The following is a 57671-nucleotide window of genomic DNA, read 5'->3' as shown; positions in this document are numbered from 1 at the left end:
CGTCTTGCACCATTTTCAAACCGCCAAACGGCATGATAGAGCGTTTCAAAGGCTCGTCTGTTTGCAGGCCAACGATGGTTTCCAAATCTTTGTCGATATAGCCTGGAGCATGGCTGGTAATACCGGAGACGATTTGCGCGTCGATTTTATACGGCTCGTGCGTACGGTTTTCAACCTTGATGCCTTCCATCACTTCCGCCCACAGCTTGGTTGTGGCTTCAGTTGCTGGTGCCAAGAAAGAGGCATCGCCTTCATATGGCGTGTAGTTTTTTTGAATAAAATCGCGGACATCTACGTTGGTTTCCCAGTTGCCACCGACAAAACCTTCCCAAGCGGCAGGACGTTGCTGAACAGCATTTGACATATCAAGCTCCTAATTTTATTGAAAATATAGACTGTAAATTTTCTGAAAGGATAACATCAATACCCATTTATTTACAGGGGTTTTTATGAAATAAAATTACAGATTTGGTTTTTCTTGATTTACGTCAATGAGAATAATTGTTACTTGGCACTACATCTCACTTTCCAAACATTCGTACTTAAAAACAGCGTAAAATACAAAATTCAGCCCTGAAGACAGACATCCTTCAGGGCTGAATTTTTATTGCATTTCATATAAAAGGCCGTCTGAAAAATTCAGACGGCCTTTTATTCACTTAATCAATTAAGCAAACGGATGATGCAAAACAATGGTTTCTTCGCGCTCAGGACCGGTTGAAACAATGGCCACAGGCGCACCGCAAACTTCTTCAATCCGTTTCAGATAAGCTTTAGCGTTTTCAGGCAGTTTGTCGTACTCTTTCACACCAAAAGTGGACTCGCTCCAACCCGGCATGGTTTCATAAATCGGTTTGCAGGTTTCTACCGCATCGGAGCCGCAAGGCAGAATATCGGTTTTGCTGCCATCAGGCAATTCATAACCTACACAGATATTGATGTTTTCAATACCGTCCATCACATCCAGCTTGGTAATGCACATGCCGGAAATGCCGTTAACTTGAATAGAGCGTTTCAGAGCAGCCGCGTCAAACCAGCCACAACGACGCGCACGACCGGTTACGGAGCCGAATTCATGGCCGCGTTCAGCCAAGCCTGCGCCCACTTCGTCAAACAATTCAGTCGGGAATGGGCCGGAACCCACGCGGGTGGTATAGGCTTTAACGATACCCAAAACGTAATCCAGCATTTGCGGACCTACGCCTGCACCGGCAGAAGCGGCACCTGCCAAGCAGTTGGAGGAAGTTACAAACGGATAAGTACCGTAGTCGATGTCCAGCAACGTACCTTGTGCACCTTCAAACAACAGGCTTTCGCCTTTGCAGTTTTTCTCGTTCAAAACACGGGAAACATCGGTAATCATCGGCGTAATGCGCGGTGCAACTTTTTCAATGACCGCCATCACATCTTCAACTTTTACCGGCTCGGCATTGTGCAGGTGTTGCAACTGAACATTGTAATAAGCCAAAACAGCTTCCAGTTTTTCAACCAGTTTTTCAGGGTGCAACAAGTCCACCACGCGAATCGCGCGGCGGGCAACTTTATCTTCATAGGCTGGGCCGATGCCGCGACCGGTTGTACCAATTTTGCTTTTACCGCGGGAAGCTTCGCGTGCTTGGTCAAGCGCAATGTGGTAAGGCAGAATCAATGGGCAGGTTGGCGCAATTTTCAGACGGCCTTCGACGTTTTTCACACCGGCAGCGTTCAATTCATCGATTTCACCCAACAATGCTTCAGGAGAAACGACAACGCCTGAACCGATGAAGCATTCCAAAGTCTCATGCAAAATGCCGCTTGGAATCAGACGCAAAATGGTTTTTTTGCCACCGACTACCAAAGTATGGCCGGCATTGTGGCCGCCTTGGAAACGTACTACACCGCTGGTTTCTTCCGCCAGCCAGTCAACAATCTTACCTTTGCCTTCATCACCCCATTGGGCACCGATTACGACAACATTTTTAGCCATAGCCATCTAACCTTATTTCAGATACAAAATTTCAAAATAAAACTCAATCGTTCAAAGCGATTACTTTCCAAACGCCGTCTACCTGTTTCAGACGGCCTGTAACCTCTTCCGAACCGTTATAGCCGATACCGTAATCGATAACGACACATTGTCCTTGTTCGCGCAAAGCATCTACCGCTTCTTGAGCCACAGGCATGTCCTTTACATCGACAGCCACCACGGATTCCCGTCCGATAGCAGGAAGGCGGCCGATGAAGCTGCGCAAATCAAAACTGAATCCGGCCGCAGGACGCGCACGTCCGAAGTATCCGCCCAATCCGTCATAACGGCCGCCGCGTGCCACGGCATCATGAAGATTTGAACCATAAGCCGCGTAAAGCAAGCCGGTGTGGTAATTGTCAACGCGCAGTTCCGACAAATCGATATGCACTTTTTGATTTGGGAACGCATCGCATACTGCCTGCAATTCATCCAAAGCCGCACTGACTGCGGACAATTCCGGTAATTTCTCTCTAGCCACAGTCAGCACTTCACGACCGCCGTACAGTCGGGGCAACAGTGAAAACGCTTTTGCCCACATGCCATCAAGTTTCCACTCTTTGACCAACTGGCTGACAGCCTCAGCATCCTTGTCCTGCATCGATGACAGCAGGGTTGCCGATTGTTGCTCACCCAAATGCGCGGCATTTGCCAAAGCACGGAATACGCCGATATGGCCTAATGAAAGCAAAACTTCGCCCATGTCGGCAATCTTCATGCTTTTCAGCATCAAATCAATCAATTCGATATCCGCTTCAATGCCTTCCAAGCCGTACATTTCCGCACCCGCCTGCAAAGGTTCGCGCATATTGAGCAATCCGTCAGGCCGCGCATGAAGCACCGAACCAGCATAGCATAAACGGTTGATGCCTTGATTGGCAGAAAGCAAGTGGGCATCAATACGCGCCACCTGCGGCGTAATATCCGCACGGATACCGAGCTGACGGCCGCTGAGCTGATCAACGACCAAAATGGTTTTCAAAGACAAACCGGCATCGATATGCGTCAATAAGGAATGGCTGTATTCCATCAATGGCGGTTGCACCAATTCATAACCATGCACGCGAAACAAAGCCAACAGCCGCTCACGGGCGCTTTCCAGTTGTCGGGCATTGGTCGGTAACACGTCGGCAACGTGTTCAGGAAGCTGCCAAGACTTCATGAGAATCTACCTCTGTTTTTTTGTAAACATAAAGGGCTGATTAAATTTAAAACCAAATCAGCCTGACGACTGAAATTTTCCTGAATGCATCAACAGCAAATCCGATGCAGCTTCAACAAAACTGATTTTAAATTTAAACAGCCCCTGAGTAACGGCTTCAAACCGTCGAGTTATTAAAATCAGACTTTACCATATTAAAACGAATTTTGCACCCTGTTTACAGAGAACGTAAAAAAACATTAAAAACAAAGGCCGTCTGAAAACCAAATGCATAGCTGCATCATTTTCAGACGGCCTTATTCATGCCTGAACAACCCGACGCTTAGCGCCAGTAACGCCACCAAGGCATATCGTCAGATCGCCATTCGTGTTGCAAGAACGGGCTTTGCGGGAAGTTGGTTTCCAAAACACGGCGTGTATCAGCAGCCAGTTGCGGCTTGTCCAGTTTTTTGTACGCCAATTCCATCATCGCCAAAGCTTCTTCGACGTAACGGGTATTTTGGTAACGGCTGACGATTTTTTGCGCACGGTTGGCCGCTGCGACATAAGCACCGCGTTTCATGTAATAACGTGCCACAGATATCTCGTTACCACCCAAAGCGTCCACCAGCTTGGCCATACGCTCGGTTGCATCGGCAGCGTATTTGCTGTTTGGGTAACGTTGCACCAGCTCGGCAAATGCCTGATAAGCATCGCGGTTGGCTTTCGGGTCGCGGTCGGACCAGTCTTGAGAAGCCAGCTTGTTCAAGAAAGACTGGTCTTCGTTAAAAAGCACCAAACCTTTCAAGTACAGCGCGTAGTCCATATTCGGATGTTGCGGATGATGGCGTTGGAAGCGCGCAATGGCAGCCAAGGCTTTTTCTGGCTCATCGTCTTTATAATAGGCATACGCCGTATCCAACTGGGACTGCTGGGCATAGCGGCCGTTTGGAAAACGGGATTCTAAAATTTCGTATAACTTGACAGCTCGCGTATAATTGTTGCTGTTCAACTCGTCTTGCGCTTCGGCATAAAGCTTTTCCACACTCCAATCTTGAGTAATTTGGGCGTCTTTATCGATTGTGCCTTTATTTGCGCAGGCACTCAGTGCCAAACCTAAAGAAACTACTAAAAGAATTTTTTTCATGCAGAATACTTCCTTTGATAACGAAGCCGATTATAGCGATGATTTAGACTTTCCGTCATCCCCTGAAACAGAAAGTTGTGTTAATTTGACCGTTCCGCTCGAAATGGCGGGCGGAAGGCTGGATGCCGTATTGGCCAAACTCATGCCCGACTACTCGCGCAGCCGCCTGAGTTCGTGGATTAAAGAGGGTGCAGTCATTGTAAACGATAAGCCCGCGCAACCCAAAGATAAAATGATAGGCGGTGAATTGATTGCCGTTACGGTACGTCCGAGCGAAGAAAACCTCGCGTTCACGCCCGAGCCTATGGATTTGGACATTATTTATGAAGACGATACCGTTATCGTCATCAACAAACCGGCCGGATTGGTCGTTCATCCTGCCGCAGGCAACTGGAGCGGCACCCTGCTCAATGGCCTGTTGGCGCACTGTCCCGAATTAAGCCAAGTGCCGCGTGCGGGCATCGTACACCGTTTGGACAAAGAAACCAGCGGCCTGATGGTAATCGCCAAGACCCTGCCGGCGCAAAACTCACTGGTTCAACAGCTGCAAGAGCGCACAGTCAAACGCATTTACCGCGCAGTCGCCAACGGCATCGTTCCTTTTGACGGCAAAATCGAAACCCAAATCGGCCGCGATCCGCACAACCGCCTGAAAATGGCAGTCGTCAAATTCGGCGGCAAACCTGCCATTACCCACGTCAAAGTGTTGGAACGTTATCTGACGCACAGCTACATCGAATGCTCGCTCGAAACCGGCCGCACGCACCAAATCCGCGTTCATATGCGCGAAGCCAACCATCCGCTGGCCGCCGACCCTGTTTACGGCAACCTGCGCCATCCATGCAGCGACGCAGTTAAAGAAGCCATCAAAGCCCTCGGCGCACGCCAAGCCCTGCACGCCTACCGCTTGAGCTTTGTACACCCGAAAACCGGCGAAACCGTTTCCTTTGAAGCGCCTATGCCTGACGATATGTACCACCTGCTCTCCGTCCTGCGTCTGGAGGCCGGTTTGGATTCGTCCCTGAGCAACGAGGAAGAATGGCAAGAAAAATTCGGCATGGACGATGACGACGATTGGAATGAAGACGACTACGATGTTGAAGTCGTTTATGTAAGGGATTAAACCCATATTTTCAGACGGCCTTTTGTGTAAAGAGTAAATAAATTTTCAAACAAAATATTTTAAAAAATTCTAATAATTACATAGTCAAATAATATGAATATAGAAATGTTTAATTTGTTATTTTCCAAATTAATGATAGAAAATTTGGGAACAATAGAAGATGGGTTGAAAACAAATGATGAAATCGGTGCAGTTCTCAGAATCCATTTAATCTGCGAGCAGTTTTTGGAACTCTATATATGTAGCATTTGCAACCAAGAAAAAATGTTTTGGTTTCAAGAGAAAAAAGATAAGGAAGAACAGAAAATCACAATCAGTTTCGATCATAAACTAAAAATGGCTAAGTCTTTAGGGCTACCAGATTGGGGATATAAAATTTTTACAAATGTAAATACAATTAGAAACCGCCTCGCCCACCGAGTTGGACAACAAATAGACCAAGGAAAATTCGAAAGCATTCAGAATACCGTCAAATCAGATATTGAACCTCTTCAGATTTTCAATGTTCCATTAGAGCAAGTTGGCATTGCAACGTACTCTGAAACAGGGAAAATGTCATCTAAACTGAATTGGGATGAATGTTCCACACCCCATCAAAAATTACTTATGTATATTTATTACACTTTAATATCTCTAACAGGGTATTTAAATCTCCCTAAAAGCCCAACCACCCCATGAAAACCATCACAGAAACCCTAAACCTCGCCCCGCAAGGCAAGAATTTTTTGACTGCCGACTGGCCTGCCCCTGCCAATGTTAAAACGCTTATTACCACGCGCAACGGCGGTGTCAGCGAAGGCGTATATCGCAGCCTGAATGTCGGCTCACACGTCGGCGACAATCTGGAAGCCGTGCTCCGCAACCGAGAAATCGTACAGGAACAAGTCGGCCTGCCCATTGCCTACTTCAATCAAATCCACAGCACCATTGTTGTAAATGCCGCCGAAGCGTTAGGGAATACACCCGACGCCGATGCCTCGGTGGATACAACGGGAACAGTCGCTTGCGCTTCGATGACTGCCGATTGCCTGCCTGTCTTGTTTTGCGACAAAGCAGGGACAGTCGTTGCGGCGGCTCATGCAGGTTGGCGCGGTTTGGCCGGTGGCGTTTTGCAAAACACTATTGCGGCAATGAATGTCGAGCCGTTGGAAATCATGGCCTATCTCGCCCCTGCCATCGGCCCTGATGCGTTTGAGGTGGGGCAAGATGTATTTGATGCGTTTTGCACACCCATGCCGGAAGCTGCCGATGCGTTTAAAGACATCGGCGGCGGTAAATACCTTGCCGACATTTACGCTTTGGCGCGCATGGTTCTGCACCGCGAGGGCGTGAACATGATTTATGGCGGCACCCATTGCACTGTCTTGGAACGCGATACTTTCTTCTCCTACCGCCGCGACGGACAAACCGGCCGCATGGTCAGCCTGATTTGGTTGGAAAAATAAGATTTGCGCCATCAAAGACAAGGCCGTCTGAAAGACTTTCCGTTTACGGTTTCAGACGGCCTAAACATTATTCGTTATAATCCGACGATACCGTAACCGGTTTCAACGAAGGAATATCCAATGAAAAAAATCCTATTGCCTGCACTCGCCCTAGTGCTTGCCTCTTGCGGTTTCCACCTGAAAGGCACAGGCGTGACTTCGCAGCCGCTGCCTTATCAAAACTGGCATGTAGAAGGCGGAGCCGTCATGCAAAAAGCGCTGGAAAATGCCTTACGCCGTGCCGATGGGCATCTGGTTAGCGAAGCCGAATCACAAATCACCCTGCGCGTTATCGACTTTCAAAAACGCCGCGATATCTACACCATCACCCGCGCCGCCGCAATCAACGAATACCTGCTGGCCATGACCGTCAAAGCCCAAGCCTTCCGCAACGGCGAGCCGGTTGGCGAACCGCTGGAAATTAAGGTTCACCGCACCATGGACTACGCCGACAGCGAAGTTTTGGGTAAACAGGAAGAGGAAGAAACCATTTGGTCTGAAATGCGCATTGACGCCGCAGATCAAATCGTCCGCCGCCTGACTTTTCTGAAGGCGCAATAATGGCTGCCGCGCCCATTGAGAGCCTGCGCCCCGATACGCCGCTCAAACCGTTGTACATTATTCACGGCGAAGAGGATTTGTTGCGCATCGAGGCTTTGGATACGCTGCGCGCAGCCGCAAAAAAACAAGGTTATCTCAACCGCGAAGTCTATACCGCCGAAAACAATTTTGACTGGAACGAGCTGTTGCAAAGTGCCGGCAGCGCAGGTTTGTTTGCAGATTTGAAACTACTGGAAATCCACATTCCCAACGGCAAACCCGGCAAAAACGGAGGCGATGCCCTGCAAACCTTCGCCGAACGCCTGCCCGAAGATACGGTTACGCTTATCCTCCTGCCCAAGCTTGAAAAAGCGCAAATACAGTCCAAATGGTTTTCCGCATTGGCAGGCAAAGGCATCGTCTTAGAAGCCAAAGCCGTTGCGCCACATGCTTTGCCGCAATGGATACAGGGCCGTCTGAAACAGCAGGGTTTGGATATCGAACCTGAAGCACTCGCCCTTTTTGCCGAGCGCGTCGAAGGCAATCTTTTGGCCGCCCGTCAGGAAATCGAAAAACTCGCCCTGCTCCATCCTCAAGGCCATTTGATCAATATTGCCGACGCAGAGGCCGCGGTTGCCACCGTCGCCCGCTTCGACGTATTCCAACTGGCGGGCGCATGGATGAAAGGCGATGCCCTGCGCGTTTCCCGTTTGCTGGACGGTTTGGAAGAAGAAGGCGAAGAGCCGGTTTTGCTGTTGTGGGCGGTTTCCGAAGACATCCGCACCCTAATCCGCCTGACTGCCGCACTCAAGCAGGGACAAAACATCCAAAGCCTGCGCAACAGCCTGCGTTTATGGGGCGACAAGCAGACCCTTGCACCGATGGCGGCCAAACGCATTTCCATCAACCGCCTGCTCGACGCGCTCAAAACCTGCGCCAAAATCGACCGCATCATCAAAGGCGCGGAAGAAGGCGATGCATGGACCGAGTTCAAACAACTCGTTACTTCGCTGGCCGCCTAAAAACCGTTTCCACGCGTCAAGAAACTTGCACGCAATACGCCCCAAAAACAGAAAATACTGTAAAATAGCGTAAACTCAAATTCAGGCCGTCTGAACCTCGCATTTCAGACGGCCTCTTCCAGCAAAAAACAAGGAAACACCAACCATATGGATAATAAAACCAAACTTCGCATCGGCGGTCTGGCCCTGCTGACCACTGCCGTATTAAGCCTCATCATCGTTCTGATCGTCGACTCATGGCCGCTCGCCATCCTGTTGGCCGCCATCATCGTAGCCGCTGCCGCAGGCGGTTTCGTTTGGACTTCACGCCGTCAGCAACGCCAATTCCTCGAGCGCCTGAAAAAATTCGACATCGATCCGGAAAAAGGCCGTATCAACGAAGCCAACCTGCGCCGTATGTACCACAGCGGCGGCCAACATCAAAAAGACGCAATTACCTTGGTTTGCCTGTCACAAAAATGTTCCGTTGACGAAGCGCACGCCATCTTCAAAAAACGTCCGACCCGTCAGGAAATGAACCAAATGGCTGCCCAACAGGCACGCGGTCAAAAACGTCCACATCGTTAATCCTGACAGTAACAGGCCGTCTGAACATCCTATCCCGTTTCAGACGGCCTGTTTTTATTTCCATCAAACCCATTTCCGTTTCCATCGCATTATGACCCGTCTTCCTACCGCCCCACTCAAACGCCGCCTCGCCGCACTGGTTTACGAACTTCTACTGACCGGCGCCGTGACCAGCATTGCCGCCCTTGCAGCCGGTATTGTCGCCATCTTTCTCAATCCAATTTCCACGCGCCTGTCCATGCTGACAACCTGTCTGATTCTGTTCTACGCATGGTGGCTCTACTTCCGCGCCAACTGGGACAAAAAAGGCCAAACCCTCGCCATGCAGACATGGAAGATCGGTTTAGCCGATAAAAACGATACCCAACCGCCCCTACCACAACTGCGCCTGCGCTTTATTTGGGCTAGCATTTTTATTGTTTTCATTCCTCTATTTGCCTACGCCGGATTGCGCCATCTGCTCAATATCCCGCCTAAAGGCGCATTCGGTGCCGCGCTCATTTGGCTCATCCTGCCATGGGGCTTCGCCCTGTTCCATCCCGACCGCCAGTTCCTCTACGACTTCTTGGCCGGAACAAGGCTGGTGGATTTGAGTCAGAAGAAAACAAATGAATAAAATCCAAAAGCGGCTCAAGCTCTAAATGAAATAAAGGCCGTCTGAAACTCAAGATACGTTTCAGACGGCCTTTAATCATAACATCAAGCGATGATTATTCTTGCCAACGTTTGAACACCAGCGAAGTATTGACGCCGCCAAAAGCAAAGTTATTGCTGACCACATAATTGGTTTGAATCTCGCGTCCGCCAGTTTGGATGTAATCCACCTTGCCGCAACGCGGATCGATGTTTTCCAAATTAACAGTCGGCGCAAACCAGCCGCTGTTCATCATTTCGATGGTAAACCAGGCTTCCAACGCGCCGCACGCGCCGAGTGTATGGCCGAGATAGCTTTTTTGCGAACTCATAGGCACAAAACCAAACACCGCCTCAGTAGCCAATGTTTCGGCAATATCGCCTTTTTCGGTCGCCGTACCGTGGCCGCTGACATAGCCGACTATATCAGGCGTAATACCGGCGTCTTTCAGCGCAAGCTCCATACATTTTTGCATGGTTTCTTTTTGCGGCTGGGTAACGTGGCTGCCGTCGCTGTTGGCACCATAGCCGACAAGCTCGGCATAGATTTTTGCACCGCGCGCACGGGCGTGTTCCAATTCTTCCAATACGAAAATGCCTGCGCCTTCGCCGATGACCAAGCCGTCTCGAGCGTTGTCGTAAGGGCGCGGCGTCAGCTCAGGTTCGCCGTTGCGGCGGCTGGCGGCATAAAGTGAATCGAAAACATAAACTTCAGACGGACAAAATTCTTCGCCGCCGCCGGCCAGCATCATATCAATCAGGCCGTATTTAATCGCTTCGTAAGCATAACCAATGCCTTGGCTACCCGAAGAACACGCGCTCGAGGTCGGGATAATGCGGCCTTTCAAGCCGAAGAAAATACCGATATTGGCGGCAGTCGTATGCGGCATCATACGCACATAAGTATTGGCGTTGAAATTTCGCGATGTGCCTGTTATCAAAAGTTCGCCCATATCGCCGATGTCCTTGGTGCTGCCGACAGACGAACCGCACGCTACGCCCATACGGCCGTCTGTAATGCTTTCATCACCCAGCAAGCCTGCATCCGTCAAGGCTTGTTCCGCTGCATCAACACACAAATGCGATACGCGACCCATGCTTCTAAGCTGCTTGCGCGTCCAGTGTTCGGGAGGAGAATAGCCTTCAATCGGCGCACCCAGTTGCGCTTCCAATTCAGGAAAGCGTCCACTCCAGTCCATGTATTTGACCGCGTTTTTTTCGGCTTTAAAGGCCGTCTGAATACTTTGCCAATCACGGCCGAAGGCGGTAATACCGCCGATACCTGTTACTACGACTCTTCTGGTATTCAACACAAACCTCCGTTCACAGCAATCACTTGGCGCGTAATGTACGCCGCTTTTTCATCCATCAAAAAGCGCACCGCATGCGCCACTTCCTCGGGCAATCCCATACGCGCGGCAGGGATGGCCTTTAAGATTTCTTCGACAGGCACGTTCTCATCGATAATATCGGTATCGATAAGACCCGGCGCCACACAGTTGACGGTAATTTTGCGTTTTGCCAACTCAACTGCCAAGGCTTTTGCTGCGCCGATTAGGCCCGCTTTGGACGCGCTGTAATTGACCTGACCGCGGTTGCCCGTCAAACCGGACACCGATGCCATGCACACAATCCGTCCTGCTTTGCGGCGGCGGATCATCGGCATGGTCAAAGGGTGCAACACATTATAAAAACCGTCCAAATTGGTACGCAGCACCAAGTCCCAATCATCATCAGTAAACGCAGGAAACGCATTGTCGCGCGTCAGGCCGGCATTCAACACCACGCCGTAATATGTGCCGTTTACCTCAATGTCGGCAATCAAAATTTCACGGCAGGCTTCACGGTCAGATACGTCAAACTGCAACACGCGCGCATTTCTACCCAATGCACGGATTTCTTCCGCGACAGCTTCCGCTTCATCGCGGCGGCTGCGGCAGTGGACGACAATATCAAAGCCGTCCTGCGCCAAACCAAGTGCGACGGCTTTGCCGATACCGCGATTAGACCCTGTAATTAAAATAGTTTCACTCATACGTTTTCTCACTATATCGACAGGCCGTCTGAATCTTTGTCTTTTCAGACGGCCTTGTAAACGGTTTAAATGATTTGACCGTCTTTCGGACTGTACACATTTAAAGAGGCTTTTGCCAGCAAACCGTCCGGCGGCAACAGATGCTTCACATCTTCCGGCGCATCCGTCCAGCGCAACTCGCAATCAAATACGCCCATGCCGCCCAAATCCTGAATGGACACATGCGCCCTGACTTCCAACTCAATACCGACAGGCACTGAATCGGCAAACAAATCCAGCTTACGCGTTCCCAATAAAAAACCCAAACGGACAGGCTCTCCGGCCTTTAAAGCCTCAATGCCTGCAAACGCGCCTATGCCCTGCGCCATCAATTCCATATAAGCCATAGACGGCAACACGCCGTCCTGCAGCAAAATATGCTTATCGCCAACCGGCGCACGGCAAACCGTATAGTCATCGCCAAATTCTTTCACACAGTCGATAAGCACCATATGTCCGCTGTGCGGAAGCAGCGAAGCCACATCATAAATCGGGGCACTCGGTATTGAAGGCATAAAATGTCATCCGGGAATAAATTACGTTACAATATGCATTATAACAGAGCCTAGCTTTTACTAACTCATTTCATTACAATGTATGAAAATGTAAAACATTGAAAGACATCATGCCTCAAAACGTTTGCCGTTTCAGCTTCAATATCGCCGCATGGCAGGCCTCCTCCAGCAAAATCAGTACGCCGGAGCAATGGCAGGACTGGGCGCAGGGAAAACTCGATACCACCTCCCTGCCGGAGTGCAAACCCGCGCTCTCCTTTTTGCCGCCTATGCAACGCCGCCGCTTGGGTAAAGCGGCACGCTTGGTTTGTGATGCCGCATGGAATCTGGCTGACCAATATCCCGAAAGCGTACCGGTTTACGTTTCGCACGACGGCGAAAGCAACCGCAGCTTTGAATTATGGCAAGAGCTTTTGAACACGCATACCGTATCCCCGACCTCATTCGGCCTGTCCGTCCACAACGCAACGATTGGGCAATGGTCGATGTTGCGCAAAGACATGAGCGAACATACCGCGTTGGCCGTTGCCGCCGACTCCTTTGAAACCGCGTTGACCGAGGCATTCGCGCTTTTGCAAGACGGTGCACCGTCTGTTTTAGTAATTGTCGCCGATGATCCGTTATCCGAAGACTATCCCGTCTTGGCTACACGTGCACCGTTTGCCTATGCATTGGCACTGGTCATTACCAAAGGCGAAGACTATACCTTAAGCTTGGAAACCACAGCCGCAAGGCCGTCTGAAAATCCTAACGATACAACAGTCGAGCCCTATTGGAGCAGCTTGGAGTGGATACGCTTCCTGCTTTCAGACGGCCGACAACATACTCAACACTATATCGGTAGAAACTGGCACTGGCAGAAAAACGCATGAAGACTTTAGACTATTTCCGTCGCTTTTTTGCTACACTCTTCGGCTTCATCCTCTTCGGCGTTGCAGGCGTATTGTTCAAAATCGCACTTTTGCCCTATACGCTAAAATCGACCAAAGGCGACATCAAACGCCAACTTGAAGCAAGACGCATGATAGGCAAAGTTTGGCGTTTCTTCGTCGGCTACCTGCAATGGTCGGGCGTATTGAGCGTCCGTTTCAACGGCTTGGAAAAACTCGGCAAACCCGGTCAGCTCATTCTTGCCAACCATCCCTCGCTTTTGGATGTCGTCTTGCTGATCAGCCATTATTCCGAGCCGAACGTACTGGTTAAAAAAGACCTGTTGCACAACCCCAGCATGAAAAGCCAGATTATCGCTTCCGGCTACATCCCCAACGATGAAAGCATGGAAATGCTGGAAGAAATCGATGCCGTGTTCAAAAGCGGGCAAAGTCTGCTGATTTTCCCCGAAGGCACGCGCACAGGTTGGGACGGACAGGTTAAAATGCACCGCGGCGCCGTATCGCTCGGTTTGCGCAGCGCATCAGTCATCACGCCCGTGTGCATCAAGATGACGCCGCCCAATTTTAAAAAGGGGCAGCCGTGGTACAAAATCCCGCCACAAAAAATTCATTATGAAATTACCGTCGGCGACGATATCCTGCCTGAAGAATGGCTGGCAGAAAAACCCCTGCCCATCGCCGCACGACGTTTAAACGAATACCTGCAAGACTATTTTACAAGGAAAACCACATGAGCAATTTAGAAAACCAAATCAAACAATTAATCATCGACAGCTTAGGTCTGGAAGATATTACCGTTGCCGACATCGGCAGCGAAGATCCGCTTTTCGGCGACGACGGCCTGGGTCTGGATTCGGTTGATGCATTGGAACTTGGTTTGGCCGTACAAAAAACCTTCGGCTTCCAGCTCGACGGAGAAAACGACAACCTGCGCGAAAACTTCGCCAACGTCAAAACACTGGCCGAGTTCGTCAAGAGCCGCCAAGCATAAGGGAGAGAGAAGATGACCGAACAAGAAGTACGCGCCCTGCTGACCGATGCACTAGTTAACCTGTTTGAAATCGAACCGGAACGCATCAAACCCGAAACCAACCTCTACGAAGATTTGGAAATCGACAGCATCGACGCCATCGACCTTATCGACCACATCAAACGCGAAACCGGCCGCAAACTGCAAGCCGAAGACTTCCGCAACGTGCGCACCGTAGAAGACGTGGTTCAAGCGGTCTTAAAAGTACAACAAGATTCCTGATTCCGCTTTGAATCAGCATATTTTCAGACGGCCTTGTCAATCCGCAAGGCCGTCTGAAAATCAATCACAACCATGAAAATACTAGGAAAACTCCTACTGACCCTTGCCAGTCTCGCGTATCCGCTCCTATGGTATTACGGCAGGGAAAACGGCTCATTTTTCTGGCTTGCAGCGGCTATGTGTGTGTTATGGCTGATACGCGCCGCCATGCCGCAAACCACAGCCCAACGCATTACAGCGATTATCCTTGCTGCTTTTTTTGCGGCGGTACTGGTTTTCAGACGGCCTGACTCGATGTATTGGTATCCCGTTGCCGTCAACGCGCTGATGCTTGCCGTTTTCGGCGGCAGCCTGTTTGCCAAACAAACCGTCATTGAACGTCTCGCCCGACTGCAACATCCCGACCTTTCCCCCGAAGGCGTGCGCCACACTCGGCGCGTTACGCAAATCTGGTGCGCCTTCTTCATTTTCAACGGCGCAACCGCCGCCATTTTGGCTGGCTTGCAATATTACGACTGGTGGGCGGCTTATACGGGCATCGTGTCTTATGTGTTAATGGGAATCTTATTTGCCGGAGAGTGGCTTTATCGGAAATTGGTTTTGAAGGTTTAATCCATTAAAAATATTTTATCAATTAGACGAATAACCATAATGAAAAAAATCATCCTACTTACCCTGATTTCCTTCACATTTACCGCATGTTCTTCGACATCTAAAACGCCTTTATCCCCAGAAGAAAAGGCAGAAGCCGAATACAAGAAAAATTATACGGAAGTTGCCAGCCACACCATCAAAACGCGCTCGGGAAACCTGACCGTCATTGACCGAATACACAATCGTTATTCTGACGATACTACAACCAGCAGCATGAATTTGATGATTATTCGGAAATCCAATACGGTAAAAGCAAGAGCTGCACAAACAGCCGTATTTACAGCAACTTTTGCATTACTTATTCTTGCCCGCAACAGCAATCATATTGGATATGAAGGTCCTGACCTGCTGGACAAACACAGTTTAAGCGGGAAGCCTATTAAACCGAATTTTGCGAATCCCGTTTTTGAACAATTCTCCCCAAAAGTTCGCGATTGGGCGGCAAAATGGTCATTTAAAGGCAATAGTGCCAATAAAAAACTATTTGTCCAACCGGGTCGTTTCTATTTGGTTTATGAAAAATTCAATAAACGAGACCGATTCTTTCTGAACAATGAAGTCAGCCTTTTTTTAGACGGACAAAGCGGCAAAACCGATCACTTACTCCATTGTTTCAAACGAAGTGAAAGCCATTCATTGGAAGAGTGGCAGGCAAATGATTACGAATTGATACGCCAAACGACAAACAAACAATACGATGAATGCTTGGCCCAATTCAAAGAAGATACCAAGGCAAATACATCAAAATTATAAAACCTTAGAACCATCATGCACCTAATCCGAATCCTATCCCCCGACCTACCCCAACACGACCTTATCGCCGCCCATCCGAATTGGACGCGTGCTGATTTCAACCGTGCGGTTTTTCATCTGTCAGGCCGTCTGAAACAGGCAGGCGTGCAAACTGCCGCGTTGTGGTTTGACGATGCCGCGCTGTTTGCCTGTGCCGTGTTGGCAGTGTGGCATTCTGGCGGAAAGGTTTTATTGCTGCCCAATTTGGCGCAAGACAATTTGGAGTGGGGGAAAACGGCAGAGGCGTTTTTAACAGATTCAACAGATAAAAAGCTGTCTTCAGACGGCCTGAACGTCTGGCACTTGCCTGATGTATTGACTCAAACAGAATCGGAAGGACTGAGCACCTATCCTGAAAACTATCTGATTCCCGACCATGCCGAAGCATGGCTGAAAACATCGGGCTCCAGCGGCGAAGCGCAGATTATTGTGAAAACCGCCGCGCAAATGCAGGCAGAAGCTCTGACTTTGGCAAATACGCTGCCATTTGGACAACACAGTGAAACCGTGATCGGCAGCGTGATTCCGCAACATCTTTACGGCTTCACGTTCCGCTTCGCACTCGCACTGATAATGGGTTGGACTATGGAGCGACAGCAGGCGGTTTATCCGGAAAACCTGCTTTCCAGCACGGCCGCACACGATAAAGTGGTTTGGATTGCCAGTCCGGCCGTGCTCAACCGCTTGGGCAAAAACCGCAACTGGCAGAGTATCGGCCATAAAATTACAGGCATTGTCTCGGCCGGCGGTGCGTTGCCCGCAGCCACGGCGGATTTGCTGCAACAGGCTGCCGTCCGCCCGTTTGAAGTTTATGGCAGTACCGAAACCGGTGTGATTGCCTCACGTTGCGAACGCCAAGAATGGCAGCCTTTCGAAGGCGTGGAAATCGGGCAAAACGAAGAAGGCGCACTATGGGCTTCTTCGCCTTGGTCGCCCGAACCCCGCCAAACCGCCGATTTGATCGAGCCGCAAGATGACGGTTTCCTGTTACTCGGTCGTCAAGACCGCATTATTAAATTCGAGGACAAACGCGTGTCGCTGACTCAAATCGAACACGAACTTTTACAACACCCTTGGATTGCCGACGCCCACTGCGGCCGCCATCCGCAACACCAACGCATTGCCATATGGGCGGCATTAAATGCAGACGGTATCGCCGCCTTACGCGAGAAAGGCCGTGCTGCGGTTGCCGATACGCTCAAACGCCATCTTGCCTCCACACAGGACACCATTGCCCTGCCGCGTTACTGGCGTTTTACCGACAGCCTGCCGCGCAATGCCCAAGCCAAAATCGCTGCGGTGGATTTTCAGACGGCCTTTACCGTTGCCCAAACTTCGCCCGTTTGGTCGAAAACATCATCTGACGATGAAACCAATACCGAAACTTTTATCGGGCGCGTGCCTTTGGATTTGGTTTATTTCGGCGGCCATTTTGCCACCTTCCCGCTGGTTCCAGGCGTGGTCGAGCTGCAATGGGTGCGCAACCTGATCGCGCCCCAGCCATGGAGTAAACAGCGCGTCATCCGCATCGAAAATCTAAAATATCAGCAGTTTATCCGTCCTCACGATAAAGTGTCGGTAGAGCTAAAATACGATGAAGGTAAAAACAAACTGAGCTTTAAAATCAACAACGGAGAGTATCCGTGTGCATCAGGACGGATTGTGTTTGAGGCCGTCTGAATATACTTATTAACTTTTTAGTGGAAAACCAACAATATGCAACTCTTCCCTGCCCTAGAACAACGCTATTCCCACGAACACCAGTCTGCAGGCGAGGCTCAACGTCTGGCTCAAGAAATCGCTTTTGCACCGATTGTGTTCCAAGTTTCCCGCCTGATGGTGAAATTTGGCATTCTGGACCTGCTGAACGACCATCCAGACGGCCTCACTCAAGCCGAAATTGCTGAAAAAGCGAAAATCAGCAACTACGCGGCACAAGTCCTGCTGGAAGCTTCGCTGTCTATCGGCACTGTCTTGACTCGCGACAACCGCTATTTCATCAGCAAGGCCGGTTGGTTTGTCCTCAAAGACAAAATGGCCCGCGTCAACATGGATTTCACGCAGGAAATCTGCTACCTAGGCATGTTTGATTTGGAAAAAACCCTGCAAACCGGCAAGCCCGAAGGCCTGAAAGTATTCGGCGACTGGCCGACCATTTACGAAGGCTTGTCTTCATTGCCAAGCGTCGCGCAGGAAAAATGGTTTGCATTCGACCATTATTATTCCGACAACTCCTTCGCCGAAGCACTGAACACCGTGTTCGCCAAACCGGTTAAAAAACTGCTCGATGTCGGCGGCAATACCGGCCGCTGGGCGGAACAATGCGTCAACCACAATGCCAAAGTCGAAGTAACCATCATGGATCTGCCGCAACAAATCGGCTTGATGCGCGAGGCGACTAAAGGCAAAAACGGCGCGGACCGTATCCACGCCCATCCGGCCAACCTGCTTGATCCTGAGATTCCGTTCCCAACCGGTTTTGACGCGATCTGGATGAGCCAATTCCTAGACTGTTTCACCGAAGAACAAGCCACCAGCATTCTTCAACGCGCCGCTGCATCTATGAGCGAAAACACCAGCCTCTACATCATGGAGCCTTTCTGGGACAGACAACGCTACGAAACCGCTGCCTACTGCCTGACCATGACCAGCCTGTATTTCACTGCCATGGCCAACGGCAACAGCAAAATCTTCCATTCTGAAGACCTGATCCGTTGCGTTGAAAAAGCCGGATTGAAAGTAGCGGAAATTTCAGACGGCATCGGCCGCGGCCACAGCATCTTGCGCTGCGTTAAGGCCGTCTGAACATCATCTTTTAAACCCTAAAAAGAGACCGACCCCAACAGCCATTTCGGCTATCGGGGTCGGTTTGTTTTTGGTATCCGTTTTAAAACATCAGCCGCGCAACATCCATATTGCACACACTAACACAATCGCTACCGACAAAGCGGCAAGCAGTTGTCCCATTCCTGCCAATTTAGGCTGTTGGGCATCAATAGTTTTAAAGCCACTCATCATCGGCGTAATCAAATCCTGTTTTTTCACAAAGCGATACAGCAAAACAGCCGCGATATGTACACCCGCCAAAACAGCTAAAACATTAAAGAAATTGACATGGATTTTTCGCGCCAGCGTACCGGCGTGTTCGCTGACCAAATGATTTAAAAAGCCGGAATTGGTAAACGTATTTTCATCGGCGGCAAATAAGCCTGTGGCCGTCTGAAAAACCAAGGCGGCCAATAAAGCGATGACCATCAGCGCGCCCAAAGGATTGTGGCCGACCAATTCGTCTTCAGACATTTGACCTTGCGTATAGCGGCGGATTTCGGAAAAAGGACGCACAAAACGGCTGAATCTTGCCGTATCGCTGCCCCATATCCCCCAGCACAAGCGGAAAACCACCAAAGCCAGCATCAACAAGCCGCCGCGCAAGTGCCATACCAGCATATCGCCGCCTCGGGTGGCGCTGTACCACATGAATCCCATCAATAACACCAAGAGCCAATGGAACAGGCGCGTAGGTGCGTCCCAAACTTTTATTTTTTGCTTCATTACCTTTTACTTTCTGATTTAAAATTAAATTTCTTATCTTGGAAGATTACGCCATGCAGCCCATCTACACGCTTCCCGAATCGCTTCAGGCCTTTCAGACGGCCTTAGTATTTCCCGACGTATTCCGCCCTCGTGCCCAAGAGTCGCACAAAGGCACATACGGCACGCTTACCATTATCGGCGGCGCAACGGGAATGAGCGGTGCGGTAGTTTTGGCAGCTACAGCCGCCATATATCAAGGATGCGGCAAGGTTTGGGCGGGTTTCAACCAAGCCACGCTGCCTTTTGCCATCATTCCCGAACGCCCTGAAATCATGCTCGCCACTGCGGCCCAACTGATGGAGCACAACGATGTCAGCGCACGGGTAATCGGCTGCGGATTCGGTTTGGACGGATTATCAGAGCAGCTGCTGCTCCAAATCCTGTCGACACACCATGACCGGCCTTTATTGCTCGATGCAGATGCCTTGACACTGCTGGCCCGTTCTCCCGAATTGGCCGAACGCCTCAAATCGTACAAACATATCATCCTGACACCTCATCCGGCCGAAGCCGCCCGCCTACTCGGTACCGATACTCAATCAGTTCAAGCCGACAGGCAAAAAGCCGTAACCGAAATCAGCCGTAAATATGCCGCAACCGTCGTGTTAAAAGGCCATCATACATTGGTGGCCACGGCAGACGGCATAGTCTATACCAACACCAGCGGCAATGCCGGTTTGGCCACCGCAGGTAGCGGCGATGTCTTGAGCGGCATTATCGGCAGCCTGCTGGCACAAGGCATTCCGACATTCCAAGCCGCCTGCGCCGGCGTATGGCTGCACGGAGCGGCAGCCGATGTTATCAAACACAGCGGCCAAATCGAAACCGGTATGCTCGCCGGAGAAATCGCACCTGCCGCCCGATGGCTGCGCAATATTTTATCAAAAGAGTAATACTATCTATATCATAAATACAAATTGCAGGCCGTCTGAAAATCAATCTCTATTTTCAGACGGCCTGGTTTATTTTTAAGTCATTTTGCAAATTAAGGTTAAGGCGTGTATCCTTGATTTCCCTTAAAAACAACTTCACAACATATTATCATGAGTATCCTCAATAAAATCAGCAACTTTATTGGAAAAACATTTTCCCTTTGGGCGGCGCTCTTTGCCGGCATCGCTTTTTTCGCACCCGACACCTTCAAATGGGTCGGCCCTTACATTCCTTGGCTTCTGGGCATCATTATGTTCGGCATGGGCTTGACGCTCAAACCTTCCGACTTCGATATTTTGTTCAAACGCCCCAAAGCCGTCATCATCGGCGTGATTGCACAATTCGCCATCATGCCGGCAACCGCCTATCTGCTGGCCAAGCTGTTAAACCTGCCTGCCGAAATCGCAGTCGGTGTGATTTTGGTCGGCTGCTGCCCGGGCGGCACGGCTTCCAATGTAATGACTTATCTGGCGCGCGGCAATGTGGCTTTGTCGGTTGCCGTTACATCGGTTTCTACTCTGATTTCTCCATTGCTGACCCCCGCTATCTTCCTGATGCTTGCCGGTGAAATGCTGGAAATCCAAGCGGGCAGTATGTTGATGTCCATCGTCAAAATGGTTTTATTCCCCATCGTTTTGGGCTTGATTGTCCATAAAGCCTTGGGCAACAAAACTGAAAAACTGACCGACGCGCTGCCGCTGGTTTCCGTTGCCGCCATCGTACTGATTATCGGCGCGGTAGTCGGCGCCAGCAAAGGCAAGATTATTGAAAGCGGCCTGCTGATTTTCGCGGTTGTCGTACTCCACAACGGCATCGGCTATCTGCTCGGCTTCTTTGCCGCCAAATGGACCGGCCTGCCTTATGATGCACAAAAAACGCTGGCCATCGAAGTCGGTATGCAAAACTCAGGCTTGGGTGCCGCCCTTGCCGCCGCACACTTTGCCGCCGCGCCGGTCGTTGCCGTTCCCAGCGCATTGTTCAGCGTGTGGCACAATATCTCCGGCTCGCTTCTGGCAACTTATTGGGCAGCCAAAGCCGATAAAAATAAAGAATCCTAAACGTCTTTAATCATAAGCCGTCTGAACAGGGATAAACGAAATCAACGATTTCTGCCTTACCTGTTCAGACGGCCTTTATTTTGAAATCAAGCAGTATTATTGTTTCACTGCTTCGATTTGGATATTTATGTTAACTTTTTTGCTCATACCGGCACTTACCAAATAATCCAAGCCCCATTTGGTACGGTCGATGGTGGTGCTGAAATCGCCGCCGCACACTTCTGCTTTTAACATCGGGCTTTGGTAGCAGTTGAATTTGTCGGCTTTGAGTTTCACCGGCGCAGTTTTGCCGTTCATAGTCAGATTGCCATCAACGGAAAGCAGTTTTTTGCCGTTGAAATTGAATTTGGTGGATACAAAACGGATTTCAGGGTATTTGTCTGCATTGAAAATATCGGCAGATTTCAAGTGTTGGGTAAAGCGGTCAGAACCGGTTTGCAGTTTGGACAAAGGCAATACGATATCGATTGAGCCTTGGCGTTTGGCACGGTCAAATTCCAAATTGCCGGTCAAACCATAAATACCGCCGACGTTGGTGCTGGTGTTGAAATGGTCGATGGCAAAGCGGGCATTGGCATGGAATTCGTCCACTTTATAAACAGCAGCAGACGCAGCAGAAGCCAACATGGCCGAACACAATGCAAACATGATTTTTTTCATCGTCTTATCCTTAGAAATGTGAGAAGTTCCCTATCATATCACTTTTTGATGCCAACATTTTTTGCAAATGAGAAAGACAACGTTTCATCCTAAGAAAACTTCAGGCCGTCTGAACGAGAGGACAGCAAATTCAGGTGAAGCAAACACAGTTTAGTTTTATTACAAAATAGCGTGCTTCATCGCTCGTAATTGGTATAAAATAGCCAGTTATTTCTACAACGGGCCGCCAACCAACCAGCCTATTTCAGACGGCCTCAGCATAAAACAAAGGAACAAAAATGCCTGAATACCGCTCCAAAACCTCTACCCACGGCCGCAATATGGCAGGCGCGCGCGCATTGTGGCGTGCGACCGGCGTCATGGAAACCGACTTCGGCAAACCGATTATCGCCATTGCCAACTCCTTCACCCAATTCGTCCCAGGCCATGTGCACCTGCACAATATGGGCCAACTGGTTGCCCGTGAAATCGAAAAAGCCGGCGGCATTGCCAAAGAATTCAACACCATCGCCATTGACGACGGCATCGCCATGGGCCACAGCGGCATGCTCTACTCCCTGCCCAGCCGCGACCTGATTGCCGACTCCATCGAATACATGGTCAACGCCCACTGCGCCGATGCTCTGGTCTGCATTTCCAACTGCGACAAAATCACCCCAGGCATGCTGATTGCCGCCATGCGCCTGAACATTCCGACCATCTTCGTTTCCGGCGGCCCGATGGAAGCCGGTAAAGTTATCGGCGTAGCCAATATTCAACCAGAACGCCGTTTGGACTTGATTGACGCTATGATCGAATCGGCTGACGACAATATCAGCGATAAACAAGTCGAAGAAGTCGAACAAAACGCCTGCCCGACTTGCGGCTCCTGCTCCGGCATGTTTACCGCCAACTCCATGAACTGCCTGACCGAAGCACTCGGCCTTTCCCTGCCGGGCAACGGTTCTTATCTGGCTACCCACGCAGGCCGCAAAGAATTATTCCTCGAAGCCGGCCGCATGATTGTCGAAATCACCAAACGCTACTACGAGCAAGACGACGAAACCGTATTGCCGCGCAGTATTGCCACTAAAAAAGCGTTTGAAAACGCTATGACCATGGACATCGCCATGGGCGGCTCGACCAATACCATTTTGCACCTGTTGGCCGTCGCCAACGAAGCCGGTGTCGATTTCAAAATGGCAGACATCGACCGCCTGAGCCGCGTTGTACCTTGCATCTGCAAAACCGCGCCAAACAACCACGACTACTATATGGAAGACGTGCATCGCGCAGGCGGCATCTTCGCCATCCTGAAAGAATTGGACAAAGCAGGCAAACTGCACACCGACGTGTACACCATCCACGCGCCGACCCTGAAAGACGCAATTGAAAAATGGGACGTGACCAACCCTGAAAACACCCATGCCATCGAGCGTTTCAAAGCAGCTCCCGGCGGCGTGCGCACTACTCAGGCGTTCTCGCAAAACCGTATGTGGAAAACCCTCGACCTCGACCGCGAAAAAGGCTGTATCCGCGATGTTGAACATGCCTACTCGCAAGACGGCGGTTTGGCAGTATTGTTCGGCAACATCGCCGAGCGCGGCTGCGTGGTGAAAACCGCAGGCGTGGACGAGAGCATCCTCAAATTTACCGGCCGCGCCCGCGTGTTTGAAAGCCAAGAAGACGCAGTAGAAGGTATTTTGGGCAATCAAATCGTGGCCGGCGATATCGTCATTATCCGCTACGAAGGCCCTAAAGGCGGCCCGGGTATGCAAGAAATGCTGTATCCGACTTCTTACCTGAAATCCAAAGGTTTGGGCAAAGCCTGCGCCCTGCTGACCGACGGCCGCTTCTCCGGCGGTACTTCCGGCCTGTCCATCGGTCACGCTTCGCCTGAAGCGGCAGAAGGCGGCGCAATCGGTTTGGTACACGAAGGCGACACCATCGAAATCGATATTCCAAACCGCAGCATCCACCTTGTCATTTCCGATGAAGAGCTTGCCGCACGCCGTGCCGAAATGGAAGCACGCGGCAGCAAAGCGTGGAAACCGGAAAACCGCGACCGCTACGTCTCCGCAGCCCTGCGTGCCTACGGCGCGATGGCGACTTCCGCCGACAAAGGCGCAGTACGCGACGTATCGCAAATCGAACGTTAATTAACCTGACTTTAAGGCCGTCTGAACGCTTTCAAGTGTTTCAGACGGCCTTCATTCAAACGGACAAATATGGACAAATTCATTTTAGCGATGATCGGCATGGCCATTGCCCTGTTGATTATTATTGGCGGCGGATTTATCGCTGTCGAATATTTCAAATCCCATCCTGAAGCATTCCAAGTCAAGCCGCTATCAAAATAATCATTTAACGGCATGAGTTTCAAAGAAAAAGAGCCGTAGCTCAAGGCCGTCTGAACGCAGTACATATAATGAAACACATTCTTTACTGGCTGGGTGGTTTTGCCGTCACCCTCGGCATATTCCAATACTACGAAACCCATCGCTATTCCGAAGACCAGCTCATCTATGCCCAACCGCCACAAAATCGTTCTGCCGTTGCCGATTTTGACGCTTTGGCGTATTTAAACTTCCTCCGCGCCTCAGCCAATCTGCCCGCACTGGCGCACTCAGCCACACTCGAACGTGCCGCGCGCAATCATGCCCGCTATCTGCTGCAAAACCCTGACGACGGACATGACGAACACAATACACACAATCCCTTTTATACAGGCCCACGCCCATCAGACCGCACGCGCAAAGCCGGTTATGCCTATAAAGGCGTGCACGAAAACGTCAGCACCGGCCAGCATCCGCCAAACGAAAAAATCAACAGCCATCTACCTGCCCAACATCAGCTGGATAATCTGATGACGGCGATTTACCACCGTCTCTCCTTACTCGATCAAAATATCGACGAGGCCGGAGCCGCATTTGAATCGCAAGGCAAACAAATCGCGCTGAGCATCAATCAGGGCGACAGCAGATTCAACAGCCTCTGCCAAAAAAACCGCCCCCTCTCCGACCTCAGCCGCTCGTTTTATCAAGATGCCTGTCATGGCCATTCCATTGTTTATGCGGATGAAATCTCCAACCGCAAATTCCGGCCTTACATCACCTATCCGCAAGGCAACTTCGCTTTACCGGTTTTCCATGGCGAACGTCCCGACCCTATGCCTCATTATGAAATGACCGGCAATCCGGTCAGCATCGCGTTCTCAGAACAATCGCCTCCGGTCAAAATGCGTTCGTTCAAACTGTATCAGGACACAAAAGAAATCAGAGACGTCAAAATATTAGATAAAGATAATGACCCAAACCGCCTCCTGACCGACCGCCAATTTGCGCTGTTTCCTTTACAGCCATTGGAATACGACACCGACTACCGTGCCGTGTTCGAATACCGTCAAAACGGAAAAGACAAAACGGCCGAATGGACATTCAGCACGCAAAAACCCGATTACCCTTACTTCATCGTCAAAGGCGGCGAAACGCTGGCCATCGAATCCGGACAAAAATATTTTATCCATTGGCAAGATTTTTGGTGCTTGAAACAATGCGAACGCTACAACTACCGCATGAACCGCGACACCCAAATCGACATTATCGAGCGGCAGGCCGGCGGCATCATTATCCGTGTCAACGGAAGCAAAGGCAGCAGCATCCGCTTAATGCCCGAAGGCGAAGACAGGCGTGCCATTACACTTTATTTATGGAAATAAAGCCGTTTTCAGACGGCATGAAGCACCAAAAAGCTGATAAAATACCGCCTCACCACCCTACGGCAAGCTATCCAATATGACCAAACATCCGCAAACAGCAGCCAATACCCGCTATGCCTTTGCCAGCATTGTCGCCATGTTGGCCGCGTTTTTACTGTTCGTGGCCGTGATGTTGCTGCCTTTGGGGCTGACGGCGGACACCCAAGTGAGCCTGATACGGTTTTCACTCTACGCAATCGTGTTATTTGCCGTACTTGGCGGTATTTTTTCTGTACGCGTTGCCTATTTGCGTAAAAAGAACGGAGCATGACATGACCCAAGCCGATAAAATCCCACAAGAAATCCGCCTCCAGCAAGAGCGGCGCGTACTAACTTTGGTCTATGTTGACGGTGCCAAGAGCCTTCCTGCCGAATACCTGCGCGTGTACTCGCCCAGCGCGGAAGTGCGCGGACACGGTCCAGGTCAAGATGTTTTGCAAACAGGCAAAGCCGAAGTCAGCATTACCGATTTAGACCCCGTCGGCCAATACGCCTTGAAAATTACTTTTTCAGACGGCCACGACAGCGGCCTTTACGACTGGGACTATCTCTACCGACTAGCGCACAATCAAGACTCGCTTTGGCAAGACTATCTCGACCTCCTCGAAAAAGCCGGCGCGTCCAGAACACCAAGTGCCGAAGATTTGAAACCCAAACACACGCATTCCTGCGGTAGCAGCGGTTGCGGCGGAAAGGCCGTCTGAAAAAAGGCGAGTCCGTAACATTGGACGAAGGCAGAATCATTGACGGCAAAGCGTTCCTCTCCCCACCAAAAAAAGGACGGGTAGTGGCTATCTTCGGCGATACCAAAGCCTGTCCGCAGGCAGTACGCGCCGCACAAAACGCAGACGTTTTGGCGCATGAAGCAACCTTTGCGGCAAACGATGAAGAGACAGCGGAACGAGTGTTCCAATCAACCGTATCCGATGCTGCCAAGCTGGCTTTGCAAGCCAATGTGAAACAACTCTACCTGACCCACATCAGCGCACGTCATACCGAAGAAGAGCAACGCCTGATGCTGGAGCAGCAGGCACAAACTATATTTCCCGCGTCGAAAGTGGTTGGCGATTTCGACGTATTCAATATCTGAATCCGTATTATTTTAAGAAGGCAGACACTATGAGCGACCACAAAACCCATTTCGGCTTCTCTACCGTTGATGAAGACGAAAAAGCAGGCAAAGTTGCCGAAGTCTTCCACTCCGTGGCAAAAAACTACGACATTATGAATGACGTAATGTCCGGCGGTCTGCACCGTGTTTGGAAACATTTCACCATCAATACCGCCCGCCTGAAAAAAGGCGACAAAGTATTGGACATCGCCGGCGGCACAGGCGATTTGTCCCGAGGCTGGGCAAAACGCGTGGGCAAAGAAGGCGAAGTTTGGCTGACAGACATCAATTCCTCCATGCTGACGGTCGGCCGCGACCGCCTGCTCAACGAAGGCATGATTCTGCCCGTATCGTTGGCAGACGCTGAAAAATTGCCATTCCCCGACAACTATTTCAATCTGGTTTCCGTCGCGTTCGGCCTGCGCAACATGACGCACAAAGATGCCGCGCTGAAAGAAATGTACCGAGTATTGAAACCGGGCGGCACCCTGCTGGTGTTGGAATTCTCCAAAGTGTACAAACCTTTGGAAGGCGTGTACGACCTCTACTCTTTCAAACTGTTGCCGATTATGGGCAAACTGATTGCCAAAGATGCCGACAGCTACCAATACCTCGCCGAGTCTATCCGTATGCACCCCGACCAAGAAACCTTAAAGCAAATGATGCTGGATGCAGGCTTTGACAGCGTGGATTACCACAACATGAGCGCAGGCATCGTTGCACTGCATAAAGGCGTGAAATTCTAAGACCGTCTGAAACAAACACAAAGGGCGTGATTGATATACACGCCCTTTGTTTTTAAACCTTACCCAAGCCAAGCTAATACAAACCAAAGGCCGTCTGAACAGCCGTAAAACGAAATCAAGGATTTCGGTTACACCATTCAGACGGCCTTAATACGTTTAAATCAGCTTATGTCCCTGCTTTCACGCTTTGCCATTGACGGACCATAAATTTCAATGCCGCCGGCTGGATAGGTACCATGATAAAGCTGTTTTTCAAATCCTCCTCGGTTGGGAAAATCGTATTGTCGTTTCTAAACTCTTCATCCATCAGCTCCTGAGCCGGTTTGCTGGATGGCGCATAAGTAACAAAATTGCCGTTTTTCGCCGCAACTTCAGGATCTAAGAAATCATTGATATACGCATGGGCATTGGCCACATGTTTAGCATCTTTCGGAATCACAAACGAGTCTACCCAAATTCCCACGCCCTCTTTCGGCATCATCACACGGATTTTTTCTTTGCCGCCTGCTTCTTCGGCACGGCGTTTGGCAATATTCAAATCGCCGCCGAAGCCAATCGTTACGCAAGTATCGCCGCGCGCCAAATCATCGATAAAACCGGACGAGGTAAAACGCTTGATGTACGGACGGTTTTTCTTCAAGACTTCTGTAGCCGCCTTAATATCCGCCGTTTCGCTGCTGTTTGGATTTTTACCCATATAGTTCAATACCATAGGATAAATCTCCGCTGCGCTGTCCAAATAGCTGATGCCGCATTGCTTGAGTTTGGACGTGTATTCGGGGTTAAACACCAAATCCCATTGATTGTCCGGCAGCTGATCCGTGCCCAAAGCCTTTTTCACACGCTCGGTATTGATAGCGAAGGTGTTAGTACCCCAATAAAACGGAACGGCATATTCGTGGTTCGGATCAACGCCTTCCATCAGTTTCATCAACTGAGGATTCAAGTTTTTATAGTTGGGAATCAGGGATTTGTCGATTTTCTGATACGCACCTGCCTTAATCTGCCTACCGACAAACGCATTGGAAGGACCTACGATGTCGTAACCCGACTTGCCGGTCAACACCTTGCTCTCCAGCGTTTCATCGCTGTCATATACATCGTAAGTTACTGCGATACCGTGTTTTTTCTCAAACGCGGCAACCGTCTCGGGATCAACATATTCCGACCAGTTGTAAATGCTCAATACCTTTTGATTATCGGTTTGAGCCGCCTTGTCGGCAGAAGTTTTGTCCGAGCCGCCGCAGCCGGCCAGTGCCAGCGCAGTCAGTACGATAAGGGGCAGATGTTTGGTCATTATCATTCCTTGCGTATCCGGTTGAAAATAGAGAGGCATTATAAAGCAGGCAAGCCCGAGCGGATAGGCTTCATTGTTAAAAGATATCGTCCCGCTTAAGGCCGTCTGAAAGACAGATTGCAATCAACTTAAAACCTTTCTGCCGATAGCTTGAAATATGGTTTTGCGGTAAGATAACGCCCATTCGTTTTTAATCGCAACGCGCCGTCCGGGCCGTCTGAAATCCTTGTAAAAAATTTATCGAGACATTATGAAAACCACCGAACTACGCCAAAAATTCCTGAAATTTTTCGAATCTAAAGGCCACACCATCGTCCGCTCCTCCTCGCTCGTGCCACACGACGACCCGACCCTGCTGTTTACCAACGCAGGCATGAACCAATTTAAAGACGTATTCCTCGGCTTTGACAAACGCCCCTACAACCGCGCCACTACCGCGCAAAAATGCGTACGCGCAGGCGGCAAACACAACGACTTGGAAAACGTCGGCTACACTGCCCGTCACCATACCTTCTTTGAAATGATGGGCAACTTCTCCTTCGGCGACTACTTCAAACGCGACGCGATCCACTTCGCTTGGGAATTCCTGACTTCCCCCGAATGGTTGAACATCCCTAAAGACAAACTGTTGGCGACCGTTTACGCAGAAGACGACGAAGCCTACAACATCTGGTTGAACGAAATCGGCATGCCTGCCGAGCGTATCGTCCGCATCGGCGACAACAAAGGCGCGAAATACGCGTCTGACAACTTCTGGCAAATGGGCGACACCGGCCCTTGCGGCCCTTGCTCCGAAATTTTCTACGACCACGGCGAAGAAATCTGGGGTGGCATTCCGGGCAGCCCTGAAGAAGACGGCGACCGCTGGATCGAAATTTGGAACTGCGTATTTATGCAGTTCAACCGCGACGAACAAGGCAATATGAATCCGCTGCCTAAACCATCCGTTGATACCGGCATGGGCTTGGAACGTATGGCCGCCGTCATGCAGCATGTCCACAGCAACTACGAAATCGACCTGTTCCAAGACCTGCTCAAAGCCGTTGCCCGCGAAACCGGCGCGCCGTTCAGCATGGAAGAACCAAGCCTGAAAGTCATCGCCGACCACATCCGCTCCTGCTCCTTCCTGATTGCAGACGGCGTGATGCCGTCCAACGAAGGCCGCGGCTATGTACTGCGTCGCATCGTCCGCCGCGCCGTACGCCACGGTTACAAACTCGGTCAGAAACAAGCGTTTTTCTACAAACTCGTGCCCGACTTGGTGAAAGTAATGGGTGATGCTTATCCTGAGTTGAAAGAGAAGCAGACGCAGATTATGGAAGCCCTGCGCGCGGAAGAGAGCCGTTTCGGCGAAACGCTGGAAAAAGGCATGGGCTTGTTCAATCAAGTGTTCAACGGCATGAAATTCTTGAAACTGGAAAGCCTGCTGCCGCAAGATGGTGCGGGCAAACCACTGGCATTGAAAACCGCAGAGGGTGTGGAATTCACCGCCGCCTCCCGTGCCGCTTCAGGCAAAAAGCAAATCGTTATCCGTCCCCAAGTTTCAGGTAGCCTGAACGAAGGCATGTATATCGATTTGCAGGCTGCTTTGGAAACCGCCCATATTCCCGACGCGGAAAAACCGTTTGCCGAAGCCTTAAATGCCTATTTGATGGACAACATCGCCAACAGCAAACTCGTTATCGGTGGTGAACACATCTTCAAACTCTACGACACCTACGGCTTCCCTTACGACCTGACTGCCGACATGGCGCGCGAATTGGGCATCGATTTGGATGAAGAAGGCTTCAACCGCGAAATGGATGCACAACGCGCACGCGCACGCGCCGCACAAAGCTTCAAAGCCAACGCCCAACTGCCTTACGAAGGTCAAGACACCGAGTTTAAAGGTTATAGCGAACGCCAAACCGAATCCAAAGTCCTCGCCCTCTACAAAGACGGCGAGCAAGTCAACGAATTGAACGAAGGCGACGAAGGTGCCATCGTTATCGACTTTACCCCGTTCTATGCAGAATCCGGCGGCCAAGTCGGCGACGTCGGCTATATCTTTGCAGGCGAAAACCGCTTTGAAGTACGCGATACCCAAAAAATCAAAGCGGCTGTATTCGGCCAATTCGGCGTACAAACTTCAGGCCGTCTGAAAGTCGGCGACAGCGTTACCGCCAAAGTGGATGACGAAATCCGCAATGCCAATATGCGCAACCACAGCGCGACCCACTTGATGCACAAAGCCCTGCGCGATGTATTGGGTGAACACGTTGAACAAAAAGGCTCTTTGGTTACCGCCGAATCCACCCGTTTCGACATTTCCCATCCTCAAGCGGTCACTGCCGAAGAAATCGCCGAAGTAGAACGCCGCGTCAACGAAGCCATTTTGGCCAACGTTGCCGTCAATGCCGCCATTATGAGCATGGAAGATGCCCAAAAAACCGGCGCCATGATGCTCTTCGGCGAAAAATACGGCGACGAAGTACGCGTACTGCAAATGGGCGGTTTCTCAACCGAATTGTGCGGCGGTACACACGTTTCACGCACCGGCGACATCGGCCTCTTCAAAATCATCAGCGAAGGCGGTATTGCCGCAGGCGTGCGCCGTATCGAAGCCATCACCGGCCTGAACGCACTCAAATGGGCGCAAGATCAAGAACGCTTGGTTAAAGACATTATTGCCGAAACCAAAGCCCAAACCGAAAAAGACGTACTGGCGAAAATTCAAGCAGGCGCGGCACACGCCAAAGCATTGGAAAAAGAATTGGCACGCGCCAAAGCCGAACTCGCCGTCCATGCAGGCGCCAAACTCTTGGACGATGCAAAAGACCTGGGCGCAGCCAAACTCGTTGCTGCCCAAATCGAAGCCGACGCAGCCGCCCTGCGCGAAATCGTGACCGACTTGACCGGTAAATCAGAACAAGCCATCGTATTGCTCGCCGCAGTCAACGACGGCAAAGTTTCCCTGTGCGCAGGCGTATCCAAACCGTTGACTGCCAAAGTCAAAGCAGGCGATCTGGTCAAATTTGCAGCCGAACAAGTCGGCGGCAAAGGCGGCGGCAGACCGGATTTGGCACAGGCAGGCGGCAGCGATGCGGAGAAACTGCCCGCGATGATTGAGAGTGTGAAAGACTGGGTCGGCGCGAAGCTGGCTTGATGTGGAAAGGCCGTCTGAAACGTGTTTTCAGACGGCCTTTGCCAACTATCTAGCCGTAGATTGGGTCTCGATCCAACAGATTTTGTGAAATATAAGAATGTTGGAGCATGCTCCAACCTTATATATCCTATAATCATTATATTTTTAACTCAAAGGATTTGAAATGAAATCTCTTTTGAAAAATCTCAATAAGCTAGAACTGATACTTAACGAATTAGAGGCGCAACCAATTAATCTTAAATTTGATCCATTTGACCCTTTGAGTATTGAATCAGCCATTCAGGAATATAATTATGGTCTTGATTCAATAGCAGGAGATGAAATTAATAATCCAATAATTTCTTCGCTATTAGAGGGACTCAAGGAAAATGCACGTAGTGAAATTATTAGGGAAGCAGCCGAAGCACGACTCAAAAAAGGTGAATAAATGGGATTAGATATTTTTGAAGAAATTAATAATGCTATATTGGACTTGCAATCATCGGAACTGCAAACTTTTGAATGGTCATTAAAAAGGTTAAACGAACTATTAAATGATGAAGTTTTAAAAGTTCACAACGATGAGCTAACAGAAAATTTAAACTTAGAAAAACTTCTAGAAGATAGCTCTAACACAGGTGGTAGTTTTGTTGGTAGCTCAAAATTATTGTTACCAACAGATATGAAAGAAAGATTGGGCTATATTATTTTGCTGGTAAATTGGTTATCTAATGATACCAACGAAGTACTTGATTTTTGCCATCACTATTTCTATAGCGGCAATAAAATTATTGCAGGAATTCATAGCTTTAATAGGCAGGTATTAATACCATTTGCTCGAGATTATAAAAATTACATCACAAGGAAAGGGGCTAATATGGAAGTAAAGAACTCATCAATAGTATCTAATAACGTATTTATAGTGCATGGGAGAGATGATTTATTAAAAGTAGAAGTGGCAAGACTTATTGAAAAACTAGGTTTATCCGCAATAATTCTACATGAGCAACCAAACTCAGGAAAAACTATTATTGAAAAAATTGAAGAATATACGAATGTTGGATTTGGAATTGTTCTATATACACCCTGTGATATTGGTGGTCAAAAGTTAAGTAATTTAGATACCGATTTAAAACCAAGAGCCAGACAAAATGTTGTTTTTGAACATGGTTATCTTATAGGGAAACTAGGAAGAAATAAAGTGTGTGCATTGGTTAAAGAAGAGGTTGAATTTCCATCAGATATTAGTGGTGTCGTATACCAGAAAGTAGATGACGCGGGAGGATGGAAGTTAAAATTAGCTATCGAATTGAAACAAGCAGGATATTCCATTGATCTAAATATACTGTGTTAGCAGCAGTAGGTCGGGCATGAATGCCCGACCTACAAATCCAAGTTTTCCAACTAATCGTCAGTTTTAAATCTTTGTAAGGCCGTCTGAAAACCCAAACCCCGTTTTCAGCAAGCCGTAGCCCGCACCCCTGTCAACCGCGTGCGTGGCTAGACCACACACCCTACCACTGCGGGCGACGCAAACCTTAAGATTGAGGTGTAGGGTGTGTGCGGTACGCACGCACGCGGTTTTTGTTGCTACCGAATGATTCCAAACCATGCCGTAATCCAGTCGGCAGCAAACGCAGCTTGGGTCATGTACCAACAAAACTCAATATCAAAGGCCGTCTGAATTTCAGACGGCCTTTCTGTTTTCATTTCAAGCTGATATTTAAGCTTTTTGTTCAATCATCTAACATCAATCTTTCTCTACCGTAAAAAACAGTTCTTCCTGTTTCAAAGCATTGCCGTCTGCATCGGTCAATGCTGCTTCCGTTACGGAAAACTTGATAACGGCGAGGCTGAGGCTGCCTTGCTCTGTGAGTGCAGTATTAAGAATAACGCCTGCTTCTTCCTCGCCGACTTTGACGGCAATACCGGCGGCTTCTAAAGAATCGCCGCTTAATACGGCCAGACCGCGTTTGACTTGGCCTCGGTATTGGGCGCGGGCGATGATTTCTTGGCCGGGGTAGCAGCCTTTACGGAAATGGACTGCGCCGATGATATGTTGGTTGAGCATTTGGGCAACAGCCGCTTCTTTGGTTGCGGCGCAAATCCACGGATAGCCGCTGCGGATTTCGTGCAGGTTCCACGCGTTTTCGGCTCCTGCTTGATATTCGGCTGCATTTTCAGCTACTGAAATTTTCAGACGGCCTGTGTGCGGCAAGGCAATTTCTACGGTGTTTTCTTGAATTTGGGCTGGGAAAGACAGTTGCGGTTCGGCAGCAGGATGAGGTTCTGCATCGTCTGCCAACTCGCCGCTGACTACTAAATCAGGCATCAGCTCGAAGACGACTTTTGCACGCAAGACAAACATTCTCAGGCGTTTGACGATGGCTTCGGTCAAATCTTGAGCCATGACCAACAGTAAATCTTCTCCGCGATTGACGACCAGCATATTCGCCAATACACGGCCTTTAGGCGTATTGTATGTGGCATAACATGCCTGACCGATAGCTAAATTATTAATATCGTTGGATAATTGACCATGAAGAAATGAAGCTCTGTCTTCGCCGCTGACACGGACAACGCCGAAAAAAGGCAGGCGGGTTTGCATAATCGACTCCTTAAATTGTAGATGCTGAATTATCGCCCAAATTGCCGCTTATTATCAAATAAATAAATTCAGGCCGTCTGAATGTTTCAGACGGCCTGTTGTTTGGATTCAAACAATCAAAATTATTTGATGCTGACTTTGCGGATAATCACGGCTTCGGTTGGAACGTCTTGATGATAGCCACGTGTCGCTGTTTTCACTTTGCTGATTTTACGGACCACGTCCATGCCGGAAGTGACTTTACCGAAAACGGCATAGCCGTAGCCTTGAGGGGTTTTGCTTTTGAAATTCAAAAAGTCGTTGTTGGCTGTATTGATAAAAAACTGGCTGGTTGCTGAATTCGGATCGCCGGTGCGCGCCATGGCGATGGTACCGACATTATTTTTCAAGCCGTTGTATGCTTCATTGGTGATGGCTTTATCGGTAGATTTTTGTACCATATTCTCGGTAAATCCGCCGCCTTGAATCATAAAATTGTCGATAACGCGGTGGAAAATCGTGTTGTCGTAAAAACCTTTTTTGGCGTAATTGACAAAGTTTGCCACGGTTTTCGGCGCTTTGACTTCATCCAGCTCCAGTTGGATGTTGCCCATATTGGTTTCAATCACTGCATGGGTAACTGCTTGTGCTTGTACGGAAAGTGAGAGTGCAAGGGCGCACAGGGTCAGTTTGATGGATTTTTTCATATGTCTTCTCGAATGATGTATTGTGAAAATGGAATATTAACCTTGTTTCGCGTGAAATCCATAAAAAACATGTAAGATTTTTCAAGCAAAAAACATAAGGCAATCAAATCAGGCCGTCTGAAAAGGGATAAAAACCAAATTCTTGCTCTTTATCATTCCCTTTCAGACGGCCTGCTATTACGGTCAAACCGAAATCAGATTAGAAATCCAATTCCGCTTTTAGCCAATAAGTACGCGGCATGCCGACAACGGCGAAGCTGCGGTCGTATTGGCCGCGCTGTACCTGCCAGTAGTTTTTGTTGAACAGGTTTTCTACCGAGCTGCTGACGGTCAACGTATTTTTGCCGAGCTTGGTTTTGTAGCGCGCGCCTATGTCAACCAAAGTGTAGGACGGGAAGGCGTATTGTTTTTGCGTGTCTTGGTAAGACTTGCCGAAGTACGAAACGTTGCCGTTCAGGGTCAAGCCTTTGGCAAACGGGGTGTCCCATTCCACGCCTGCTTTGGCAATCACGCGCGGGTTGGCGACTTGTACGCCGTTAACTAAATTGTCGGCGAAATTCGGATAATCTTTTACGGTTGATTGCAGATACATCAGACCGAAAGTCGGACGCAGGGTTTTGTTCAACAAGTTGGCATAGGTATTGAACTCGATACCGCGGCTGCGTTCTATGCCTTGCTCCGAACCGCTATAAGCCAAGCCTGCATTTTTGCGCGCTGCGAAATCAGTTCCTGAAGTCGTGTTGCCGCGCCAGTAGCCCGGGCGTTTGATTTGGAACGCGTTTAAAGTGGTGACAAAGTCGCCCCAGTTTTTGCGTACGCCGACTTCAAATTGGCGGCTGACGCGCGGATCTGCCATCGTTACATGACCGTCGTCATCAGTACGAATGTCGGACGGCTCCAAATCTTCCATATAGTTTCCGTAAACCACCAAATCGGGCTGCGGAACCCATGCTGCCATCAACATCGGGCTGAAACGGCTCGCATCTGCTTTGCGGCCGTTTAATTTGTTTTTCTGCTCGACGGCTTGGAAACGCCCGCCTAAAGTGAGGCGGTATTTGTTGTCGGCAAAACCAAGTGTGTCGGAAACTGCCAAACTGTTTACTTTGATCACGGTATCCAATGAAGGGGTTGGGTTCCACGCGCTGCCTAAGTTGGAATCCAATTTTGCCAATTGAGTAGGAATGTCGATGCTCGGATCGATAACGCTGCTTCTTGTTTGACGTGCGCCTTGATAAGTAGTGCGTTTGCGGTCGATGCGGTCAAATGCGGTACTCCAGTTGTGGCTTACCGGACCGGTTTCAAATTCGCCGCGTGCAGTCAGATTCATACTGAGCGTTTTAAAACGCTGGTCGGTCAAACGCGCGCGACCTGAATTGTAGGTCAAACCGCTGCTTGTAACGGTAGGAGAGGCGAAATTGCCATAATAGCGCGCATTGTTATAACCAATACCGCCTGTAATTTGGGCATTTTCAAACGCATCCCATTCAAAAGTCAGCATATTGGTCTGACCGCGCGTGTTTTGAGCCTGCCAGCTCGGCGCCAAATTCACTTTGCCTTCAGGTGCGTCAAACAAGCGGCCGTTGGCGTTTTGAATGTCCTGCATACGCGCGCGACCGCCGTTGGTTTTGCGTTTTGCGTAGATGGAATCGAACGCCACGCGCACTTTTTCGCCGCGATAGTCGGCATTCAAAGCAAATTCTTTGTTGTCTTCGCTGTAACCGTGACGCGGAGTGTCGCCGTGGCGCAGTTTACCATTGGCGCGCACGCCGAATTCTTTGTTTTCGCCGAAGCGTTGACCTAAATCGAACGTACCTTGGGCGCGGTTGTTGCTGAACCAGCCCAAACCGATTTTACGGTTACCTTCGTCTGCGGCTTTTTTGGTTTCGATGTTGACGGAACCGGATACCGCGCCTTCAGGGTCCATGCCGTTTACGGCGGTGGACGCGCCTTTAATCAGTTGTGCGGAGCCGACTTGCACGCTGGCCGTGCCTTGCGTGCCGTACATACCTGCCAAACCGTTGACGCTGAATTGGCGTGCATCAAGCTGATAACCGCGGAAATACAGGCCGGTCAATGTGTTGCTTTCGCCGCCGAACTGCCAAACGGAAGCGTCTTTTTTCGCTACGGCATCCACCAAAGTACGCGCTTCGGTGTTGTTGAGGGCTTGTTCGTCGTAGTTGACGACGGTAATCGGCGCGGTAAAAGCGTTGGCTTTACCCAATACGCCCAAGTTCACACGGTCACGTAAGTCGCCGTCGCTGGCAATAGAATAAGAGCGTGCGGCCTTCACGCGTTTAGCGTCGGCATGGACTTTGACTTCCTGCAACTGCTGTTGCACAGGGGTTTCGGGTGTTGCTTCATCGGCGGCATAAGAAAATGCGCTCATAATCAAAAGCGGCATCAGGGCTAATTTGCTGTTCATAAAATACCTTCTGGTTTGAAATATTAATAATTCTTATATCGAGTAAAAAATTACAAAGTAATTTGGTTTTGCGATTATATTTGATAAGATTTCCGCTTTCCATAAAAACAAATAAGAACCGTTTGTAAACACAAAAAATACAACAGTTCAGAAAACTATTATTACAGTTACCATAGTCAAATAAATTTGCCGTCCTTTCAGACGGCCTTTACGACCCTTTCAGAGAATACATCCATGCAAAAATGGCAAACCGAGCTTTATTCCTCACCGTCTTGGCTGGTGCAGACCTTGTTGATGGTCGCCGCAGCTTCGGCGGTGATTCTGTTTTTTGCACGCAACACGCGCTTCGGGCGCGAGTTCAGCTATATCCTGCGCCTGTGCCTGACGCCGAAAAGTGCAGTTAAAGTATTGCTGCTGATTACGGTGATGATTACGCTGCTGTTAACCGAAGTACGGCTGAATGTGTTGAGTACCTTTATGTCCAAAGGGCTTTACGACTCGATGCAAGATTTGAATGCCTCCGCGTTTTGGATGTTTGCAGCGATGAATGCAGGCGTGGTGTTGATACGGGCGTTTAACAACGTCGTCAACGACTTTCTCGATCAAGGTTTGGCGATTAAATGGTCGGAGCGGCTCAATGAAGTTTTGACTTCACGCTGGCTTGCCGACAAAAACTACTACCGCCTGCAAATGCGCCGTCATGCGCCAGACAATATCGACCAGCGTATCCAACAAGATGCGCAGGATTTCATCGCCTCGACCATAGAATTTGTGCGCGGCATGGTCAACTCGGTCGTTACCTCGCTGGAATTTGCCGTTGTTTTATGGGGCTTGGCGGGCATTCTGACCGTGTTCGGCTTCGATATTCCGCACGGCATCGTTTGGTTTGTGTATATGTTCGTGATTTTGGCGACCTTTATCGCTATGTGGATAGGCAACCCTTTAATTCGTTACAACTATGAAAACGAAAAGCTCAACGGCGACTACCGTTATTCCCTCATCCGCGTGCGCGACCACGCCGAAAGCGTGGCGTTTTACAGCGGCGAAAAACACGAACACGACCAGCTTTCCGACCGTTTTAAAGCCATTATCCGCAACCGTTGGCGCATTGCGCGGCAAAGCGTCTGCCTGAGCGGCTTTAACGATATGTTCACCAACGGCATCAAACTCTTCCCGATTATTTTGCAAGCTCCACGCCTGTTTGCCGGACAAATCAAAATCGGCGACATCCAGCAGACCGTCCAAGCCTTCGCACGACTGCAAAACGCGCTGTCTTTCTTCCGGATGTTCTACAACAAATTCACCGCATACCGCGCCCGATTGGAGCGTCTGTACGGCTTTTTGCTGAGTACGGAAGAAAAACACACCGCACGACAACCCGACCTTACCGAAGTTTCAGACGGCCTGATCTTAGAAAACGTTGCCCTATACCGTCACAACGGCGAAGTTTTATTAGACGGTATCAATATTAACCTCAAAAGCGGCAATTCCCTGCTGATACGCGGCCCGAGCGGTTGCGGCAAAACTTCGTTGCTGCGCACGCTGGCAGGGCTTTGGCCTTTCGGCAGCAGCGGTAAAGTCAGCCATCCGCCGCATCAAGACATCCTCTTCCTGCCGCAACGCCCGTACACGGCGCAAGGCAGCCTGCGCGACGCGATTTGTTACCCCGACATCGACAAACAGCATCCTGAGTTAGCCGAAGCCATGAATATCTGCCGCCTAGGTTATCTCGTTGATAAATTGGACAAAACCGACGACTGGCAACACAAACTCTCCCCCGGCGAACTGCAACGCGTCGCCTTCGTCCGCGCCCTGCTCTCGCAGCCTAAAGTCATCCTGCTCGACGAAGCCACCGCCGCCTTGGACGAGCCGACCGAAGCCATGCTCTACCGTGCTTTAAAACAAAAACTGCCCGACAGCATCATCATCAGCATCGGACACCGCAGCACGCTCAACGAGTTCCATGATTTATGCCTCGATGTCGGTCATGTACAATGCTGAATTAAGGGCATACCAAAGGCCGTCTGAAACAGTGAGAAACGAAATCAAACGATTTTGTCCTCGCCGTTTCAGACGGCCTTTTCAAACGCCATAGCATGTTTATTTGCTATACTCTGCATTGTGTTAACGTCGTCTAAAAAATATTTATGAAAACCCTGGCCCTTATTCCACATTACAACCATCCGACCACCATCAGCCACGTTGCCCAAACCATGCGTGGCTTTGGTTTAAACGTTTTAATTGTGGACGACGGTTCACGCGAAGAATGCAAACCTGTATTGCAGGCTTTGGTTTCAGACGGCATTGATGTCCTTTACCGCCCCATCAACGGCGGCAAAGGCGCAGCGGTCAAAACCGGTTTGGAATACGCCGAAGAACATGGCTATACCCACGTCTTACAGGTTGATGCAGACGGCCAACACTGCTTGAACGACACACTCAAACTCCTCGCCGCAGCAGAACAAAATCCCGAAGCCGTTGTTTGCGGCTGGCCGCAATACGGCGATGACGCGCCTAAAGCACGGCTTTACGGACGCAAAATTACCGACTTTTGGAATATGCTGCACACTTGGTCATGCGACATCAAAGACGGCATGTGCGGCTTCCGCCTCTATCCGCTTGCACCCGCACTGTCCGTTGTCCGCGAAGAAACCGTAGGCGACCGCATGGACTTCGATACGGAAATCCTTATTCGCCTCTACTGGCGCAACGTCAAACCGGTTTGGATTAAAACGCCCGTCCAATACGCCGCCGACGGCGTGTCCCATTTCGATGCCTTTGCCGACAATGTCCGCATCAGCAAAATGCATACACGGCTGTTTTTCGGTATGTTGAAACACCGATTGGGTAAAGTTTTCGGAAAGGCCGTCTGAAACCATGACCAATAATAAACAAACCCATTGGGCGGCGCAGCCCGAACGCGGCAGCCGCCTGTTTCTCGCTCTGACCACACTGATGGTGCGCTATCTGCCGGCTTTTTTCATGAGGCCGTGCATTTGGTTTGTGGTGCTATATTTTTATGCAACCGCGCCCAAACCGCGCCGTCATGTCTTACGCTATCAAACCCGTCTTCAGACGGCCTTTCCCCATACCGTCCTGCCGAAACATAGCGTATTCAAACAATTCGTCGCATTTGGCGAAGCGGTTTGCGACCGTTTTGCCGTGTGGCAACGCAAAATCCGTTATGAAGATTTGGTAATTGAAGATCCGGACGACATCTATTCGCAAGTCAAGCGCAACGAACGCGGCCAGATTTTTGCCTGCTCACACTTGGGCAATACCGAAGTTTGCCGTGCGCTGGTGTCGCACCATAAAAATTTCAGACTCAACGTATTGGTGCACAGCAAACACGCGCAGGCATTTAACGAGGCATTGCAAAAAGCCGGCGCAGATCATATCCGTCTGATTCAGGTGACAGATTTGGACACCACCCTGATGATGGAATTAAACCACCGTATCGAAAACGGCGAATGGATTGCCATCGCGGCCGATCGCGTGCCTGTACGCGGCGAGAAAACCGCCGACATTAATTTCTTAGGCCACACTGCCCCTATGCCGCAAGGCGCATGGCTGTTGGCTTCGCTTTTAAAAACGCAGGTAAACACGCTGTTTTGCGTCAAACAAAACGGCCGCTATCATTTGAAACTGCGCCGCTTTACCGATACTTCCAGCTGGAAACGCGGCAACCGCGAGGCTGCCGTCAAAGACGCGATGCAGGGTTTTGCCGACATTCTGGCGCAAGAATGTGCGCAAAATCCGCTACAATGGTTCAATTTTTATGATTTTTGGGGCGAAGACGCCGTCTGAAACCATCACACTTACTCTTTTAAACCATGAAAAAACACATCTACTGCCAACACAGCTTTAAAACCGAAGTTCCTTTTTTTGACGTAGATGCCATGCACATCGTGTGGCACGGCAACTATGTCAAATACCTTGAAACCGCACGTTGCGCTTTTTTGTCTTCCATCGGTTATGACTACAATGAAATGGGGCGACAGGGGTACAGCTGGCCGATTGTGCAGATGAACCTCAAATACATCCGTCCTGCCCGTTTCGGCCAAAAAATCCGCGTTGATATGGATATCGTTGAAATCGAAAGCTGCCTGCGTATCGATTACACCATTTACGATGCTGAAACCAACGAAAAACTGACCCGCGCTTCGACTACCCAAGCCGCAGTATCGCTTTCAGACGGCCTGATGCAGTTTCAAACGCCGGACAGCTGGTTGGAAGCAGTAAAAAGACATCCGACTTTTAAGGCCGTCTGAAAAATTTAGCGATTAAACAACATATTGCCTGCTTATCAACTTTACCCTTTATAATTTTACGTTTCTGTTTTCAGACGGCCTTTATCCTCAAATCGCACACATTATGCTACTGAACCTCAACCGCTTTGCCTTTCCTGTTTTCTTAAAAGAAACCCGCCTGCTTACTGCCCTCGCCCTGCCTATGCTGTTGGCGCAAGTGGCGCAAGTGGGTATTGGTTTTGTCGATACGGTAATGGCTGGTGGCGCAGGTAAGGAAGATTTGGCCGCGGTGGCTTTGGGCAGCAGCGCATTTTCCACGATTTACATTACCTTTATGGGCGTGATGGCGGCGTTGAACCCGATGATTGCCCAGTTGTACGGCGCAGGTAAAACCGAAGAAGTCGGCAAAACAGGAATGCAAGGCATTTGGTTTGGCTTGTGTTTGGGCGTATTCGGCATGTTGTTGATGTGGGCGATGATTACGCCTTTCCGTCATTGGCTGACATTGAACAATTATGTCGAAGACACGATGGCGCAATATATGTTCTTTACCAGCTTGGCTATGCCGGCCGCCATGATACACCGCGCTCTGCACGCCTATGCCTCAAGCTTGAACCGTCCGCGCGTAATTATGTTGGTCAGCTTCGCGGCATTTGCGTTGAATGTACCGCTGAACTATGTGTTCGTTTACGGCAAATTCGGTATGCCTGCTTTGGGCGGCGCAGGTTGCGGCGTGGCAACGGCAGCGGTATTTTGGTTCAGCGCATTGGCTTTGTGGCTTTATATCACCAAAGAAAAATTCTTCCGTCCGTTTGGCTTGACGGCAAAAATCGGCAAACCCGATTTGGCGGCCTTTAAACAGATTTGGAAAATCGGCGCACCCATCGGCTTGTCTTATTTTCTAGAAGCCAGCGCGTTTTCGTTTATCGTCTTTTTGGTGGCGCCATTCGGCGAAGATTATGTCGCCGCGCAACAAGTCGTCATCAGCCTGTCGGGTATTTTGTATATGGTTCCGCAAAGTGTCGGCTCGGCAAGCACGGTACGCGTTGGCTTTTCGCTCGGGCGGCGCGATTTTTTGCGGGCGCGTTATATTTCAGGCGTTTCGCTGGTGTTGGGCTGGCTACTTGCCACCTGCACCGCGCTGCTCTTGGTTGTCTTTCGCTTTCAGTTGGCAGGTATGTACACCAACGATGCGGCAGTATTAGGCATTGCCGCAACCGTTTTATTTTTCGCTTCCCTATTCCAACTGGCAGATGCCACCCAATGTATCGCTTCATATGCGCTGCGCGGCTATAAAGTGACCAAAATGCCGATGTTCATCCATGCCGTGGCTTTCTGGGGCTGCGGCCTGTTGCCCGGCTACCTGCTTGCCTATCATGCCGATATGGGCATTTACGGCTTCTGGACCGCGCTGACCGTTTCGCTGACGATTGCCGCCATTGCATTGGTATGGTGCTTGGAGCTTTGCAGTAAAGAGATGGTCAAATCACATAAGGCCGTCTGAAATTTCTTTCAGACGACCTCCATTGATATTTCATTTACGGCTTATTCACTCTTAAGGAAAAAAATGTTTTCAACTTCCATTATAGAAAAACTTGCTTACTATATTTATTGCTTGATTGACCCTAGAGATGGCAATATTTTCTATGTAGGTAAAGGCGTGGGCAATCGCGTTTTCCATCATGCCCTAGGTTCATTACAAGAAACAGAAACGCCAAGTGATAAAATTGCTTTGATTAGGGAAATACATAAAAGCGGAAACCAGCCCGTGTATTACATTCTGCGGCACAACATCCAAACAGACAAACAGGCTTTTGAATATGAAGCAATGGCAATAGACCTACTCTCCCTAGTCAAGCCGAGCCAGCAGCCGCTGACTAATATTCAAGGCGGCACGCATTCTTCTGAAGTAGGATTGATGAGCTTGTCCGAATTAAAACGAAAATATGATGCGCAAGAATTGAAAACTGATAAACCTATTGTTTTAATTACGATTAATAACGAATACGAGAAACTGAAAAAAGACATCAGATCAGGGAATATTCCTGAAGCCGATAGGCATAAGGAAATTTATGAGCGCACACGGAAATATTGGAAAATCGGAAGTAGGCGTGAAAAAGCAAAATATGCAGTTGCAGTCTATCGCGGCTGGACATTGGCAGTATATGAAATTGAAAGATGGATTTCTGCCGACGATATTATTCAAGGTCGTTGGATGTTTGAAGGCAAGCCGTTACCAAAAGAGTCCAATATTTATCAAGAAATCGTGGACAAGCTGACCTATTCTTCCCAAGAAAACTATAAAGCGCCCCAAAACCCCATTACCTATCGTAATTGTTAAATAGTAAGTTTTCAGACGACCTGAATCCACAAAATCACAAATCATCATGCAACCCATCCAATACCAAACCGACCTCACCCCCTACAACACTTTCGGCCTTCGCGCCCAAGCCCAAGCCTTTATCGCACTCAAACACGCCGACGAGTTGCGCGACATCGTCCGGCTGCCCGAGTTCAACCGAAATACTGTTTTATGGCTCGGCGGCGGCAGCAATATCCTTTTGATGGAGGACTATGCCGGTCTGGTTGTGCATATGGAAAACAAGGGAATACGCGAAATTGAGCGTTCAGACGGCCTGGTTTATATCGAGGCTCAGGCTGGGGAAATTTGGCATGATTTTGTTTTGCACACGGTTGGGCTGGGTTTAAGCGGGCTGGAAAACCTCAGTCTGATTCCGGGCACGGTCGGCGCGTCTCCGGTACAAAATATCGGTGCATATGGTGTTGAAGCGAAAGATGTTATCCATAGCGTACGCTGCTTTGATTTGGATACGGAAACCTTTGTCGAGCTTTCCAATGCCGACTGTGACTTTGCCTATCGTGAAAGCCTATTCAAACAGGAAGGCAAAGGCCGTTATGTGATTGTTTCGGTTGTATTCGCGTTAAAAGAGCATTTTGTGCCGAACTTGGGCTATGGCGATTTGGCGGCAGCGGTTGCCGAACTAAGCCAAGACCGCGAGGCAACGGCTAAAGATGTTTCCGATGCAGTGTGTGCAATCCGCAACAGTAAACTGCCTAATCCTAACGTGCTTGGTAATGTCGGAAGTTTCTTTAAAAACCCTGTTGTCAGCGCTGAAAAAGCTGCCGATTTGTTGCAACAATACCCCAATATGCCACGCTATCCGCAGCCTGACGGTTCGGTCAAACTCGCGGCCGGCTGGCTGATTGACCAATGCCGTCTGAAAGGCCATCAGATCGGCGGGGCGGCTGTGCATGACAGACAGGCTTTGGTTTTGGTGAATAAAAACAATGCGTCCGCTCAAGATGTCCACCAGCTGGCACAATATGTTTGTAATACAGTATTTACTCAATTTCAGGTAGAATTACACGCAGAACCCAACTGGCTGCCGACTTCATACAGCCTATAAAACAAAGGAGTGTATTCCATGCCGCGCATTGCTAAAGTCAACACTTACACACGAATCATCAATGCCAGCCTCGCCTTGTTCAACGAAGAAGGCGAGCGCAATATTAGCACCAACCATATTGCCGCCCACTTAGGCATCAGCCCGGGCAACCTCTACTACCATTTCCGCAACAAAGACGAAATTATTGTCCAATTGTTCAAGCGTTACAGCGAAGCCCTGCTTGTCTACCTTAACGAAGCCGTATTGCCGTCTAATGTGGAAGACTCCATCAACTACATGGCCGGTATTTATGATGTGATGTGGGAATACCGTTTCCTTTTCAGCGATGTGAATACCCTGCTTGCCCGCAGTGCCGAATTATTGGGCGAGCACAATACCTTTACCCAAGCCAAAGTGTCCCCGCTGTTGGTCAACCTGCTGACCCAGCTCAACGGTCTGAACATCATCAGCGCAGACCAAACCGCCATGAACGACCTTGCCGTCAATATGTGGATGGTGACGAAATACTGGTTCGACTTCGACAGCTCCCTGCGCGGTCGAGCCAAGTTGACCGAGGATTCCAAAGTACGGGGCATCAGCCGCACACTCAGCCTGTTACGCCCCTACCTCCTGCCGGAACACCGTGCCGAATTCGACCAAAAAATCGGCAGCAACCATTAATTTTTCCATACAAAGGCCGTCTGAAAACGTGGCTTTAACCAAGTTAAAGCTATTTTCAGACGGCCTGTTAATTTTCGGATGCTTTATTTATGCACCTTCCCGATATTTCCATTCTCGGCTTAGGCTATCTCGGCCTGCCGCTGGCACAAAAATTTTATGAGCAAGGCAGTCAGGTAGCCGCCGTCAAACGCAACCTGACCTCCGACGACATCAATCTGCCAATTGAACTCGACATTATCGATTTAAACCAAAACGATATTTTTCACAGTTCGACCTTATGGCAAAACCATATCAACAAGCCGACATGGTTTTGCCTGCTTCCGCCTTCATCATTAAACCATTACGCCGATACCTTAAAAAAATGGATTCAACTTGCCGAGCAATCTAAGGTACAACACATCATCTTTACCAGCAGCACCAGCGTGTATGGCGACCAAGCACGCATATGCGATGAAAGCACGCCGCCCGATCCGCAAACCGAATCTGCCCGTCAAATCCTCGTAGTCGAGCAAGCCCTGCTTGAAAGCGCCGTCCCCCATATCGATATACTGCGACTGGGCGGGCTTTACTCTGCCGACCGTCATCCCGTTACCAAGCTGGTTCAGAAAACACGCATTCAAGGCGGCAATCAACCCGTCAATATTCTTCATAAGGATCTTGCCGTCCAAGTCCTTTTTCAAACGGCCTGCCAAGCTGACGGCAAGCGTATCCGCAATATTGTCGAACCCCGCCACCCAAGCCGGGCCGAATTTTATACTGCCGAAGCGACCAAACTCGGGCTACCGGCTCCTGATTTCATCGTTGATGACAAAAGCAACGGCAAAATTGTAAATACCGTTTGCGCAGACGGGCTAAGCCTGTAAAATTGCGACTCAACCCATTAATCCGTTTCAGACGGCATTTAGAGTAAACCATGTCCGCCCTATTTCCCCTTATCAACCACCTGATACAGCAAAATCCAGAGCAACAGCGCGAGCTGTCTGAATTTGCAGGCAGCATCATCTGCATCAGCCTGACCGGTTTCAGACTGACCGGACGCATCAGCGAACAAGGTTTTCTTGAAACCGCAAATGAAACCGCCGACACCAACATCACATTCCACAACAGCGCCATCCAAAAAATCCTCCAAGGCGGCCAGCCCGGCGTGGGCGACATCAGCCTCGAAGGCGACTTGGTCTTGGGCATGTCCGTCCTTCCTATTTTGGGTGGACTGCGCTATTATCCGAGCGAAGATTTGGCGCGTGTATTCGGTCATGTGGCCGCAGAAAGTATCAGCTCGCGCGCCGGCGACATCGGCCGCACCATGAAAAAAATCGGCAAAAGCATTGCCGAGCAAATCAGCGACTTTTCACGCGAACCCGAATCCCCTGTTATCGACCAAGCCACGCTTGCCGCATGGTTGGAAGAAGTGGACAAACTGCGTGACGACGTTGCCCGCCTAAACGAACGCCTCGATCGCCTCGAGCGCGATATCTGGATAGATTAGACACTTAATTTCAGACGGCCTACTATCATGAAAAGCCCATTTAAAAACATCGGTATCGTTACACGTCCCAATACGCCCGAAATTCAAGATACCGTCCACACATTGGTTTCTTTTCTGCGCGAAAACGGCTTCACCATCTATCTGGATGAATTGAGCGTAGAAGAACACTGCGTCTATATCCAAGATTCCGCCTACTGCGAAACCGTAAACAAAGCCCAACTGGGCAAATATTGCGACCTCGTCATTGTGCTCGGCGGCGACGGTACCTTCCTCTCCGCTGCCCGCGAAGTTGCTCCGCGCGCCGTTCCTATCATCGGCATCAATCAAGGCCACTTAGGCTTTCTCACCCAAATCTCACGCGACACCATGGTTGAGGGTATCCGCCCCGTACTGGAAGGCAAATATCTGCCCGAAGAGCGCATCCTCATTGAAGCCAGTATCATTCGTGACGGCGAAACCATCGAACGCGCCCTAGCCCTCAACGACACCGTACTGTCTCGTGGCGGTGCAGGCCAAATGATTGAATTTGAAGTATTTATCAATCAAGAATTTGTCTATACCCAACGTTCGGACGGCCTGATTATTTCCACGCCGACAGGTTCGACCGCTTATGCACTTGCCGCCGGCGGCCCCATCATGCAAGCCGGTCTGCACGCCTTCACGCTTGTGCCTATCTGTCCGCAATCCATGACCAACCGCCCGATTGCCATCTCCGACACCAGCGTAATCGAAATCCTCATTACCAAAAGCGGCGACGCACGCGCACATTTTGACGGACAATCCCATATCGACGTGCAAAACTTCGACCGCATCATCATTCGCCGCTATCACAATCCCTTGCGCGTCCTCCATCCCACCGATTACCAATACTTCAAAACCCTGCGCCAAAAGCTGCATTGGGGCGAACAATTGATTTAAACACCACTTCAATAAATAGGCTTACCATGAAAACCATTTCCCAAACCTTAATCATCGCGCTGTGCGCCCTTTCCTCCCTCTCCGTCTCCGCACACGGCATGCACAAAAGCAAACCCTTGTCCTTTGAAGAATTGCCGAAAATCTGCCAGCAATACTTTACCCGTGCGGATGCGTGTTACCAAAAAGCAGGCGATAAAGCATCGTTCCAACGTGACAACACAAAATACCTGCGCCAAATCCTGCCTGCTGCCGACGTAGGCCAACGTGAACGCATGTGCCAAATTGCCATGGATACATTCGCTGAAAAAACAAAAGGCTTAAATTGCGAATAAAGACCTTCCCCTTAGCTCTAGTAATTTTAATTTCATAAAAAGGCCGTCTGAAACATTAGATTGTTTCAGACGGCCTACTTACAAAAACCCTTTACTTTTTAAGAAGAGACCACAAAATCTACCGTATGCGCTTCACTGTAATCAGGGATTTCCAGCTTTTCTATCATGCGGTGCAACACATCATTCGGAACAGAATGTTCGCGGTTACGGTTTTGCGATAGTAATTGCGTGTAAGGCACTTCCAAATAAATGAGATGCACACGTGCGCCGTAATCGGCAAACATCGGCAGCCATTTACTGCGCAAGTCGCGGTTGAGATTGGTCGCATTGAAGACAAATGACGTACGGGCTCGCAGGTATTCTTTTGCCTGCTCTTTACCCAAACGCACTGCTTCGGCGGTATGTTTGGAATCTGCGGGATTGAGTTTACGCTCACGGCGAATCTCATCGAGCGACAGCATAGGTAAATGGGCAAGATGTTGCCTGATGTAGCTGTCTTTGCCGCTACCTGCTATGGCGCACATGGCGTACACCTCAAAGGTCTGATCATCAAATGGCTGATAATCCGGCATTTCGCTACGGCCGTTAAGATAGAGATAGCGTCCGTAATCGCTGGCGAACGTACGTGCCTTACCCCAACAAGCATTTTCTTCACAGAGTTCACGAAACAAATCAACGCGCAGCAAAATATCCTGTTGGTCGCAACATATACGACCCAGGACATCGGCTTTAGCCAGCATGGCAAGATGTGCAGTGTTAACCTGCAAACTGGCCGCTATGACAGCTCGATCAGGATTAGGCTTGTTAATTGCCCATAAAGGCAATCCGTGCAAGCGCACAAGTTTGGCGATTGCTTCTCTTACGGCAAATGGAGCGGCAAATTCGGTATACAGTAAAGTACGGGCAGTATGCTCGCCTTTTTTTGCGTGATGCGGCGAAACGATACGCTCTTTACCGTTTTCTATTTCACGCTTGGTCGTACTGCGTTTTTCCACATCATGCAGTATGGCGGCAGCAAACAGAATATGTTGCTCCTGTTCATCAAGCGCTTGAAACTCGGGCAGTTGTAAAAGGGCTTCGCACACCATTTTGGTATGCGTAAATACATCGCCTTCAGCATGCCACTCAGGGTCTTGCAGAACATCCTTCATATCGGCAAACCAGCTGAAACGACGTTCTAAGGCTTGCCAATCAGGAAGTTGACCGGGTATGTAATCTGGGAATGTCCACATAATTGTCTTTCTTATTATTGGATAATTGGACTTCAGGCCGTCTGAAACTGCCAGCTTTGCCAATGGTATTTGTCGTAATCGATAAGACGGGCAGGCTTCCAAGTTTTCGTCCAATGAACGTCGGTTTTAACGTGTTTGGCTCGCACCAATTTGAAAAGATTATCAAATTCATTGAATTGAACAGGCAGGTTGCCGTTGTTGGTGGCAAAATCAGCGGCGTTCCGGATAACGAAACCTTCACTGCATGCCGCTCCTGTTTTCGGATCGTAGCCGCCAAGCTTACCGGCAGTTTGTACGCTGTCTGTCCACGGCTCTCCCAAATTAGCGGCAAGCCATTGCGCTAAAGCAATATCTTCATTGGCGTATTTTTGAGTGGAATCTGCAAGCGGCTGGACAATTGGGATTTCTGGCACAGTCGGAAAATCAAACAGCTGCGCATAAAATTTAACCTCTTCCCATGAAAGCCAATGTCCGCCACGGCGGACGGCGAATAGATAAAAATAGCTTTCCAGTTGAGAATAGGCAATCGAATGAATGCCGTACATATTCTCGCCAAAAAGTTCGAGATCGCCCAAATCATCTTTGATTTGCTGCCATCGTTGCAGCAAAGGTTTATCCCACGGATGCTGGGTAGGTGCAGCATGACTACGGGCATAGAGGCCGTGCGCGGCAAAGCAGTTGTTTTGCCCATCTAATTTTTCGGTTAAAACCAATTTCGGCAGCGAGGCAAAATATGAAAGAAAGCCGCGCGGCATAAAGCGGTCGTCTGAAGTCGTGCCGAGGCTGATGGGCGCGTGCAGGCTGCGGGCGTATTTTTGAGGTTCAGTTGTCGTCATAATATTTTTTCCTTTTTATTCATTTTTTAATTTTCTTTTCAAGTGTTCCCAGCAACCCGTTACATTTTTCCCACCATATTTCCTTGTTTGGAAACCAAAAGCTGGTCGATTTTCAAATTTTCAGTATCGATAATTTCAAACTTATAACCGGCATAAACCAGAAAATCTGTACGTTTCGGGATTTTGCGCAGGGAATACATCATAAAGCCGGCGATGGTTTCGTAGTTTTCCGAATCGGGAAACTCTTCGATATCCAACGCACGCATGACATCGGCGAGCGGGGTCGCGCCGTCCACCAACCATGTGTCTTCGGTACGGCGGATGATTTGCGGCTCTTCTTCGGTATTGACCAGCTCGCCCATCACAATGCTCATCACATCTTTCAGCGTTACCACGCCAACCACCAGCGCGTATTCGTTCACTACGACGGCAAAGTCTTCGCCAGAAGTCTTGAAGGTTTCCAAGACATCGTAAAGCGACAGCGTATCGGGGATAAACAAGGCTTTACGCAACACGCGCTTGTCGGTCAGCCGGACATCTTTTTCTCTTAAAAATAAGGTCAGCAACGTATGCGATTCGATATAGCCGATAACGCGTTCCAAATCGCCGTCGCACACAAGGAATTTGTTGTGCGGTTTGTCCGACATCATTTCCAACACGGTATCGCTGTTGTCGTTTTTATCAAAATAGACAATGTATTCGCGCGTGCTCATGGTGGAAGTTACCTTGCGCTCTTGCATATCGAAAATGTTTTCAATCAGATAGTGTTCTTGTTCTTTCAACACACCAGCCTGCGCACCGGCATCGACGACGGCGTAAATGTCTTCCGAAGTCAGTTGTTCCTGACGGACGGTGGAAATTTTGAAGAGCTTGAATATTGCGTTTGCCAATCCGTCAAAAATCAAAATAAACGGCTTTAAGATAAAAATCAAAAACATCATCGGACGCACAATGCGTACCGCCACCGCTTCGGGATGGGTCATTGCCATACGCTTGGGCATCAGGTCGGCAATTAAAATAAAGCTGCCTGTAACCAGCGAGAATGTCAGCAAAGAGGCAACTGTGCTGCCCCAACTACCTGCGTTCTCCAATAGTTTGCCAAAATACGGACGTATTGCTGCCTCGCCGACAATACCGGCAAGAATGGCGACGGCGTTCAAACCGATTTGGACAACGGTAATAAAACTGCCCGGCTGCTGCTGCATATTGATTACGTCAAGCGCACGCGTATCGCCGCCGTCTTTCGCCATGACCTGCAATTTGATTTTGCGTGCCGAAGCCAGCGCAAGTTCGGAACAGGATACAAACGCGCTAATGACAATCAGCAGGCACAATAATAGTAAGGCTTCAAAAATATTCATGAAAAAGTGTGTGTGTATGGTATAGGTTAAAAATATTCAAACAGCAAAGGCCGTCTGAAAAATTCAATTTGATCTTAGATTTGTATTATGTACATTTATTGTTTTAATCATCCAGTGCATCTTCATCCAAGGATTTCAACCATTTCAGCTTTTCGCCAATTTTGATTTCCAATCCACGAGGGACAGGTTGATAGAAATCGGGTTCATCCAAGCCGTCGGGCATATAGCTTTCGCCAGCGGCGTAGGCATTAGGTTCGTCATGGGCATAGCGGTATTCGCGTCCATAACCCAATTCTTTCATCAGTTTGGTCGGCGCATTGCGCAGATGGACAGGCACTTCGTCGCTGGCATTTTCTTTGACGAAACGGCGCATTTGGTTGTATGCCTTGTAGCCCGCGTTGGATTTCGCGGCGGCGGCGAGATACAACACGGCTTGCGCCAGTGCGAGCTCCCCTTCGGGCGAGCCTAAGCGCTCATAAGTAGCGGCGGCATCATTGGCAATCGTTAAGGCACGCGGATCGGCCAAGCCGATGTCTTCCCATGCCATGCGGACAATGCGGCGGGCAAGATAGCGCGGGTCGGTACCGCCGTCGAGCATACGGCAGAACCAATACAAGGCCGCGTTAGGATGCGAACCGCGCACGGATTTGTGCAGCGCGGAAATCTGATTGTAGAAACTCTCGCCACCCTTATCAAAACGACGGATTTGCGCACCCAAACTGTCGGCAAGAAATTCGGCGGTCAGGGTTTTCAGACGACGTGTATTAGCAGCGCGTAAAAGCTGCTCGATCAAGTTCAACAATCTGCGCGCATCGCCATCGGCGGTATTCACAAGCAATTCTTGCGCATCTGCTTCAATCGTGAAATCTTGGTATTCAGGCAAAGCCAATACTTTGGTAATCAGCTTCTTCAGGTCGTCTGAAGACAAGGATTGCAAGACATACACCTGCGCCCTGCTAAGTAAAGCCGGATTGACTTCAAATGACGGATTTTCCGTGGTGGCGCCGATAAAGGTTAATAAGCCGCTTTCGACATAAGGCAAAAATGCGTCCTGCTGCGCTTTGTTGAAGCGGTGTACCTCGTCAACAAACAAAATTGTCGCGCGCCCTTGCTGCAAGGCAATTTCAGCTTTCTCGATTGCCTCGCGTATGTCTTTCACGCCGGAAAATACGGCGGAAACCGGCAGAAACTGGGCATTGAAACTCTGCGCCAAAATCCGTGCCAGCGTGGTTTTGCCTACACCCGGCGGCCCCCATAGCAACATAGAATGCGGCTTCCCGCCTTCCACCGCCACGCGCAAAGGTTTACCTTCGCCGATTAAGTGCTGCTGCCCGATGACATCATCTAAAGAATGCGGGCGCAAGCGTTCGGCTAAAGGGGCTTCGGGTTGGCGGGCGAAAAGGTCGGACATAGCGGCTTTCGTGCTGATTGATTAAAAAGAAAACTCGCTAGCATTATACGGCAGTTTCGCAAACTCACATATCGGGCCGCATTACGGTATAATACATGCTATTTTGAGAACTCTTCGGGCGTTTCAGACGGCCTTGCTAACAGGAAACATCATGACTTCAAAAACTCTTTTGGCAGCTGTTACATCAGCTTTCTTATTGGGTGCATGCGCTACCGGCGGCGAATCTTTCGGCGGCTTGGGCAGCGGTACAGGTATCGGCAGCAGCGTAGTGAAAATGGCGGTAGACAGCCAATGCCGTACCGAATTGAACAAACGTAACGAATGGCGTGTCATTGCTTTGGCCATGAGTGCGGAAAAACAAGCCGAATGGGAAAATAAAATCTGCGGCTGCGCCAGCGAAGAAGCACCAAACCAATTGACTGCAACCGAAATGATGCAAGTCTTGAGCCCGGCAACCCGCGATCAGGCCATTGCGTCCGTTACTGCGAAAACGGTTACCGCCTGCTTCAAACGACTCTACAAATAATCGTTCAGACGGCCTTTTTTAATATCGAGGCCGTCTGAATTCGTTTTGACTTTCTATTTGAATTTTAAATACATAGAGAAGAAACCATGAAATACATCAGCACCCGCGGTGCGACCGCACGCAAGCAATTCAGCGAAGTTTTATTGATGGGTTTGGCTCCTGACGGCGGTTTGATGCTGCCTGAGCAATACCCTCAAATCGACCGTGCTACTTTAGACCAATGGCGCACACTCAGCTATCCTGAGCTGGCGTTTGAAGTTATGAGCCTGTTTGCTACCGACATCCCTGCTGATGATTTACGCGACATCATCAACCGTACCTACACCGAAGAAGTATTCGGTACCAAAGCCATCACTCCGGTGCGCACACTTTCAGACGGCATCAAAATCCAAGCCCTCTCCAACGGCCCGACTTTGGCATTCAAAGACATGGCCATGCAATTCTTGGGCAATGCGTTTGAATATGTATTGAACAAAGAAGGCAAAGAACTCAATATCTTAGGCGCCACCAGTGGCGACACCGGCTCTGCCGCCGAATATGCCCTGCGCGGTAAAAAAGGCATCAATGTCTTCATGCTGTCTCCGGAAGGCAAAATGAGCGCATTCCAACGCGCGCAAATGTTCAGCTTGCAAGATGCCAACATCCACAATATCGCCGTTGAAGGTATGTTTGACGACTGCCAAGACATCGTCAAAGCCGTACAAAACGATGCCGAATTCAAAGCCAAATACCACATCGGCACAGTCAACTCCATCAACTGGGGCCGCATTGTCGCCCAAGTCGTGTACTACTTTGCCGGTTATTTCAACGCCACTTCGAGCAATGACGAAAAAGTCAGCTTCTGCGTACCAAGCGGCAACTTCGGTAATGTCTGCGCCGGTCATATCGCCCGTCAAATGGGCCTACCCATCCACCGCTTGATTGTCGCCACTAACGAAAACGACGTATTGGACGAATTTTTCAAAACCGGTGCATACCGCCCGCGCAACAGCGAACACACCCACGTTACTTCCAGCCCGTCTATGGATATTTCCAAAGCCTCCAACTTCGAGCGTTTTGTGTTTGACCTGATGGACCGCGATGCAGACGAAATCAAAACCTTATGGGCGGAAGTAGGTTCCGGCAAAGGTTTCAATTTGGAATTTGTCTTAAACAAAGTACATCAACAATATGGCTTTGTTTCCGGCAAATCGACCCATGCCAACCGCCTTGCCACCATCAAACAGGTTTACGAGCAAGACCGTGAATTGATTGATCCGCATACAGCTGATGGTGTCAAAGTAGCGCGTGAAGTCCGCGAAGCCGGCGAAACCATCGTCTGCCTCGAAACCGCACTGGCCGCCAAATTTGAAGCCACCATCCATGAGGCTGTCGGCGAAGTTTCCATCCCTCGTCCGGCCGCATTGGAAGGCTTGGAAAACCTGCCGCAACGTGTCCGTGTTGTCCCTAATAATGCAACAGCAGTGAAAGACATCATTAAGGAAGCCCTGGCTTAACCGGCCGTCCTTGACGACTGCACAGGCCGTCTGAAAAAGTTTCAGACGGCCGCAACCGATATTTGAGAAGTGGGTAACATTATTGCCAAACCCACCACGCCGCAGTCGTTCCTAATATAAAATCAAGGTGTTAAAACAATACCAACTCCTTTTGACTTTCAATTGCAAACATTGTAATGACAGATATTTTCGTTTAGAATTGCATGTTTGCTCTAAATTTGGATTGATATGCAGACAACACAAGCCACATCCAACTGGGAGCTATACAAGCGCTTGCTTGGATATTTGAAAAGCTATTGGAAGATGTTTATCGTCTCCGTAGTGGCCATGCTGATTGTCGCCGGTACGATGCCGGCTTTCGGTTACTTGCTCAAACCTTTGATCAATGAAGGTTTTGTCGATAAAAACATGAAAAGCATGTCATGGTTGCCGCTGGCAATTGTGGCGCTGTTTTTCGTTCGCGGCCTGTTTAACTTCATCAACGAATATTGCACGACGTATCTGTCCAGCCACTTGGTGCAGCGCTTGCGCGGTGAAATGTTCAACAAAATGATGCACCTGCCGACTTCGTATTTCAGCAGCAATACCGGCGGCCGTTTGATGTCTCGTATCTTGAACGACGTCAATCAAATTACCGATGCAGGGTTTAACGTCATTACCGTGATTGCTAAAGACGGCGTGAGCGTAGTCGGCCTATTGGGCTTGCTGACTTATCTGAACTGGCGTTTGACCCTGATTACTTTTATCATCTTGCCGGTTGTTGCTGTATGTATCCAAACAGTCAGCAAACGCCTGCGCAAACTGTCTGCCAACAACCAAATTTATCTTGGCCAGCTGATGCAGGTCTTGGGCGAAAGCATTAATGGTGAACGCGTTGTAAAAATCTACGGCGGTCAAGATTATGAAAACCGCCGCTTCGACCGTATTGCCAATGATGTTCGCCGCAACCTGCTCAAACAGGTTTCCGCCAGCTCTGCCGGTACCGGCATTACGCAATTAATGGCCTCGGTTGCTCTGGCTGCGATTATTTACGCAGCCGCACGCCAAGCAGGGCTTTCCGGCTTCAGCGCAGGCGATTTTATGTCGTTTTTGTCCAGTATGATCATGATGTTTGATCCCATCAAACGCATGACCGGCGTGATGCAATCCCTTCAACGCGGTTTGGCGGCGGCTGAAAGTGTCTTCACCTTTTTGGATCAACCCGAAGAGAGCAACGAAGGCAAACAAATCCTCAGCCCAAACCCTGGCGATATCGAATTTTGCGACGTTGTACACCGCTATCCTGAAGCCGAACGCAACAGCTTGAACCACATCAACCTGCTTGTACCGCAAGGCAAAGTGACCGCATTGGTCGGCGCATCAGGCTGCGGCAAAACCACCTTGGCCAATATGTTGCCGCGCTTCCTTAATCCGGATGAAGGTAAGGTTTTGATTAGCGGCATCAACATCAATGAATATACACTCGAAAGCCTACGCAGCCGCATGGCTTTCGTCGGCCAGAACGTTGTCCTGTTTAATGGTACGATTGCTGAAAACATTGCCTATGCTCAAGCCGGTAACTTCAGCGAAGAAGAAATTATCAATGCTGCAAAAGCCGCCAATGCTTGGGAATTTATCCAAAAAATGCCGCAAAGCCTGCACACTGAAGTTGGCGAAAACGGTTTAAAACTGTCTGGCGGCCAACGTCAACGCCTCGCCATTGCGCGTGCGCTTTTGAAAAATGCACCGATTTTGATTTTGGACGAAGCCACCAGTGCATTGGATAATGAATCCGAACGTTTGGTACAAACCGCATTGGAAAACCTGATGCAAAACCGTACCACATTAGTGATTGCCCACCGACTTTCGACCATCGAAAAAGCCGACAACATCGTTGTGATGCATGAAGGCAATGTAGTCGAACAAGGCACTCATCATG

Annotated in this window: 59 protein-coding genes (2 of these 59 cut by a window edge); 42 read left to right on the top strand and 17 right to left on the bottom strand. The window is 49.6% G+C overall.

From position 1 onward, the window contains the following. From pflB to ACTHSA_RS07050, 4 genes are all read right to left on the bottom strand, one after another. Positions 1–364: the start of a formate C-acetyltransferase gene (pflB, locus tag ACTHSA_RS07065; RefSeq protein WP_440366748.1), read on the bottom strand. The gene continues 1922 nt to the left of window position 1, outside the view; 364 of the gene's 2286 nt are visible here — the first part of the coding sequence; its start codon is at positions 362–364; the stop codon falls past the left edge of the window. Between the two features lie 303 nt (positions 365–667). Continuing rightward, complete coding sequence (locus tag ACTHSA_RS07060; RefSeq protein ID WP_314511947.1) at positions 668–1966, bottom strand: adenylosuccinate synthase; 1299 nt, start codon at positions 1964–1966, stop codon at positions 668–670. A gap of 43 nt (positions 1967–2009) precedes the next feature. Beyond that, complete coding sequence (locus ACTHSA_RS07055) at positions 2010–3167, bottom strand: ATP phosphoribosyltransferase regulatory subunit (RefSeq protein WP_314511949.1); 1158 nt, start codon at positions 3165–3167, stop codon at positions 2010–2012. A gap of 322 nt (positions 3168–3489) precedes the next feature. Continuing rightward, positions 3490–4293 (bottom strand): outer membrane protein assembly factor BamD, encoded by an 804-nt coding sequence (locus tag ACTHSA_RS07050; protein WP_003680807.1) that lies wholly within the window; start codon positions 4291–4293, stop codon positions 3490–3492. Between ACTHSA_RS07050 and rluD the strand changes: the two genes are divergently transcribed. From rluD to ACTHSA_RS07015, 7 genes are all read left to right on the top strand, one after another. Further along, positions 4292–5416 (top strand): 23S rRNA pseudouridine(1911/1915/1917) synthase RluD, encoded by a 1125-nt coding sequence (gene rluD / locus ACTHSA_RS07045; RefSeq protein ID WP_070765018.1) that lies wholly within the window; start codon positions 4292–4294, stop codon positions 5414–5416. The two genes, ACTHSA_RS07050 and rluD, sit on opposite strands and share 2 nt — an antisense overlap. Positions 5417–5521: 105 nt before the next feature. Then, positions 5522–6094, top strand: coding sequence for a hypothetical protein (locus ACTHSA_RS07040; protein WP_254322064.1), 573 nt, complete (start codon positions 5522–5524; stop codon positions 6092–6094). Beyond that, entirely contained in the window at positions 6091–6861 is a 771-nt protein-coding gene (gene pgeF, locus ACTHSA_RS07035) for a peptidoglycan editing factor PgeF (protein WP_314511953.1), read from the top strand. The genes ACTHSA_RS07040 and pgeF overlap by 4 nt, the downstream gene beginning before the upstream one ends. Before the next feature lie 120 nt (positions 6862–6981). Beyond that, on the top strand, positions 6982–7461 hold the full coding sequence (locus ACTHSA_RS07030; protein ID WP_440367509.1) for an LPS-assembly lipoprotein LptE: 480 nt from the start codon (positions 6982–6984) through the stop codon (positions 7459–7461). Next, positions 7461–8462: a DNA polymerase III subunit delta gene (gene holA, locus ACTHSA_RS07025; protein ID WP_070695642.1), complete on the top strand. Its 1002-nt coding sequence runs from the start codon at positions 7461–7463 to the stop codon at positions 8460–8462. Before ACTHSA_RS07030 ends, holA begins: the two co-directional genes overlap by 1 nt. A 147-nt stretch (positions 8463–8609) precedes the next feature. Continuing rightward, positions 8610–9029 (top strand): hypothetical protein, encoded by a 420-nt coding sequence (locus tag ACTHSA_RS07020; protein WP_070695643.1) that lies wholly within the window; start codon positions 8610–8612, stop codon positions 9027–9029. Between the two features lie 91 nt (positions 9030–9120). After that, positions 9121–9645, top strand: coding sequence for an RDD family protein (locus tag ACTHSA_RS07015; RefSeq protein WP_070695644.1), 525 nt, complete (start codon positions 9121–9123; stop codon positions 9643–9645). A 94-nt stretch (positions 9646–9739) separates the two neighbouring features. Here ACTHSA_RS07015 and ACTHSA_RS07010 read toward each other — a convergent pair whose 3' ends face one another. From ACTHSA_RS07010 to ACTHSA_RS07000, 3 genes are all read right to left on the bottom strand, one after another. Further along, on the bottom strand, positions 9740–10975 hold the full coding sequence (locus tag ACTHSA_RS07010) for a beta-ketoacyl-ACP synthase (RefSeq protein WP_070695645.1): 1236 nt from the start codon (positions 10973–10975) through the stop codon (positions 9740–9742). After that, complete coding sequence (gene fabG, locus ACTHSA_RS07005) at positions 10969–11697, bottom strand: 3-oxoacyl-ACP reductase FabG (protein WP_070695646.1); 729 nt, start codon at positions 11695–11697, stop codon at positions 10969–10971. The genes ACTHSA_RS07010 and fabG overlap by 7 nt, the downstream gene beginning before the upstream one ends. 65 nt (positions 11698–11762) lie before the next feature. Beyond that, positions 11763–12251, bottom strand: a complete 489-nt coding sequence (locus ACTHSA_RS07000; RefSeq protein ID WP_141754823.1) for an ApeP family dehydratase — start codon at positions 12249–12251, stop codon at positions 11763–11765. Between the two features lie 110 nt (positions 12252–12361). On the opposite strand from ACTHSA_RS07000, the gene ACTHSA_RS06995 reads away from it, so the two are divergent. The 8 genes from ACTHSA_RS06995 to ACTHSA_RS06960 all read left to right on the top strand — a co-directional run bounded on the left by ACTHSA_RS06995 (position 12362) and on the right by ACTHSA_RS06960 (position 18647). Then, positions 12362–13123, top strand: a complete 762-nt coding sequence (locus ACTHSA_RS06995; RefSeq protein WP_070695648.1) for a beta-ketoacyl synthase chain length factor — start codon at positions 12362–12364, stop codon at positions 13121–13123. After that, positions 13120–13878, top strand: coding sequence for a lysophospholipid acyltransferase family protein (locus ACTHSA_RS06990; protein WP_070695649.1), 759 nt, complete (start codon positions 13120–13122; stop codon positions 13876–13878). The genes ACTHSA_RS06995 and ACTHSA_RS06990 overlap by 4 nt, the downstream gene beginning before the upstream one ends. Next, entirely contained in the window at positions 13875–14135 is a 261-nt protein-coding gene (locus tag ACTHSA_RS06985; RefSeq protein WP_003680822.1) for a phosphopantetheine-binding protein, read from the top strand. Before ACTHSA_RS06990 ends, ACTHSA_RS06985 begins: the two co-directional genes overlap by 4 nt. Before the next feature lie 12 nt (positions 14136–14147). Further along, positions 14148–14396, top strand: a complete 249-nt coding sequence (locus ACTHSA_RS06980) for an acyl carrier protein (protein WP_049344238.1) — start codon at positions 14148–14150, stop codon at positions 14394–14396. 72 nt (positions 14397–14468) lie between these two features. Next, the gene (locus ACTHSA_RS06975) at positions 14469–15008 is read left to right on the top strand and encodes a membrane protein (protein WP_049344236.1); all 540 of its coding nucleotides are present in this window, start codon (positions 14469–14471) and stop codon (positions 15006–15008) included. Between the two features lie 39 nt (positions 15009–15047). After that, positions 15048–15803 carry a hypothetical protein gene (locus ACTHSA_RS06970; RefSeq protein ID WP_070625635.1) on the top strand — a complete coding sequence of 252 codons (756 nt, stop codon included), beginning with the start codon at positions 15048–15050 and terminating at the stop codon, positions 15801–15803. 15 nt (positions 15804–15818) lie between these two features. Further along, entirely contained in the window at positions 15819–17522 is a 1704-nt protein-coding gene (locus tag ACTHSA_RS06965; RefSeq protein ID WP_070625637.1) for an AMP-binding protein, read from the top strand. 36 nt (positions 17523–17558) lie between these two features. Further along, the gene (locus tag ACTHSA_RS06960) at positions 17559–18647 is read left to right on the top strand and encodes a methyltransferase (protein ID WP_004519935.1); all 1089 of its coding nucleotides are present in this window, start codon (positions 17559–17561) and stop codon (positions 18645–18647) included. Positions 18648–18737: 90 nt separating this feature from the next. On the opposite strand, the gene ACTHSA_RS06955 is transcribed toward ACTHSA_RS06960, so the two are convergent. Next, positions 18738–19394, bottom strand: a complete 657-nt coding sequence (locus tag ACTHSA_RS06955; RefSeq protein WP_004519936.1) for a cytochrome b/b6 domain-containing protein — start codon at positions 19392–19394, stop codon at positions 18738–18740. Positions 19395–19447: 53 nt separating this feature from the next. Between ACTHSA_RS06955 and ACTHSA_RS06950 the strand changes: the two genes are divergently transcribed. Further along, complete coding sequence (locus tag ACTHSA_RS06950; RefSeq protein WP_004519937.1) at positions 19448–20329, top strand: NAD(P)H-hydrate dehydratase; 882 nt, start codon at positions 19448–19450, stop codon at positions 20327–20329. A gap of 150 nt (positions 20330–20479) precedes the next feature. Then, the gene (locus ACTHSA_RS06945) at positions 20480–21427 is read left to right on the top strand and encodes a bile acid:sodium symporter family protein (protein WP_004519938.1); all 948 of its coding nucleotides are present in this window, start codon (positions 20480–20482) and stop codon (positions 21425–21427) included. 96 nt (positions 21428–21523) lie between these two features. On the opposite strand, the gene ACTHSA_RS06940 is transcribed toward ACTHSA_RS06945, so the two are convergent. Beyond that, complete coding sequence (locus tag ACTHSA_RS06940; protein ID WP_004519939.1) at positions 21524–22087, bottom strand: YceI family protein; 564 nt, start codon at positions 22085–22087, stop codon at positions 21524–21526. A gap of 278 nt (positions 22088–22365) precedes the next feature. Here ACTHSA_RS06940 and ilvD point away from each other — a divergent pair, with 278 nt between their 5' ends. The 7 genes from ilvD (at position 22366) to ubiE (ending at position 27680) form a co-directional block, all read left to right on the top strand. Continuing rightward, entirely contained in the window at positions 22366–24225 is a 1860-nt protein-coding gene (gene ilvD / locus ACTHSA_RS06935) for a dihydroxy-acid dehydratase (protein ID WP_003746398.1), read from the top strand. Between the two features lie 69 nt (positions 24226–24294). Further along, on the top strand, positions 24295–24426 hold the full coding sequence (locus ACTHSA_RS06930; protein WP_256388404.1) for a hypothetical protein: 132 nt from the start codon (positions 24295–24297) through the stop codon (positions 24424–24426). Between the two features lie 68 nt (positions 24427–24494). After that, complete coding sequence (locus ACTHSA_RS06925; RefSeq protein WP_440360588.1) at positions 24495–25784, top strand: CAP domain-containing protein; 1290 nt, start codon at positions 24495–24497, stop codon at positions 25782–25784. A 76-nt stretch (positions 25785–25860) separates the two neighbouring features. Next, positions 25861–26094 (top strand): cytochrome b6, encoded by a 234-nt coding sequence (locus ACTHSA_RS06920; RefSeq protein ID WP_107810353.1) that lies wholly within the window; start codon positions 25861–25863, stop codon positions 26092–26094. A 1-nt stretch (position 26095) separates the two neighbouring features. Next, positions 26096–26527: a gamma-butyrobetaine hydroxylase-like domain-containing protein gene (locus ACTHSA_RS06915; RefSeq protein WP_440378844.1), complete on the top strand. Its 432-nt coding sequence runs from the start codon at positions 26096–26098 to the stop codon at positions 26525–26527. Next, on the top strand, positions 26506–26913 hold the full coding sequence (locus ACTHSA_RS06910) for an MBL fold metallo-hydrolase (RefSeq protein ID WP_440367850.1): 408 nt from the start codon (positions 26506–26508) through the stop codon (positions 26911–26913). The genes ACTHSA_RS06915 and ACTHSA_RS06910 overlap by 22 nt, the downstream gene beginning before the upstream one ends. A 29-nt stretch (positions 26914–26942) precedes the next feature. Next, positions 26943–27680, top strand: coding sequence for a bifunctional demethylmenaquinone methyltransferase/2-methoxy-6-polyprenyl-1,4-benzoquinol methylase UbiE (gene ubiE, locus ACTHSA_RS06905; RefSeq protein ID WP_004519946.1), 738 nt, complete (start codon positions 26943–26945; stop codon positions 27678–27680). Between the two features lie 166 nt (positions 27681–27846). On the opposite strand, the gene ACTHSA_RS06900 is transcribed toward ubiE, so the two are convergent. After that, a complete protein-coding gene (locus ACTHSA_RS06900) occupies positions 27847–28977 on the bottom strand; it encodes a polyamine ABC transporter substrate-binding protein (protein WP_070461746.1) in 1131 nt (376 codons plus the stop codon). 250 nt (positions 28978–29227) lie between these two features. On the opposite strand from ACTHSA_RS06900, the gene alaS reads away from it, so the two are divergent. From alaS to ACTHSA_RS06885, 3 genes are all read left to right on the top strand, one after another. Then, positions 29228–32122 (top strand): alanine--tRNA ligase, encoded by a 2895-nt coding sequence (gene alaS, locus ACTHSA_RS06895; protein WP_440360590.1) that lies wholly within the window; start codon positions 29228–29230, stop codon positions 32120–32122. A gap of 163 nt (positions 32123–32285) precedes the next feature. Then, positions 32286–32549: a hypothetical protein gene (locus ACTHSA_RS06890; protein ID WP_049351259.1), complete on the top strand. Its 264-nt coding sequence runs from the start codon at positions 32286–32288 to the stop codon at positions 32547–32549. Then, positions 32550–33455 carry a TIR domain-containing protein gene (locus ACTHSA_RS06885; RefSeq protein ID WP_070849820.1) on the top strand — a complete coding sequence of 302 codons (906 nt, stop codon included), beginning with the start codon at positions 32550–32552 and terminating at the stop codon, positions 33453–33455. A gap of 396 nt (positions 33456–33851) precedes the next feature. On the opposite strand, the gene ygfZ is transcribed toward ACTHSA_RS06885, so the two are convergent. The 3 genes from ygfZ to ACTHSA_RS06870 all read right to left on the bottom strand — a co-directional run bounded on the left by ygfZ (position 33852) and on the right by ACTHSA_RS06870 (position 37817). Further along, positions 33852–34709, bottom strand: a complete 858-nt coding sequence (ygfZ, locus tag ACTHSA_RS06880) for a CAF17-like 4Fe-4S cluster assembly/insertion protein YgfZ (RefSeq protein ID WP_107791828.1) — start codon at positions 34707–34709, stop codon at positions 33852–33854. A 122-nt stretch (positions 34710–34831) separates the two neighbouring features. Beyond that, positions 34832–35395 (bottom strand): peptidylprolyl isomerase, encoded by a 564-nt coding sequence (locus tag ACTHSA_RS06875; protein WP_070608800.1) that lies wholly within the window; start codon positions 35393–35395, stop codon positions 34832–34834. A gap of 199 nt (positions 35396–35594) precedes the next feature. Further along, positions 35595–37817, bottom strand: coding sequence for a TonB-dependent receptor (locus ACTHSA_RS06870; RefSeq protein ID WP_440360591.1), 2223 nt, complete (start codon positions 37815–37817; stop codon positions 35595–35597). 234 nt (positions 37818–38051) lie between these two features. On the opposite strand from ACTHSA_RS06870, the gene ACTHSA_RS06865 reads away from it, so the two are divergent. From ACTHSA_RS06865 to ACTHSA_RS06810, 12 genes are all read left to right on the top strand, one after another. After that, entirely contained in the window at positions 38052–39818 is a 1767-nt protein-coding gene (locus tag ACTHSA_RS06865) for an ABC transporter ATP-binding protein/permease (RefSeq protein ID WP_440367730.1), read from the top strand. A 146-nt stretch (positions 39819–39964) separates the two neighbouring features. Then, a complete protein-coding gene (locus ACTHSA_RS06860; protein WP_039862192.1) occupies positions 39965–40690 on the top strand; it encodes a glycosyltransferase family 2 protein in 726 nt (241 codons plus the stop codon). 4 nt (positions 40691–40694) lie between these two features. Beyond that, entirely contained in the window at positions 40695–41624 is a 930-nt protein-coding gene (locus ACTHSA_RS06855; RefSeq protein ID WP_070625664.1) for an LpxL/LpxP family acyltransferase, read from the top strand. 26 nt (positions 41625–41650) lie between these two features. Next, positions 41651–42088, top strand: coding sequence for an acyl-CoA thioesterase (locus ACTHSA_RS06850; protein WP_070625666.1), 438 nt, complete (start codon positions 41651–41653; stop codon positions 42086–42088). 103 nt (positions 42089–42191) lie between these two features. After that, positions 42192–43571, top strand: a complete 1380-nt coding sequence (locus tag ACTHSA_RS06845; protein ID WP_049336801.1) for an MATE family efflux transporter — start codon at positions 42192–42194, stop codon at positions 43569–43571. Positions 43572–43634: 63 nt separating this feature from the next. Then, positions 43635–44408, top strand: a complete 774-nt coding sequence (locus tag ACTHSA_RS06840; RefSeq protein WP_004519963.1) for an LEM-3-like GIY-YIG domain-containing protein — start codon at positions 43635–43637, stop codon at positions 44406–44408. Between the two features lie 46 nt (positions 44409–44454). Beyond that, positions 44455–45495, top strand: coding sequence for a UDP-N-acetylmuramate dehydrogenase (murB, locus tag ACTHSA_RS06835; RefSeq protein ID WP_004519964.1), 1041 nt, complete (start codon positions 44455–44457; stop codon positions 45493–45495). A gap of 18 nt (positions 45496–45513) precedes the next feature. Beyond that, positions 45514–46155, top strand: a complete 642-nt coding sequence (locus tag ACTHSA_RS06830; protein WP_004519965.1) for a TetR/AcrR family transcriptional regulator — start codon at positions 45514–45516, stop codon at positions 46153–46155. Between the two features lie 89 nt (positions 46156–46244). Further along, entirely contained in the window at positions 46245–47018 is a 774-nt protein-coding gene (locus ACTHSA_RS06825) for an SDR family NAD(P)-dependent oxidoreductase (protein WP_440367657.1), read from the top strand. A gap of 50 nt (positions 47019–47068) precedes the next feature. Next, a complete protein-coding gene (locus ACTHSA_RS06820; protein ID WP_004519967.1) occupies positions 47069–47641 on the top strand; it encodes a ubiquinone biosynthesis accessory factor UbiJ in 573 nt (190 codons plus the stop codon). Positions 47642–47668: 27 nt separating this feature from the next. Beyond that, positions 47669–48559, top strand: coding sequence for an NAD(+) kinase (locus ACTHSA_RS06815; RefSeq protein ID WP_036491160.1), 891 nt, complete (start codon positions 47669–47671; stop codon positions 48557–48559). 26 nt (positions 48560–48585) lie between these two features. Continuing rightward, positions 48586–48891, top strand: coding sequence for a hypothetical protein (locus ACTHSA_RS06810; RefSeq protein ID WP_003746349.1), 306 nt, complete (start codon positions 48586–48588; stop codon positions 48889–48891). A 98-nt stretch (positions 48892–48989) separates the two neighbouring features. Here ACTHSA_RS06810 and ACTHSA_RS06805 read toward each other — a convergent pair whose 3' ends face one another. From ACTHSA_RS06805 to ACTHSA_RS06790, 4 genes are all read right to left on the bottom strand, one after another. Further along, positions 48990–50123, bottom strand: coding sequence for an AAA family ATPase (locus ACTHSA_RS06805; RefSeq protein WP_004519969.1), 1134 nt, complete (start codon positions 50121–50123; stop codon positions 48990–48992). A gap of 32 nt (positions 50124–50155) precedes the next feature. Then, positions 50156–50959 (bottom strand): RNA ligase family protein, encoded by an 804-nt coding sequence (locus ACTHSA_RS06800; protein WP_004519970.1) that lies wholly within the window; start codon positions 50957–50959, stop codon positions 50156–50158. A gap of 59 nt (positions 50960–51018) precedes the next feature. Further along, positions 51019–52320: a hemolysin family protein gene (locus ACTHSA_RS06795; RefSeq protein WP_049336803.1), complete on the bottom strand. Its 1302-nt coding sequence runs from the start codon at positions 52318–52320 to the stop codon at positions 51019–51021. A gap of 103 nt (positions 52321–52423) precedes the next feature. Next, on the bottom strand, positions 52424–53731 hold the full coding sequence (locus ACTHSA_RS06790) for a replication-associated recombination protein A (protein WP_049336804.1): 1308 nt from the start codon (positions 53729–53731) through the stop codon (positions 52424–52426). Positions 53732–53882: 151 nt separating this feature from the next. Between ACTHSA_RS06790 and ACTHSA_RS06785 the strand changes: the two genes are divergently transcribed. The 3 genes from ACTHSA_RS06785 to msbA all read left to right on the top strand — a co-directional run. Continuing rightward, complete coding sequence (locus tag ACTHSA_RS06785) at positions 53883–54257, top strand: hypothetical protein (protein ID WP_004519975.1); 375 nt, start codon at positions 53883–53885, stop codon at positions 54255–54257. Positions 54258–54343: 86 nt separating this feature from the next. After that, complete coding sequence (thrC, locus tag ACTHSA_RS06780) at positions 54344–55753, top strand: threonine synthase (RefSeq protein ID WP_004519976.1); 1410 nt, start codon at positions 54344–54346, stop codon at positions 55751–55753. A 228-nt stretch (positions 55754–55981) separates the two neighbouring features. Then, a protein-coding gene (gene msbA, locus ACTHSA_RS06775; RefSeq protein ID WP_004519977.1) for a lipid A export permease/ATP-binding protein MsbA crosses the window boundary here: on the top strand, positions 55982–57671 show its 5' portion. It continues 77 nt past the right edge of the window; only the first 1690 of its 1767 coding nucleotides appear in the window; it begins with the start codon at positions 55982–55984; the stop codon falls past the right edge of the window.

The sequence above is a fragment of the Neisseria sp. P0008.S002 genome, assembly GCF_051962805.1.
Lineage (GTDB): Bacteria > Pseudomonadota > Gammaproteobacteria > Burkholderiales > Neisseriaceae > Neisseria > Neisseria perflava.
This window is presented reverse-complemented; position numbering and strand designations above follow the sequence as displayed.

Bases quoted from the DNA above. Each gene is read 5' to 3' on its own strand.
- ACTHSA_RS07060 (WP_314511947.1), bottom strand. From the start codon at position 1,966: ATGGCTAAAAATGTTGTCGTAATCGGTGCCCAATGGGGTGATGAAGGC.
- ACTHSA_RS07055 (WP_314511949.1), bottom strand. From the start codon at position 3,167: ATGAAGTCTTGGCAGCTTCCTGAACACGTTGCCGACGTGTTACCGACC.
- rluD (WP_070765018.1), top strand. From the start codon at position 4,292: ATGCAGAATACTTCCTTTGATAACGAAGCCGATTATAGCGATGATTTA.
- ACTHSA_RS07050 (WP_003680807.1), bottom strand. From the start codon at position 4,293: ATGAAAAAAATTCTTTTAGTAGTTTCTTTAGGTTTGGCACTGAGTGCC.
- ACTHSA_RS07040 (WP_254322064.1), top strand. From the start codon at position 5,522: ATGTTTAATTTGTTATTTTCCAAATTAATGATAGAAAATTTGGGAACA.
- pgeF (WP_314511953.1), top strand. From the start codon at position 6,091: ATGAAAACCATCACAGAAACCCTAAACCTCGCCCCGCAAGGCAAGAAT.
- ACTHSA_RS07030 (WP_440367509.1), top strand. From the start codon at position 6,982: ATGAAAAAAATCCTATTGCCTGCACTCGCCCTAGTGCTTGCCTCTTGC.
- holA (WP_070695642.1), top strand. From the start codon at position 7,461: ATGGCTGCCGCGCCCATTGAGAGCCTGCGCCCCGATACGCCGCTCAAA.
- ACTHSA_RS07020 (WP_070695643.1), top strand. From the start codon at position 8,610: ATGGATAATAAAACCAAACTTCGCATCGGCGGTCTGGCCCTGCTGACC.
- ACTHSA_RS07015 (WP_070695644.1), top strand. From the start codon at position 9,121: ATGACCCGTCTTCCTACCGCCCCACTCAAACGCCGCCTCGCCGCACTG.
- fabG (WP_070695646.1), bottom strand. From the start codon at position 11,697: ATGAGTGAAACTATTTTAATTACAGGGTCTAATCGCGGTATCGGCAAA.
- ACTHSA_RS07000 (WP_141754823.1), bottom strand. From the start codon at position 12,251: ATGCCTTCAATACCGAGTGCCCCGATTTATGATGTGGCTTCGCTGCTT.
- ACTHSA_RS06995 (WP_070695648.1), top strand. From the start codon at position 12,362: ATGCCTCAAAACGTTTGCCGTTTCAGCTTCAATATCGCCGCATGGCAG.
- ACTHSA_RS06990 (WP_070695649.1), top strand. From the start codon at position 13,120: ATGAAGACTTTAGACTATTTCCGTCGCTTTTTTGCTACACTCTTCGGC.
- ACTHSA_RS06985 (WP_003680822.1), top strand. From the start codon at position 13,875: ATGAGCAATTTAGAAAACCAAATCAAACAATTAATCATCGACAGCTTA.
- ACTHSA_RS06980 (WP_049344238.1), top strand. From the start codon at position 14,148: ATGACCGAACAAGAAGTACGCGCCCTGCTGACCGATGCACTAGTTAAC.
- ACTHSA_RS06975 (WP_049344236.1), top strand. From the start codon at position 14,469: ATGAAAATACTAGGAAAACTCCTACTGACCCTTGCCAGTCTCGCGTAT.
- ACTHSA_RS06970 (WP_070625635.1), top strand. From the start codon at position 15,048: ATGAAAAAAATCATCCTACTTACCCTGATTTCCTTCACATTTACCGCA.
- ACTHSA_RS06965 (WP_070625637.1), top strand. From the start codon at position 15,819: ATGCACCTAATCCGAATCCTATCCCCCGACCTACCCCAACACGACCTT.
- ACTHSA_RS06960 (WP_004519935.1), top strand. From the start codon at position 17,559: ATGCAACTCTTCCCTGCCCTAGAACAACGCTATTCCCACGAACACCAG.
- ACTHSA_RS06955 (WP_004519936.1), bottom strand. From the start codon at position 19,394: ATGAAGCAAAAAATAAAAGTTTGGGACGCACCTACGCGCCTGTTCCAT.
- ACTHSA_RS06950 (WP_004519937.1), top strand. From the start codon at position 19,448: ATGCAGCCCATCTACACGCTTCCCGAATCGCTTCAGGCCTTTCAGACG.
- ACTHSA_RS06945 (WP_004519938.1), top strand. From the start codon at position 20,480: ATGAGTATCCTCAATAAAATCAGCAACTTTATTGGAAAAACATTTTCC.
- ACTHSA_RS06940 (WP_004519939.1), bottom strand. From the start codon at position 22,087: ATGAAAAAAATCATGTTTGCATTGTGTTCGGCCATGTTGGCTTCTGCT.
- ilvD (WP_003746398.1), top strand. From the start codon at position 22,366: ATGCCTGAATACCGCTCCAAAACCTCTACCCACGGCCGCAATATGGCA.
- ACTHSA_RS06930 (WP_256388404.1), top strand. From the start codon at position 24,295: ATGGACAAATTCATTTTAGCGATGATCGGCATGGCCATTGCCCTGTTG.
- ACTHSA_RS06925 (WP_440360588.1), top strand. From the start codon at position 24,495: ATGAAACACATTCTTTACTGGCTGGGTGGTTTTGCCGTCACCCTCGGC.
- ACTHSA_RS06920 (WP_107810353.1), top strand. From the start codon at position 25,861: ATGACCAAACATCCGCAAACAGCAGCCAATACCCGCTATGCCTTTGCC.
- ACTHSA_RS06915 (WP_440378844.1), top strand. From the start codon at position 26,096: ATGACCCAAGCCGATAAAATCCCACAAGAAATCCGCCTCCAGCAAGAG.
- ubiE (WP_004519946.1), top strand. From the start codon at position 26,943: ATGAGCGACCACAAAACCCATTTCGGCTTCTCTACCGTTGATGAAGAC.
- ACTHSA_RS06900 (WP_070461746.1), bottom strand. From the start codon at position 28,977: ATGACCAAACATCTGCCCCTTATCGTACTGACTGCGCTGGCACTGGCC.
- alaS (WP_440360590.1), top strand. From the start codon at position 29,228: ATGAAAACCACCGAACTACGCCAAAAATTCCTGAAATTTTTCGAATCT.
- ACTHSA_RS06890 (WP_049351259.1), top strand. From the start codon at position 32,286: ATGAAATCTCTTTTGAAAAATCTCAATAAGCTAGAACTGATACTTAAC.
- ACTHSA_RS06885 (WP_070849820.1), top strand. From the start codon at position 32,550: ATGGGATTAGATATTTTTGAAGAAATTAATAATGCTATATTGGACTTG.
- ygfZ (WP_107791828.1), bottom strand. From the start codon at position 34,709: ATGCAAACCCGCCTGCCTTTTTTCGGCGTTGTCCGTGTCAGCGGCGAA.
- ACTHSA_RS06875 (WP_070608800.1), bottom strand. From the start codon at position 35,395: ATGAAAAAATCCATCAAACTGACCCTGTGCGCCCTTGCACTCTCACTT.
- ACTHSA_RS06870 (WP_440360591.1), bottom strand. From the start codon at position 37,817: ATGAACAGCAAATTAGCCCTGATGCCGCTTTTGATTATGAGCGCATTT.
- ACTHSA_RS06865 (WP_440367730.1), top strand. From the start codon at position 38,052: ATGCAAAAATGGCAAACCGAGCTTTATTCCTCACCGTCTTGGCTGGTG.
- ACTHSA_RS06860 (WP_039862192.1), top strand. From the start codon at position 39,965: ATGAAAACCCTGGCCCTTATTCCACATTACAACCATCCGACCACCATC.
- ACTHSA_RS06855 (WP_070625664.1), top strand. From the start codon at position 40,695: ATGACCAATAATAAACAAACCCATTGGGCGGCGCAGCCCGAACGCGGC.
- ACTHSA_RS06850 (WP_070625666.1), top strand. From the start codon at position 41,651: ATGAAAAAACACATCTACTGCCAACACAGCTTTAAAACCGAAGTTCCT.
- ACTHSA_RS06845 (WP_049336801.1), top strand. From the start codon at position 42,192: ATGCTACTGAACCTCAACCGCTTTGCCTTTCCTGTTTTCTTAAAAGAA.
- ACTHSA_RS06840 (WP_004519963.1), top strand. From the start codon at position 43,635: ATGTTTTCAACTTCCATTATAGAAAAACTTGCTTACTATATTTATTGC.
- murB (WP_004519964.1), top strand. From the start codon at position 44,455: ATGCAACCCATCCAATACCAAACCGACCTCACCCCCTACAACACTTTC.
- ACTHSA_RS06830 (WP_004519965.1), top strand. From the start codon at position 45,514: ATGCCGCGCATTGCTAAAGTCAACACTTACACACGAATCATCAATGCC.
- ACTHSA_RS06825 (WP_440367657.1), top strand. From the start codon at position 46,245: ATGCACCTTCCCGATATTTCCATTCTCGGCTTAGGCTATCTCGGCCTG.
- ACTHSA_RS06820 (WP_004519967.1), top strand. From the start codon at position 47,069: ATGTCCGCCCTATTTCCCCTTATCAACCACCTGATACAGCAAAATCCA.
- ACTHSA_RS06815 (WP_036491160.1), top strand. From the start codon at position 47,669: ATGAAAAGCCCATTTAAAAACATCGGTATCGTTACACGTCCCAATACG.
- ACTHSA_RS06810 (WP_003746349.1), top strand. From the start codon at position 48,586: ATGAAAACCATTTCCCAAACCTTAATCATCGCGCTGTGCGCCCTTTCC.
- ACTHSA_RS06805 (WP_004519969.1), bottom strand. From the start codon at position 50,123: ATGTGGACATTCCCAGATTACATACCCGGTCAACTTCCTGATTGGCAA.
- ACTHSA_RS06800 (WP_004519970.1), bottom strand. From the start codon at position 50,959: ATGACGACAACTGAACCTCAAAAATACGCCCGCAGCCTGCACGCGCCC.
- ACTHSA_RS06795 (WP_049336803.1), bottom strand. From the start codon at position 52,320: ATGAATATTTTTGAAGCCTTACTATTATTGTGCCTGCTGATTGTCATT.
- ACTHSA_RS06790 (WP_049336804.1), bottom strand. From the start codon at position 53,731: ATGTCCGACCTTTTCGCCCGCCAACCCGAAGCCCCTTTAGCCGAACGC.
- ACTHSA_RS06785 (WP_004519975.1), top strand. From the start codon at position 53,883: ATGACTTCAAAAACTCTTTTGGCAGCTGTTACATCAGCTTTCTTATTG.
- thrC (WP_004519976.1), top strand. From the start codon at position 54,344: ATGAAATACATCAGCACCCGCGGTGCGACCGCACGCAAGCAATTCAGC.